Genomic DNA, 57,671 nt, shown 5'->3' with positions numbered 1-57,671 from the left:
ATCGATCGTATGTTGCTTTTCAATGGGGGTCAGACTGTTCCAGAAGATTCGTGGTTGCGAAAAATAGTCTTTGAACGAATCACTTCTCGCTCTAATTTTATGACCTTCCACCTTACCCGGATAATCCGTATAACCACCTTCTTCTGGCGGCACTGTATATGGTGTGTTATTTAACAGGGAATTTTGATGATAGTTCACCTGATCAACATCAATTCTTTGCCTCATTGCGCCTCTTCGCTGGTTATTATGAAACGGACAGAGTGGCTTATTAATTGGTAATTCCGTGTAATTGGCGCTACCTAGTCGGTGTTGTTGTGTTTCTCTATATGCCATTAATCTTCCCTGCAAAACAGGATCATTGGAAAAGTCAATTCCTGGAACAACATTGGCAGGGTTAAAAGCGACTTGCTCAGACTCTGTGAAATAATTATCAATATTTCTATTTAATGTCATCTTACCGATCATTTGAACAGGGACAACCTCTTCTGGCCAAAACTTTGAAGGGTCAAGAACATCGAAGTCAAAATTAAATTCATCTTCCATCGCAATTAACTGAACACCTAGCTCGTATTCAGGATAAGCTCCCTTATCAATTGCCTCTCGAAGATCTCTTCTATGAAAGTCGGGATCAAGTCCTCCGATTTTCAGTGCTTCATCCTGTAGAAGGGAATGAACCCCCAGAACCGGCTTCCACACATACCTCATAAAGGTGGCTACTCCTTGCTCATTCACAAATAGATACGTATTAATGGACCAGGATTCCATCATTCGGTAACTTCTGAGAATGCCCCGATCAGACATAATCCATAGCACCATATGAAGCGCTTCATCATTATTGGCCACATAATCCCAAAAACGATCGTGTGCACCAGAAGCCGTAGGTATATCATCAGCTTGTTTAGCTTGGTACGCATGCATCGCATCTGGAAATTTCATCGCATCCTGATTAATTAATACAGGCATCGCAATGGTTGTTAGGTCGACATTTCCTTCCTCTGTATAAAGCTTCACACCTTGACAACGTAAATCCCTTGCTGTATCATAGGATCCCTTTGCCCCTTGAACAGTTGAAAAACGGATTGTTAATGGCGTCTTTTTTCCCGCTTCCTGTAAGAATCCCGCTTTTGTCACATGTCTCATCGACTGATAACATTCAAACTCTCCATATGCACTATAACCTCTTGCATGGACGACCCTTTCCGGAATTTCTTCGTGGGTAAAATGTGACATTTTTTCAAAAAACTCATAATCTTGACGTAAACTCGGTCCGCGTATACCGGCTTTCAGTTGGTCCTGATCCTGGGATCGTTTTTTCCCTTCCTGGGTCGTCATAGGTTTTCCCTTGTCTCGAACACGGTACTGATTCAATTGTTCTTGTTTAGAATTTGTTTTGGAAGGTCTATTATCCTTTGATGACTTATCGTCCATTTTATCACCCATCCTTATTAAATTTTGCCAACTACATAAATACATATGAATTTGCTGCAAATTTAGAACAAGATTTGCTTTTCCAACTATAAAAGAAGGATTTTGAAGCCTATGTCAAAGTTCCAAAGAAAACTTTGACATAAGCCTTGATAGATTTAGGTCAATTAGCAATCATTTCTATCGTTTTGAAGTTCATTTTCAGTAAATTGGTCCATCTCGTTATCCTCTGCAAATTCCAGATTAACATTATCTACATCTATTTCTTGATTGTGATCATTTTTGTTAAAATTGTGATCACGTTTTTGAAGTTCTGCTTTTTTATCTCGCTCCATATTCAATCTCTCCTTTGGTTGTTTTGAACAGCATTTTGCTTTTGCTATCCTTAGCGTATTGTGCCGCCTCTGTTAAAAAGTATTCCAGCTACTTCATAGAAAAGGGATTGCTACTTATCACTAAAAATGATGGGAAATCACTGTCCCATTCCATTAATGGCTTCGCTCCTATCACCTTATGTACAAGGGACACAACTTCTTTTTTCCCCTCACTTAGTTTGCATGGTTGCCGAGCTTCCTTTCATTATTGTTTTTTATCCGTGATGAGTATCTATACATTTTTTAAGAATTATATAGGCATTTATCCTTCCACCTTTCTTTTTTCTACATATGGTAATACTGAAAGATTTTTAGGAGGTGGAGTTGTATGTCTGAGGGATTTGGATTTGGCGGAGGATTTGCATTAATTGTTGTTTTGTTTATCCTCTTGATTATTGTAGGTGCCGGTGGTTTTGTCGGTGGTTATGGATATTAAAAAGGTAAAATGATCATAAAAAGAAAACTCGGACCGGAGAAATTCTCCAATCCGAGTTTTTGGTTTTTTCTTAACTCCTGTACTACACTTAGCTTTATTGCATTTGCGAGGATGTGTTTCCAGAGCCTTGTTGACTGCCACCTTGCTGACTCATACCAGATAACTGAGGGATCATATTTTGCAACTGTCCCGCTTTTCCGGTCATCATACTATAAGCCACAGCACCAATCCCAATGGAAGCAATAATTGGTAAAACCTGAACATTGCTTTTCATTCAAACAACATCCTTTCTTTTGTGAACTTGCACAAGATGTAGAATCAACCAATACTACAATCTTATATTGACCTGTTTACCTTAAAGTTTTACATAGAAGAAATGTCCAATCTTCTGGAAAAGTTAGGTTGGATGCATTTTTAGCGGGAAGAGTATACTATCCTTGTCTACTTTAGTCAAAAAGAAAGGGGTTATAATAGTGGATAAAAACTTATCATATGGAGCGGATCATAAATACATCCCTACTACATCGATCGGGAATGGTATTGGTGAAGAAGTTTTACCTGACTTATATTGTTACACAATCCAAATTGTTAATGTAGCAATGTTAGGCCGCAAAGATGATTCTTCTTTTGTTCTAGTAGACGCTGGTATGCCCCACTCTGCCCCTGCCATTATTGCAGAAACTGAGAAGCGTTTTGGTAAAGACAGTCGCCCGGAAGCTATTATATTGACTCACGGGCATTTTGATCATATTGGAGCTGTAATTGAATTAATCGACCACTGGGACGTTCCAGTTTATGCTCATCAGTTAGAACTTCCCTTCTTAACCGGGGAAAAGGATTATCCACAGCCTGATGCCACTGTTGAAGGTGGAATGGTCGCAAAAATGTCACCATATTTCCCAAATGAAGCGATTCAATTAGGAGACCGAGTCCAAGTGTTACCAGATGATGGAACAGTCCCACATATGCCGGGATTCCGCTGGATTCACACGCCTGGACATGCGCCCGGACATATATCATTCTTTAGAGATGAAGATCGAGCTCTTATTGCAGGTGATGCCTTTATTACAGTTAAACAAGATTCCCTTTACAAAGTTTTTACCCAAGAGCTAGAAATTAATGGCCCACCTAGATATTTAACAACAGATTGGGAAGCTGCCCGTGATTCTGTTAAAAAGCTCGTTGCTTTAAAACCTGCGGTTGCGATTGTGGGACATGGTGTCCCATTAAAAGGTGAAGTGCTAACCCAAAGCTTAGATAAGCTCATCAAACAATTTGATCAGATTGCCATTCCGGATTATGGAAAATATGTAAATTAATTCGTGTAGGCTGTTAAGGATTTTTCTTAACAGCCTTTCTTTACGTATATTTAACTCAATTTTTTCTCACAATAACATCAATGTTATTTTCTGAGGAAAAGGAAAGATATTTTCATGAATATTATTTGGCAAACTCTTTTGATATTTATTATTGGTAGTGCTTTACTGCGTGTAAGTGGGAGAAAAACAATCTCCGAAATGACCATGCCGCAAACAATTATTATGCTCATGTTAGGAACATTACTCATTGAACCAGTTTCAGGAAATGGCTTATGGACAACCTTTGGAGTTGCAGCTTTATTATTATTCACACTAATGGTTACGGAGTACTTTCAATTAAAATCCGATAAAATCGAAACGATTATTTCAGGCAAAGCCATTTCTGTCATTGAAAACGGTATGATAAATGAAAACAATATGAGTAAATTGCGGTTAACGGTAGAGCAGTTAGAGGGAAGATTGCGCCAAAAAGGAATTTCCTCGATTGCAGATGTGCAAATGGCCACAATGGAAGTTAATGGACAATTAGGTTATCACTTAAAAGAAAATAAACAACCAGCAACCAAGGAAGATATCCAACAACTTGTTCAACTCATACAAAATGGCTATCAAAATGAAGAAAAGAAATCACGTTAAAAGATAATATTTTTTCAGAAATGGTTGAAAAGGAGAAATCTGATTCAGCAAATTATTTACAATAACATCATATTTGAGGAACAAGCAGGAGGAAAGATCATGGCACAGACGCTTACTGAAAAATTGATCAAGTCACATTTGGTTTCAGGAGAGATGGTCACCGGAAAGGAAATTGGTTTAAAAATTGATCAAACCTTAACCCAAGATGCCACAGGAACAATGGTTATGTTGGAATTAGAAGCAATGGGTATTGAATACGCCAAGACAGAAGCTTCTGCCCAGTATGTCGATCATAATTTAATTCAAGTGGATAACAAAAATGCAGATGATCATTTATTTTTACAAAGTGCAACCAGACGCTTTGGCATTTACTATAGTAGACCTGGTAATGGTGTAAGTCATCCAGTCCACATGCAAAGACTGGCAAAGCCAGGTAAAACTCTTTTAGGTTCTGATAGTCATACATGTGCAAATGGCTGTATGGGTATGCTCGCTATGGGAGCTGGGGGAATGGATGTTGCTCTAGCGATTGCCGGTGAACCCTTTTATGTTAAAATGCCACAAATTTGGGGCATAAAACTAACCGGGAAATTACCTGATTGGGTTAGTGCAAAAGATATCATACTTGAATTATTGCGCCGCTATGATGTAAAGGGTGGAGTGGGCAAAGTAATCGAATATTACGGGCCCGGTGTTCAGACCTTATCAGCTATGGATCGCCATGTCATCGCAAATATGGGAGCAGAACTGGGGGCGACAGGAACGGTCTTCCCATCTGATTCAGAAATAAGGCGTTTCCTGAAAGAACAAGGAAGAGAAAAGGACTGGATTGAATTACAGGCTGATAAAGGGGCTACATATGATTTACAGGAAGAAATCAATTTGTCTCAGTTAGAACCTTTAATCGCTAAACCTTCAAGCCCAGGAAACGTTGTCCCTGTTACGGATGTAGCTGGAACACCGATCTATCAATCCTATATTGGTTCTTCTGCCAACCCTGGATATCGCGATTTTGCGATGGCAGCAGAAATCGTGAAAAATAAACAGATAGCAAAAGGGATTTCATTTGATATTAATCCAACTTCCAGACAAATGTTGACAGATCTAGTAAAGGAAAGCCATATCGCTAGTTTATTACAATCTGGAGCAAGATTACATCAAGCTGGGTGTAATGGTTGTATTGGAATGGGACAAGCACCTGCTACAGGAAGAAATAGCCTACGGACAACGCCACGAAATTTTCCAGGGCGTTCAGGTACAAGAGAAGACAGTGTTTTTTTATGTAGTCCTGAAACAGCAGCAGCTTCTGCATTAACAGGCGTCATCACAGACCCGAGAACATTGGATTTTCCTTTTCCAAAAGTAAAAGCACCTAAAAGCCCGACCATCGACTTCTCCCTTTTGGATCCCCCCCTGGCAATGGAAGAAGCTAGGCGTGTGGAACTATACAAGGGGCCCAATATTGCTTCCATCCCTGCTATGGATCCACTCCCCGACCAAATGGAACTTCCAGTCTTATTAAAAATGGGAGACAATATTTCAACAGATGAAATTCTTGCGGGCGGCGCTAGGGTGCTACCATATCGTAGTAATCTTCCAGAGATAAGTAAATTTACCTTTGAAATTATTGATGAAAGCTATTATACCCGTGCGAAGGAATTAGCCACCAAAGGTGGGCATGCGATCGTAGGTGGGTTTAACTATGGTCAAGGCTCCAGTCGTGAACATGCGGCTCTTGCCCCACGTTATCTTGGATTGCAAGTTGCTTTAGTGAAAGACTTTGCTCGTATCCATTGGCAAAACTTGGTAAATTTCGGCATCTTACCGCTAATCTTTTCACAACCAAACGACTACGATTTGCTACAACAGGGGGATATTCTCGTTCTTAATGAATTGCATGAAAAGCTTGCAAATAACAATGAATTCACAATCGAGATGAAAGGTAGAGAGGAAAAAATTCGTGTAAAGCATTCTCTTTCACCTCGTCAATTGGAAATCATGCTCCAAGGAGGCATGATTAACTGGATTAAACAAAAGCAAAACTAAAACTTAATCAAAAAGGAGGTTCCTACCAATGGTGGATCGAGAATTAACTTGTAAAGCTTGCGAAGGAACAGGGATGTTAGCTGATGACGAAGGTTGGCAATATAATTGTAGTGTTTGTCGGGGGGAAGGAGTCTTACCAGTCAATGCCGCGAAGCAATCTGCAGAAATTATGGACGTGGATGAAAACAACCGATTATTAGATTAAGGAACCCATCACTTCAAATCAATGTTTATCAATACTAGTTAAAATGGCAAAGGCGGCCTTTCAATTAAAAGGTCGCCTTTTTTAAGTTGCAACTGGAAGTTTGATATGCACACATGTACCTTTTCCTTCTTCACTTGTAAAGTGAAGTGTGCCATGATGGTCTTCAATAAGTTTATAACAAATCATTAATCCTAAGCCTGTTCCCTTTTCTTTATCAGTATAAAAAGGTTCTCTTAGTCTTTGCAACCGCTCTTTGGAAATCCCTTTCCCCGTATCGATAATATTCATCCGAATAAAGCCTTCGGAGTAATATGTTTTAATCCGAATATTTCCACCGTGAGGCATTGCCTCAATGGCATTTTTTATAATATTTATTAGGACTTGTTTAATTTGTTTCGCTTCACATGAGACAGCAGGAATAGGTGCTAAATTTCTATTTAACACAACATCATGGATCGTAGCCTCCGGATGCATGAAAGACATAACTTCTAGGATGATTTTATTTAAATTTTCTTTTTTAAAACTTATATTTGTTTGTGGCTTCGCAAGCAATAAAATTTCTCCCATAATAAATTCAATTCTCTCTAATTCTGACAAAATAATATCACTGTATTCGCTTTTTGCCTGTTCAGATAATAATTGAACAAATCCTTTAATAGTCGTGAGCGGATTTTTAATTTCATGAGCAATCCCAGCTGCCATTTGTCCAATTGCCCCTAATTGATCCAGTTGTTTAATTTGATTATTCTTCTCTTTTAACTCCGTAATATCTCGCAAAATACTAATATGCCTTTTAACTGTGCCATCCATTTCTAATATTGGCGTGATTTCAAATAAAAACCAACGCAATTTATTTTTTCTAAGATCGGTGGCTTTAAATTCTAATGTTCTGTGTCCACTGTTTGTACATTTAAAAAAATGCAGTAATTGCTTTGGCTTTTCAATATCAAATCTCTTACGTAGTAACGATGGTTTATTATAAAGATCAACAAGATTTAGATCCAATTTTCTTTCAAAAGCAGGACTAGTATAAATGATTTTATTCTTTTCTAAATCAAATAGAATGATTAGTTCGTCAATATGCTTTGTAATATCAAGTAGCAAATTTTCTTCTGTTTCCAATGTTTCATTTTGTAATTCAATTAATGTTTTATATTCGTCAATTTCCGTTTGATCCTTAATAATCACCAAAATCCCCTTGATATCTTCCTCAGAAGAAAATACAGGAGAAATTGTTAATTTTGCTGGAAACATTTGATCCTCATTTTTTCTTCTACGTAAAAGCTGTTGATAGACAATTTTTTCTCCATTTAACACTGATTGTACCATTTTGTAAAATTCCTGTTGTAAATTTTTAAATGGAAATATAAGCGGTTTTCCTAATAATTCTTTTTGCGTACAATCGAACATCTTTCCAAATGCTGGGTTAATCGAAAGGACACGGCCACTAAAATCAAGAATGACAGAGGCTTCTTCATAATGATCAAAAAAGGTATGTCGCCATGAAATAGTCGAACGCCTGTCGAAAAATTCCAAACTTTCCTCAGAAAAATTTACAGTCTGTTTTAAATGCCCAGATTTATGTACTATTAAGTGCTCCAAACTTTCATCCCCTTTTTCGACACTCCCTTTTGAAAGCCGCTACATTTCACCATTTATAGTTTAACAAATTTGAACAGAAAACGTAATATAATAATAATATAAATTTTAAAATTTTATATTATTCGTTCAATTTGGAATTTATCCAGTCATAAATGAATTGATAAACTTCCAAATGATTCATTTCATTTAAGAGTTCATGTCTATTTTGCTCAAAAAATGCAGTTTTAATATTCTCCAAGCCATTATTTTCCCATTGTTTTACTACTTTATAAACCCCTTTTAAATTTTTCCCACCTACAGGATCATTCTCTCCACTTATAAGAAGAACGGGAAATCCAGATGGGACCTTACGAATTTGCTGATCATCATGAATTTTCTCTAAACCAACAAATAAATCGTAAAAAAAACTATTGCTACATATAAATCCACAAAAAGGATCCTCAATATATTCCTTTACCTTGCTTGTATCACGGGTTAACCAATCAAATTCTGTTTGTGGATGAGGAATCTTCTTATTATAAGAACCAAAAGTAAGGCGATTTAGAAACGGACTCGGGGCTGTTCCTCCTCTTTTACGAATTTCTCTACTAGCCAATTTCTTTCCGATCTTTCCAGCTATACCAGGGTTACCTGCTGTGCCCGATATGATAGCTCCTTTAATAGTGTGAGGGTATTTTTGCATGTACCTTCTAGCTAAGAAGGATCCCATACTATGACCGAACATAAAGTGAGGTACATGAGAAAATTCTTGTTGGATCGTTTGATTTATTAAATATAGATCCACTACCGCCCTTTCAAAACCATCGTGATCGGCAAAATACCCAAATTGGCCCATTCTTTTTCCTGTATAGCCATGACCACGATGATCATTTCCATATACAAAAATTCCTTTACTTACTAAATATTGAGCAAAATGGCTGTAGCGCTCAATGTGTTCTGCCATGCCATGAGAAATTTGGAGTATTGCTTTCGGGGTTATAGCGGGGTTTATCCACTTCTTCATAAAAACTTCCACTCCGTCATCCATTGTTACCCATTTTGTGGTAGTCTCCATCCTCCTCACCTCCCAAGCAAGATCACTTATTATATTATAACGAGGTTAAAACCATTTGTTGTTCTTTGAAATACGCCCAATCATTAAAGCCGATTTCTTTCAAACGCTGGCGCACTTCTTCCATATCATCGCCAACTCTTTCCGGATCATGGGCATCAGATCCAAATGTCACTTTGACTCCATAATAAAGAGCTTTTTCAAGGATTTCATCGGAGGGATACCAACCACCACAATCTTTCGTTTTTCCTGAGGTATTAATTTCAATGGCTACAGGATATTCTCCAATTATTTTTAAGGCCCGCTCGATTTCCTCTGTCTCAATTTGTGAAAATACAGGATAAAAACCTTTCATAGCATCAATATGGCCAAGTATTTGAAACAGTCCACTTTGTGCCGATTGGGCAATTAAATCATAATAACGATCTTTCGTTTGTTTAATCTCTTCTTTCGTTAATCCATCCCAACGATCACGATTAAAAATATTGATTCCATTAACATGGTGGACAGAGCCGATAATATAATCAAACGGATATTGCGCATATTGTTTACGATATAATGGGATATGCTCTGGAAAAAAATCAGATTCAACACCTAATAATACGTCGATTTTTGTCTTATATTCCTCTTTTAATGCTAAAACTTCTTCCACATAGGTGGCAAAACTACTCTTAGCCATCGCAATACCAGGATGTGCCTGATCTTCCTCGCTCGCAAAGTAAGGAGAATGATCCGATATACCGATCATATTTAATCCATTAGCTATAGCCGCCTCAATATAATCCCGGATTTTCCCTCTTGCATGACCACATCGGTCATGGTGGGTATGAAAATCAAACTTTATATTTGTGCTCATATTATCCATCCTTTTTTGGCTATTACATATAGTTACGCCGCAAAAGCAAGAAAAACCTGCCCAATTCAAAAAGTTTATCCATTTTCTTTTTATGGCTTCGCTCTTCCCCAACTTCAAAAACTTTTTCAAGTAACAGAAATAACTTCAATTCCTTCTTCCTTATACTCTTGAATATAATGCTCTTCAGTAGCTTCATCTGTTATAATCGTATTAATTTCCTCGAGTGCAGCAATCTTTGAAAATGCTTGTACATCAAATTTGCTATAATCGGCTAATAAATACACTTCTTCTGCTACATCAATCATTTTCTTTTTCACTTGGGCTTGCCATTCATTCGTATCACTTATTCCGCGCTTTTTATGAATTCCTTTACATGAGATAAAGGCTTTGTCTACTCGATAAGATTCAATCGACTCCATCGCTAGTGGTCCCACAAAAGAAAGGGATTTAGACAGCAGACGTCCTCCCGTACCAATCACAGTTATTTTCTCTTGCCTTCCTAATTCCATTGCCACTTTTAAGGAGTTGGTCAATACGGTTAATGGCATATCTGGTAACTTCTTGGCCATATACCAAGCTGTTGTACTCGCATCTAATATGATCCGATCATTCTCTTTTACATATTGGATCGCAATATCTGCCACCGTATTTTTTTCTTCAGTATTCTGAATCTCGCGTTCGAAATAGGGAATTTCTATCCCTTTATCCCTTTTAATACTTACAGCTCCGCCATGACTTCTTCTTAATTCCCCTTCTTTTTCAAGCTTTTCTAAATCTCTTCTGATCGTTTCCTCTGTCACTTTGAACAGTTGACTTAATTCAGAAACACGAATACTTCCATTTTTATTAACAGTTTCTACGATTTTTTCATGTCTTTCTGCTACAAGCATATTCTCACCTCAAATTAATACAGTCCATCTTTATTCTACAAGATAAAGATATAAGGATAAAGATTTAAGAAGTAAGCAGGACACTAATAAAGAAGCGTGATGAATAAAAGCGCCCCGATCAGAACCTGACAGATCTGAAAGCCAAATATGATAAGTCCTTCGCTTTTCAGATAAGCTTACATCTACATAGCTCCAGAAAAAACGGGTATTCGGATGATCATGTGGAAATTATGAAACGATAAGCCATCCGTAGCAAATGGAATAGGCGAGACTCCTACAGGATATAAGAAATAAGAAAGCGGCAAGGTCCCGGAAGGCTGAGCCTAAGGGGCTTGCCGCTCGCTCGCAGAAACAGAGCATATTCCATTTGTGGGTTTCAAAAATTACCATTCATTCCACATTATTTTCCGATTACCCTAAAAGCTAACACCCCACACCCTTTCTTATAGCTAAAATATGATAATGGAGGGGATGTTAGATTGACTTGTTAGCATAAATTACTAACGCTTTAGCAATACTTGTGCTTCATATTCATCAACTTCAGTCAACCATGATTCTTTTATTGGAACATTCATTTGTTCACAATAATAATCCCAAATAGCACCGAATGGATATGTCTTAAGCTCTTCCATTAATGCCAATCTTTTCGTATAATCTCCTTTTTCCTGTAACTCACGTAAATGGTCATTTGGTGTCAGAAGCGCATAGAGGAGAGCTTTGAGCATATTCCGTGTACCGATTGTCCAAGCAGCTACCCGATTAATACTCGCATCAAAGAAATCAAGCCCAATCATAACCTGCTCTAATGCATCATTACGAACGATTTCTAGAGCAATCTCTCTTAATTCATCATCAAATGTGACAACATGATCACTATCCCAACGTACAGGGCGAGAAACATGTAAAGCTAAACGATCACTATATAAAAGCAATGATGAAATTTTATTAGAAACCATCTCTGTAGGATGATAATGCCCTGTATCTAATAAGCAAAGTTTATTATTTTTCAAAGCATAACTTAAATAAAATTCATGAGAACCAACAACATAAGCTTCAGAGCCGATTCCAAATAATTTACTTTCTACAGCATCTAGATGATAGGCTTCATCAATTTCCTCAGCAAAAATTTCATCCAACGCTTCCTTCAAGCGCTTCCTTGGTGTAAGTCGATCGCTAGGTGTATCCTTATAACCATCTGGTATCCAAATATTCGTTAAACAAGGTGTTCCTAATTCTCTCCCAAAATACTCGCCAATTTTCCGGCAAGCTTTACAATGATCGATCCAAAATTGGCGTATTTCAGCATTTGGATGTGATAATGTTAGACCATCCTCTGCTTTTTCGTGGGAGAATAAAGTCGGGTTAAAATCTAGACCAAGATTATGTTTTTTCGCCCATTGTACCCACTTTTCAAAATGCTCTGGTTTAAGCTGATCCCGATCCACCACTTCCCCATCTGTCTCAGCATAAATAGCATGAAGGTTCACCCGATGCTTTCCAGGGATAAATGAAAGTGCCTTTTCTAAATCTGCACGGAGTTCTTCAGGGGTTCTCGCTTTACCAGGATAATTTCCAGTTACTTCTATTCCACCAGATAAATCACTCTTATTAACCTCAAAACCGCCGATATCATCTCCTTGCCAACAATGAACTGAAATGGAGACACTTTTTAGTTTTTCGATTGCTTTATCAACATCAATTCCAAGGCGCTCATATTGCTTTTTAGCAAATGCAAATGTTTCATTAACACTCATAACTTTCAACCTCCTCATTTGATTTAGGGCTATATTTATCTACAGTGAAAGAATCTTTAATAATTGTTCTTGCTTGGTCAATATTTTCTATTCCACCCAAAGCAATATATTGGGCAACAAGGTTTCCAATCGTCGTCGCCTCCACAGGGCCGACATGCACTTCTTTTTTCGTTCCATCAGCTACAAGCTGATTTAAATAGGCATTTTGCGCGCCACCGCCAATAATATTAATTTGACTGTAACTTTTTCCAAATAATGCTTCCAATTCAGCTACAACCTGGTTATAACGTTTTGCTAAACTAATAAAGATACATTTTGCTATTTCACCTGGTGTTTCCGGGATCGTTTGCTTCGTTTCTTGACAATACGCTTGAATCTCCTCGACCATATGATCTGGTTTTAAAAAACGGTCATCTTCTACATCGATAATAGAATTTATTTCGCTCGTTTTGGCTAATTCTGCTAACTCGGCAAAAGAATATCGATTATCAAAATTTCTTCTTATTTCCTGCAATATCCATAATCCCATAATGTTTTTCAAGACACGAAAGCGGCCATCTATACCACCCTCATTTGTGAAATTGTATGACAACGCTTTCGGAGAACAAATTGGAAAATGATTTTCAATACCCATTAATGACCAAGTTCCAGAGCTTAGATAGATCGTAGGCTCTACTTCAGGCACAGCAATAACCGCCGAACCTGTATCATGAGTGGCTGGTAAAATCACTTCCATATCGAAGCCAAATTCCTCGTTCAGCTCCTTTTTTAGCCCTCCTAAGTTCGTTTTCGGCTTTTGAATTTCCTGAAACATTTCCAATGGAAAACCTAATTTTGTTATAATATCTTGATCCCACTCTTTTGTAGATGCATTGACTAATTGAGTCGTTGTCGCATTCGTATATTCATTCACCTTTTTTCCTGTTAACAAGAAATGGAGATAGTCTGGAATTAGCAGAAATGATTTTGCTTTTCGCAAAATTTCAGGGTGATTTTTTTTCAGACTATATAATTGGTAAATCGTATTAAAAGTCAAAAATTGAATACCTGTCTTAGCATATAGATTTTCTCTTGAGATAATTTCGTCCACTTCTTCCATGATCCCGTTCGTTCTTGGATCACGATAAGCAACAGCTTCCGTTAATAATTGATCTTGTTCATCTAATAAAACAAAATCAACAGCCCAAGTATCAATCCCGATACTTACAGGTTGTACCGCCAAATCTCGACATTTTTTAATGCCGATTTTTATTTCTTCAAATAGACGGTTTAGTTCCCAGCAAAATTGCCCGTTTTTTTCAACCATACCATTTTCAAAACGATGAATCTCTTCTAAATCTATTCGATCATTTCGTAAACTCCCCAAAATAACTCTGCCACTAGAAGCACCTATATCTACTGCTAAGCAATCGATCATTCTCCACCCCTTTACAATTGATAGATTTATAAGCATAACTAGTGCTGTTTCTAACGCCCAGGATTCAAATATATGAGTATCGGCACCGATAAAATTTGAACGAACGCAATTAAAGTGAAACGCTTTCTATTATTGAAATAGAAGGAAAAGACTGAGACAAAGAAGAACATGCCCTACTTTAGCGGAGGAAATATACATAGACTCCTGCGAAAGGCAGGCTACTGACAGGCACATCCTATGACTAACGCGGACACGAGCACATTTAGTACGTCGTAAGGCAACGAGAAGAGCTAGGAGTGCGACTTAACGATAGGCTAACTTGTAGCATCTTGTTAGTAGGCTCAAGGTGCAACTTCCTTTTACCCGCCGCACTATTTATTGTGCCGTACTTCCTGCCGCTCTAAGGCTCATTAGCCGCCCGCGGAAAGCGAAGTATATTTCCAAAACAGGTTATATGCATCATAGTAGTTCAATCTTCTTTGGGAAAAGCCATTTTACTCAGCCTCTGCTCTTAATCAGTGAATCTCGCCTTCTCATTATCTCGTAAAAGCAGCGGGAACTCCACCATCTACTGTGAGCATACATCCTGTTGTTTTTTCGGCTTTAGAGGAAGAAAAGAAAGCAACTGCTTCTGCAATATCTGCAGGATATATATTAACAGAAAGGGTTGTCCGCTTTCTATAATGTTCTTCTAATTGATCTGGTGCTATCCCGTAAGATGAAGCCCTTTCCTCACGCCATTTTGAATCCCAAATGGCAGAACCTTGCAATACAGCATCTGGCAAAACTGTATTCACCCGGATGCCAAATTCCCCTCCTTCTGTGGCAATACATCTAGCAAGATGAGCTTCAAGCGCTTTAGCAGAGCTATAAGCTGTAACATTTTTCCCAGCATAAACAGAGTTCTTCGAACCAATAAAGACCATACTTCCTCCAATATCTTGGACTTTCATTTGTTTAAAGGCTTCTCTTGCCACAAGGAAATAACCTGTTGCTAAAACATCCATATTCAAATTCCATTCTTTCAAAGTTGTTTCATCTAAAGGACTAGATGTAGCCAAACCAGCGTTATTGACGATGATATCTACTCCACCATATTGAAGTGCTACTTTTTCAAAAGCAGATTGGACTTGTTCTTCACTTGTCACGTCCATCTTAATCGCCAATGCCCTTCCTTCTCCATACTGGGTATTTAGCTCTTTCGCTAATTCCACTGCTCCTTCGAAATTCAAGTCTGCAATCACAACATGTGCACCGTCCTCTATGAAACGGCGACATACAGCCGTCCCAATACCACCAGCACCCCCAGTGACAAAAGCTACTTTTCTAGAAAACTCTGCCTCTGGCGGGGCTAAAGATAATTTATACAATTCTAGTGGCCAATATTCAATATTATAGGATTCATTTTCATTTAAGGAAACAAATTCTCCTAATGTTGTGCTGCCCTTCATAACAGCAATAGCGCGTTTATAAAGTGCTCCACTAACCTTCGCCATCGCTATGCTTTTCCCAGTATTGATCATACCAATACCGGGAATTAAGATAACTCTTGGCACTGGCTCGAACATTTGGTCACCTTCATGATGATTCCGATTAAAATAAGCTATATATTCTTCTTCAAAGTTTTGAATTCCTGTCTTAATTTTTTCTACTAATGAGTCGAGATCTTCAGAACTAGGATTCCACTCAACAAACAATGGTGTTCTCTTCGTGTGAACTAAATGATCTGGGCAGGCGGCCCCCACTTGGGAAAGTGCTTGAGCATCCTGGCTATTTACAAACTCCATGACTTCGTCTGAGCTATTATAAGTAACAAGCATTTTTTTATCTTGACTGATTGCGCCACGGATAACGGGTAAAACTTTTGCTAGGGCCGTTTTTTGCTCCTCTTCAGAAAGCGCTTGATATTTTTGACCACCGAAAGATTGTCCTTTTTCTTGAGCTTGAATATAAGATTCCGCCTCTTGAATGACCTTAATTGTTTTAGCATAGCTTTCTTCCGCAGTATTTCCCCACACAACTAGTCCATGCTTCTCCATTAAAACTAAGTCAGCTTGAGGATTGTTTTGTACTCCTTCTGCGATCATCTTTGATAAAGTAAAGCCCGGTCTGATATATGGAACCCAGACAAATCGATTCCCGAAAATTTCCTCCGCTTTTTCGCGCCCATTATCAGCACAACAAATACTAATAATAGCATCTGGATGTGTATGATCTACATGTGGAAACGGCAAAAAGGCATGTAACAATGTTTCGATAGAAGCTCTTGGATGCTTTGAGTCGATCATACAATGTGATAAATATTCTACCATCTCCTCATCTGACATTTCATCTCTTTCCATTAATGGATGGATATCCGCTAAGCGTAATCCTGTAAAGTTTTCTTTCCCCATTGTGGCAAGATCAGAACCGCTTCCTTTTACCCATAGAACATCGATCTCGCGTCCTGCAAAGTCTTTTTCAGTTGTTTTCATGGAGGTATTTCCGCCTCCCCAATTACAAACAGAGCGATCTGACCCTAGCAAATTCGAACGATACACTAGTTTTTCTAAATCACTATTTAATTGATTGGCTTCTGTCTCTTTCCAAAGATTCTCAACCATGTCATCCCTCCTAAGATGCTTACTTTTCTAATTATTTTATATACTTCTGATACCATTATAGATAACTTTGTTTTGTTTGTATATACCTTTATTTACTTTTGTTTAATAAAACAAAACCAATAAAATAAAGATCGTTAGTTGCAATAGCCTAAAAACAATCTTATAAAGTTTTTCAAAGATAATATTTGTTTTTTGAAAACTGGATTGAAGGCAGCTATTGAGGGTTATGAATCAATAGGATGTTATTCGCAAAAGTATACGCCGTACAGAGATTCTTAGTCACACTGCGAAACAGGAGCATGCTTCCTATTGGTATTTTAAGTTTCCCCAAAAATAAACCTTGACCTTTAAACACATATAGGCATCCAAAAAGTTAGGTGAAAACCAAACTTTTTAGATGTAAAAAGGCAAGCAGCGAAAAATAAACCTTTTACGCTGCTTGCCTAATATTGATATTTATTTGCTTTCCTTATATTTTTGTAAGTATTCTTTAGCTTTTTCACTGTCTGCTTTTAATTCATTCCCTGTATCGACAAGCGGGCTAACAGTGGAGACTGCTTTAATTTTATTTCCATGATAGAAATCAATAATTTCATCTTGATTAATGGAATATAGAACTGCTTTTCTTAAGTCTTCACTTTTAGCTACATCACGATTTTTCGTATTGAATAGCAAGTAAGTGACTGCATTACTTTCAATCGTTTGAAGACGTAGTTTTTCATCCTTTTCAACGACATCATATTTTGTTTCAGGAACACCATAGTAGACATAAATCTCCCCATTACGTAGAGCAGATAACGTACTATCCGCATCACTAATAAAGCGAACTTGTACAGTGTCTATGTTAGGCTCATGATCTGTTCCTGCCATATAGCCAGGGTTTTTATAAAACACAGCTTCATAATCGTTTTTATATGAGAGAATGTAAGGTCCACTTGCATATATATGATTATCGTATTTGTCCCCTTCGGTTAGAGTGCTTTGATCCCCATACGCTATATCTTTATTAGGATCATAAGATTCTACATCATACGTATTGATACTCTCTACTTGTTCTTTCGAAACAATTCCAGCTGATTGGTGCGCTAAATAATTTAGTACTTGTGGAAATGGTTCTGTAGTCGTAATTTTAACTACTTGGTATTTTCCTTCTTTATTATTTACTTTTGTTTTATCTGACACAAGCTCTGAAATTTTTGTATCTAAGCCATCTTCCAAAGCTTCACGAACGGAGGTATCACTATTTGCTTGTTTTGTACTTTCTAATTCAGAGAGATCTGTCACAATCTCAACATTGTTAATATGTTCATGCAAAGTATAGGTTGCATGGTTTGGAACGGAATTTTTATCTTTTGCTCGTTCTAATGAGAAGACTACATCCTCAGCTCCGACACGTTCCCCTGTATCTTCTGCTTTTTTGTCTGTGATTTTTGCAAAGTTAATATCATCCCGCAAAATGAAATAATAATCGGAATTTCCATCTGCAATACTATTGTTATATGATAAGGAACCATCTGATGTAATTTGATCGTCATCAGTTAGATTGACAATGCGTACATACATATTTGTGTTCAACATATTGATGGAACCATTATTTCCTTTAATAGGGTCAAGTGAAGTTAAAGACGATTCAGCCTGTGATAAAATCAATGGATCTGAATCTCTTTTCGAACTATCATTGAAATCAATGTCTTCCCATGCAAGGGAGCGTGATTTCGAGAGTCGAACTGAGTCAGCATTCAATATATCTTTATTCACGGCCTGGGTTTTATAAGAACTGTATAGTGGTGCAATATAAGCTTTATCAAAAACAAGTTGTTGCTCTAAATCTTTATAAGTCTGTGCATATTCTTCAGGTGTTTCCTCTGCTGCTTTATTAATCAATTGATCAATCTCTTTATCTTCAAGAGTACTATAATCTCCGCCAGAGATAAATAAAGAACGAACTGCATAATCAGGATTTCCTGTGACCGTTGTCCAACTTGATAAAGATACATCATAATTTCCTGCATCTTCCTGTGCTTTAAAGCTACCATAGTCTGGTTGAATATTTAATTTAACCTTAAATCCATTTTTCACGAGTTGGTCACGGACAATATTCATATCATCCTCTCCACTGCTCATTCCAAGGATTTCAATTTCAACATCTGACTTATCTCCGCCAGACTTAGAACCTGATTCTTCTTCTACTTTGGATTTTGTGTTAACACATCCTGCTGCTACAAGTACAAAAACTAGCAGAATCATTAAGAATCCTTTTTTCATTTCTACTCCTCCTATATCAATCAAACTTAATCTAATTTTGGATCCAGTGCGTCCCTTAAAGCATCCCCTAAAAAGTTAAAAGATAGCACAAGTAGGATGATCGCGAGACCTGGATACATTGCCAAATAAGAATTTGTTTCTAAATACGTACTACCTAATTTTAGAATATTTCCCCATTCTGGAATATGCGGTTCCACTCCAAGCCCTAAGAAACTTAGGCTACTAGTTGCGATAACCGCTCCCCCGATTGTAAGGGTGGCTTTCACAATCATCGGTGCCAAAGAATTGGGAACAATATGTTTAAAAATGATCGAGTAATCACTCGCCCCCAATGCTCGAGCTGAATCGACATATTCAAAATTTGCAACCATTAAAACATTGGCACGCATCGTCCTCGCATAGGTCGGAATGGAACCAACACTTAAAGCGATGATTAGATTGACCGTATTGGCACCAAAAGCAGCAATAATAGCAATGGCGAGTAGGATCCCTGGAACAGCATATAAAATATCCAATAACCTCATAATGATATTATCTGTCCGTCGGCCATAATATCCGGCGACCGCCCCTAGAATGCCCCCTAAAATGGCTGGTATTAAGGTGGAAGCTAATCCTACTATCAAGGAGATCCTAGCACCAAAAATAATTCTTGAAAATAAATCACGACCAAAATTATCTGTTCCTAATGGATATTCTAAACTAGGCGTTTGCAAAATTGCCTCATAATTATTTTCAATGGCCATTTCATAATCAAACGTAAATTGACTACAAATGGAAATCGAAAAAATAAAAACAATAAAGAAAAAGCCAAGCATCGCTGTATTATTACGTGTGATTTTCCCCCACATACTATTCCATTTTTCAATACTTGAATAATCATTTCTTAATTTAATAAAGATATTAATTGCTAATATGAGAGCGAATAAGTTTCCCGTCACACTCGTGATAAGTAATAAGATCGCTATATACTTCATCCATGAAGGTGTTTGCTCTATTTGTGTTTGTCTGCCGACTAAGAGTAATATAGCCAGATCTAAGATAGCAATTCCGATAAGAACTAACATCGCCAATGGAAAGGTATCTGTCACATAAGGTTTGAATATATTTAAAGCCGAAACAGCAATGATAAAAACCTGGGTTAAAAGCATATATGCCGCAAATATATATTCAGTTGTTTTAACCTTCTTGATAAGTTGAAATGCAAACGCGACTATAAACACATTCCCCGTCAGAATAGCCAAAAATAAAAGATAACCCCATTTTCTTGTAGAGGACTTAATTTCTCCCGTCTTTTTAAGATCAGCCTTGATTTTAAGTGTCACCGCTATTTGGATGAGGGTGAACAAAGCATAAGCAACAAATACGATGAAAAAAGCCGGTTTTAGCGTACTGTTGGAAAAATCAAAGCTATTAAACAGGAAAATAATGGATAATATGAGTGACAAAATCCAGGTAAAATTGGCTTGTGTATATTCAGATGATAATTTTAATGCATGCTTGATTTGAAAGCCTGCGACATCCGTATTATTTGTTTCCATTCGTCTCAACACCTGCTTTAATACTGTCTCATCTTCGAGCGAATCCGTGGGTCAAAAAATGCATATGAAACATCGATAATTAAATTTACCAAAGAAATCGTAATGGCGACATACACAACGCCCCCCATCACACTAGGTATATCAGGAATAAATTGTTTATCCACAATATAACTACCAATCCCACTGATATTAAATACCTTTTCTGTGACAGCTGCCCCTCCTAACATTCCACCAAAGAGCAAGCCAATCACCGTAATGACTGGAATAATGGCATTTCCAATTGCATGCTTCCACAAGACCTGCTGGTAATTTAAACCTTTCGAGCGAGCGGTCAAAATATAATCTTCATTCACAACTTCCAGCATAGAAGAACGTGTCATTCTGGCAACAGAGGCTGTTAAGGCTGTTCCAAGTACAATCACAGGCATAATCATCGATAATAAATCCCCTGGAGTATAAGTAGCAGGTAACCAGTGCCCTTTAATGGAAAAATACAAAATAAAAATGAGCCCTTGCCAGAAGTTAGGAATGGAAAGACCGATTAAGGCTATAAACATAAACGAATAATCTAGAAAAGAATTCGGTTTTGTAGCTGAAATTATTCCTATCGGAATCGCGATTATAATCGCCATGATCAATGAAACAAGGGTGAGTGAAAAGGTAATTGGGAATTTCTTCGCAATACTAGCTGCTACATCTTCATTTCCCGTAAACGAATTTCCTAAATCGAAAGTGAGTATCCCCTTTACAGCTTCCCAAAGCTGAACAAGATATGGTTGATCTAATCCATACAAACGATTAAAGCTCGCAATTTGTTCTTTTGTAGCTGTTTCACCTAAAATATTAGCTGCTGGATTTAGCGGCGAAATATATAAAATCGTAAACACAAAAACTGCCACACCTATAATAACGAATAAACTCATTATTAATCTTTCAAAGATGTATTTTACGTAAGAGTTACTATAAATGAAAATTAGAAGATACATAAAAATTCCTGGTATTAGCGTCAATAAAAGGAAAATTGGCTGTTGTAAAAGTGATTGAAAGGTATCCTTAAATGTAACACTTTTGATCCCATTCTTCTTTAACTGCTCATTCGTTTTATCAAGAACCACCTTTTGGAATTGTGTTTCAGTCCATTTTCTAGCATGCTGGTTCATTTCTTTTTGATCCAATTTTTTAGAAAAGAATTCCTGTTTTCTTCTATATTCATTTTCAAATTCTTTCATTAACTGTGCTTTGTAACCAGCTGCTTCCAATTTATCTTGCGTTTCTTTTAATACACGTAGAGAAGGATCCTGTTTTCTTTTGTATAAATAGATAAAAAAGACCAGGATATGCACAAGAAGTCCTAGTAATATAACCCAAAATTTATAAGCCGGTCTTGTCAAAATTTTGCCATATGTATAACTAACCATGCTTAAAAATGAATGTTGATTTGATTGTTTGTCCCCTTCATTCACAATGAATATGTCCTCCTCCCTCTAGATTGAACAATTCCGATAGGTGTAGTATACTTTTCGTTAATATACTTGTAAAGTAATTAAACAAATTTTATCATGAAGTCAATAAATGTCAAAAAATAGCGGCAGGTGGAAAAATTTGCAACCTATCTTAAAAGTCAATGACCTCCATATATCATTTTATTCGCGGGAAGAAGAATTTGAAGCTGTTCGTGGAGTCAGTTTTGATGTACATAAAGGTGAAACAGTAGGAATTGTTGGGGAATCAGGTAGTGGTAAAAGTGTCACGGCCCGAACAATTATGCGTTTGTTACCCTCTCCTCCATCCCATATAAAAAAAGGAGAGGTCTTTTTTCTTGGTGAAAATTTAGCCAATAAGTCGGAAAAAGAAATGGAACATATCCGTGGTCGGGATATTGGGATGATCTTTCAAGATCCAATGACTTCCCTGAACCCTACGATCCGCATTGGCAAGCAGATTTCCGAAAGCTTAATAAAACATCAAAAACTTTCAAAGAAAGAAGCAAAAGCGGAAGCTATTGAAATGTTAAAACTGGTTGGCATTTCCAACAGTGAGATGAGGTATCAGCAATATCCGCATGAATTTTCTGGTGGGATGAGACAAAGAGTGATGATCGCCATTGCCCTTGCTTGCCGTCCAACCTTATTAATTGCAGATGAACCAACTACAGCTCTAGATGTCACGATTCAGGCTCAAATTCTTAATCTGATGAAGGATATTCAAAAACGGCTTGGTACCTCGATTATTCTGATTACTCATGATCTTGGAGTTGTGGCTGGAATGTGCGATCGGGTTGTTGTGATGAAAAAAGGTGAAGTGGTGGAAACTGGGACAACTGCGGAAATCTTCGCTGCTCCTGAGCATCCCTATACACAAAAACTCTTAAACGCTCTACCTCGATTAGATGAAAAAAAGAAGCCAAAGCCTGCTCCACTTATCGTTCCAAGCAAAGATTCCTCTATTCCCCTGCTTGATGTCCGTTCTCTTAAACAATATTTCGATATTGGTAAGGGGAATAAACTTAAAGCAGTTGATAATATTAGCTTTCAAATTCGTCCAGGCGAAACATTGGGGCTAGTTGGAGAGTCAGGTTCAGGAAAATCAACAACAGGAAGAACGATCTTACGATTATATGAACCAACGGATGGAGATATCTTATATCAAGGTATGGCTATCAACCGTTTTTCTAAGTCAGAAATGAAAATGATGCGTAGACATATGCAAATGATTTTCCAAGATCCTTATTCATCTTTAAATCCCCGTTTCAAAGTATTGGATATTATTGGGGAAGCTCTAGATATTCATCAAATTACAAACAGTAAAGCTGAAAGAAAACGAAAAGTAGAAGAGCTACTTGATATGGTTGGACTTGAACCATCACACGCCCAACGGTATCCACATGAATTTTCTGGTGGACAAAGACAAAGAATTGGAATTGCCCGTGCACTTGCTGTTGACCCAAGATTTATTGTCTGTGATGAACCTTTATCAGCATTAGATGTATCGATCCAGTCTCAAGTTGTAGATCTGCTCCAAGATCTACAACATCGTTTAGGATTAACCTATTTATTTATTGCCCATGACTTATCGATGGTCAAACATATTAGTGACCGCGTTGCTGTGATGAATGCTGGTAAAATTGTTGAATTAGCTGAAAGTGAAGAATTGTATAGCAACCCACAGCATGAATATACAAAGTCGCTCCTCTCAGCCATTCCTATTCCGGATCCACAAGTTGAGGCAAAGAAAAAAAGGGCCCTTATGACTGAACAAAATGAAGTAGACAAATATAATCTACGCAATTCTGAATTAGTGGAGGTTTCAAAAGGGCATTGGGTTGCATTACCCAAATAAATGAACAACGTGGTTCGGTCCATAAAGTGAAACTTCAATCAGTGGGAACTCTTTCATCTCCCACCTATGCTTCTCGTATTCTCTAAAGCCTTGAGGTGGGGGATAAACCGAACTGGGTAATTCAAATTATAAGCTAGAAGTTGCCCAATGATTCGACATCATTTTGAAACTTCCTTTAGATTCAATCAGAACTATTTATTCTATCGACATATTTCCCAAGAAATATTTTTAGAAATACGGAGGGGCCTAACGTTGATAACTCGACCTTGGGGCACCCTTTTTTTTCATTTTCCTTATTGTTTGCTAGATTACCTTTCCTGCTAACCTCTATATTCCCTGTTTGCCTGAGCTAGCTTTTTCAACTCTGCATATAGACGACGAGGAAGCTCACCGCACGCCCCCGGAAAGCGTCCACCTGAAGCGTAAATCAACGTCGTTTGGATTTGGATGCTACAATCTCTATTATGAAATTGATTCACCTATATTATAAAATCTAAAGTCCTAGTCTATAAGACACTTGTTTTTTGTAGTTAAACAGAAAAAATATTAAGTAAAACTAGATTTCTTGATTGAATTATAGAGCTCTAACCGGTATACTTTTAACTAAACAAATAAAAATGAGGTAGTGTAAATGCCAGACAGAGAGGAATACCTAATTTTTATCAGAGAACTAGGTCGTTTGTTGGAGGAATATTATCAATCTCCAGAATCTATAAAACCATATATATTAAATGATATTAAACTTCTTGGCGAAGTGCTCAATCTCCATTAATCAATGACCTTCGCCTTATATATAACTTTTTAAAGAACTGCAATATGTCCCCTTCCTTCATAGTTTTTTACAAAATTTATTTTTCCATTCTTTAATTTATGAAAAGACTGTGAATCTTCCTTTTGCTAACATGTTTATTTACCATTGATATGATACACTATTTGAGATAAGCAAACCATCAACAACTGCTTGGAGTACTAGCAACAGAATCCCGACTTCTGATTATTCGTTCTATATAGAGGAAAAACTATACAGAAAGATGACAGACGTCTTTCCAGTTGCTAGAGCTTTGAATAGTTACAATATCATAATGGAGTGTACAATCGAATGATACAAAACACGAATCAAATTCAATCTGGGCATAAAAAACGTAATTATAAACCCGCTATTATCTCCATTTCCATTGTTTTAATTGGGATCATTGGGATACTTTCAGGGTTACCGGGTGTAGAGGATTTTGATGCTTTTGATGTAACTTTACTCCCGTTATTTAATGCTATATTTAACAGTTTTACTTTTTTATTTTTGTTATGTGCTTTAATAGCTATACGCAAGCGAAATATTAAAGTCCATCGTCGTTTTATCTATTCTGCTTTTATCACAACTTCTTTATTTTTAGTCACGTATGTTGCCTTTCATTATTTATCACCTTCCACTTCTTATGGTGGCACAGGCTTTATGGCAGGATTGTACTATTTTCTACTGATTACTCATATATTATTGGCTGCTGCCATTGTACCACTTGCCTTAACAACTGTAGCACGTGCTTGGAATATGGAAAATGCCCGACATCGGAAAATCGCACGCTGGACCATGCCTATATGGCTATATGTTAGTTTAACTGGTGTACTCGTATATATTATGATTTCACCATATTATTAAGTAACTACAGGAAAGTCCTCATTAATGTTTAAATGAGGATTTTTTCCATGTATTTTAACTTGAGTTATCCAATCAGTTTTATTAAATAACTTCCTTTCGTTTGGAAGGATGACAATTATCTAGTATGATAATCTTTAACCCAATTTAAAATTCGCAAAAATTCAGGGGCTAATTCCAACTAAAATAATCAGTTTTTTAAAAATTTACTTTATATCGGCAATCATCCATAAAAAGAACATAAAATAATAATTATCAATTTATATTTATTCTGGAAGGTGCGTTAAAAATTATGGACAAAAGCTTAAACACTGATCGTTTCTTAGAAGTTATGGGAAATTACCCAACGGGTGTCACAGTAGTTACCACAACGAATGACCTAAAGGTCCCTCTTGGGTTAACTGTTAATTCATTTGCCTCCGTCTCATTGGATCCGTTATTAGTTTTATGGTCCATCGATAAATCCGTTTCAACCTATCCTGTTTTTACCCAAACAAATCACTTTGCAATCAATGTGCTAGCCAATGATCAAGCTGATATTTGCTCTTCATTTGCCATTAAGGATATAGATCGTTTTAGCCAATGTGAATGGGAATTCTCTAACAGAAATCTGCCAATCATTTCAGGAGCTGCTGGCGTTTTACAATGTAAAACTTTTAAGAGAATAGAAGCTGGGGATCATATGATTCTTATTGGAGAGGTCATAGACATTCTTAGTACTGATAAACAGCCGTTATTGTATCACCGACGGAAAATGGGCGGTATTCCTGACAGCTTTTATGAATGAAATTCACCGAATTGTTTATTACCCTGAGGCTGAAAAGAATAGACGAATAAACAAAGATTTTTTCTGGAACAGGTTCGTTAGTACCATGAGCTAATCACCCAGGTTTTCTAGAAAAGTCTTTTGTTTCAGCCTCTTTTCTTTTTTAAGTTGAAGAAATTCTTGAATCTGTCTTACTGGATGTAAAGCGAATATCATAATGAAACGATCCACTATATCATCCATCCCCGAAAGACGATATTTTTAGCATTTTTTATGGAACGGGTCCACATGGTAAGCATTAAAAATGCTTAGAACGGAAGCCTCTATAATTAAAAAGCACCCACTTGCTAAAGTTAATTAAATTCAATCTAAGTTGAACTTCGTAATAAATCCTACTTGCTGTTTATTTCCCTCCTTTTCTAAATATAGTAAGATATCATTGAAGGACAAGGAGGATTTTTCCATGACAACAATTGGAATCGATTTAGGAACAACCAATAGTTTAGTTGCATACTGGGATCAAGATAAACCAAGTCTTATTCCAAATGTGTTAGATCAGTACCTTACTCCATCAGTTGTGAGTGTAGATGAAAATGGGGAAATCCTGGTCGGACAAGTTGCAAAGGAAAGACTTGTCACACACCCGCAGCATACAGCTTCGATTTTCAAACGATTTATGGGCACAGAAAAAGTGTATTCATTGGGGCCCTATCAATTTTCACCTGAGGAGCTTTCTTCTTTTGTTATCAAAATGCTAAAAGCCGATGCAGAGGCTTATTTACAAGAAGAGATCACCAATGCTGTCATTAGTGTTCCAGCCTATTTCAATGATACACAACGAAAAGCAACCAAAAGGGCAGCTGAATTGGCTGGGTTGGAAGTTGAAAGATTAATAAGTGAGCCTACAGCAGCTGCTTTAGCCTATGGGTTAAACCAAGAAGAACCTGAAACAAAATTTTTAGTTTTTGATTTAGGTGGGGGAACATTCGATGTGTCCATTCTCGAGTTATTTGAAGGGATTATTGAAGTACAATCCATCGCAGGCGATAACTATCTAGGTGGGGAAGATTTTACGAATCTTTTAATCTCTCATTTTTTGGAACAGCACCCATTGAGTAAAGATGATTTAGATACAAAAACAAAATCTCTCCTCTATACTCAAGCTGAACGCTGTAAACTTTCCCTTTGTGAAGCTTCAGCAAGTACAATGAGGATCACCATTAATGAAGAGATTTTCGAAACAACAGTTGAAAAAGCTACGTTTGAAAAAATTTCCCAACAGCTTCTTTTGCGACTTCGTTATCCGATTGAACGTGCCTTACGTGATGCCGAACTTTCACCGAGTGATATGGATGCAGTTATTCTGATTGGTGGCGCAACACGAATGCCCCTAATTAAATCCGTCATTGTAAAAATGTTTGGACGCATTCCTTATGCTCATATTCATCCTGACGAAACAGTTGCATTAGGAACAGCCATTCAAGTTGCTCTAAAAGAACGAAACAAGACCCTTGAAGAAGTTATATTAACAGATGTTTGTCCATACACATTAGGTACTAATGTTGTCGAAGAACTTGGCCAAGGCAAAAAAGAAGCAGGGTATTTTTTCCCGATTATTGAAAGGAATACGCCTATCCCTGTTAGCCGCGTAGAGCAACTTTATACAGTTCAAGATAATCAAACACGCGTCAATGTAGGCGTTTATCAAGGAGAAAGCCGGAAGGTTATTAACAATATTAAATTAGGCGAACTAACCATTAAGGTTCCTCCTGCACCGGCAGGGACTCAAGCGATAGATGTTCGTTATACATATGATATTAATGGTATTCTGGAAGTGGAAGTGATCAGCCATACTACCGGTGAGAAAAAAAAGGTTATTATTGAACAAAACTCAAATGGACTTACACAGCAAGAAATTGATGCTAGACTTAAGGAGCTTGCTAACATAAAAGTGCATCCGCGTGATCGTACTGAAAACCGCTTACTCTTAGCTAAAGGTGAACGGCTTTATGAGGAAATGCTTGGAAAAGAACGTGAAAAAATCGCTTTTATCTTACAGAAATTTGAACAAGCCTTAATGACCCAAAATGAAAAAGAAATAAAAAAAGCAGCAAAAACATTTAATGAGCAACTAGAAAATATCGAAAGGTGGATTTATTCTCGATGAGCGTCTGGGAAACATTAGAAATTGAACCTACAGATGATCTGAAGGCGATTAAAAAAGCTTATGCAAAAGCTTTAAAAACCTACCATCCTGAAGAAGATCCTGTAGGTTATCAACGGCTTCGAGAAGCATATGATTCTGCTATCAAACTTGCAAAGGAAGGGATTTTCGTAGTATCCCCTTCCCAAGAATACGAGACTTCCCTTAATCGGGTAGAGGATTATGATCCCCATGAGTTGGATCTTCCTATTGAAGAGCATCCAGTAGACCAATTCATCCAGAAAGTTCAGGATCTTTATGATGATTTCTTTGCACGGATTGATATTAAAAATTGGGAGTCATTACTGCAGGAGGATATTATTTGGAATGTACAATATTCAGAGCCTCTGCAAGATCGCCTAATTGAGTTTTTAGAGGACTGTCCCTTCCTACCTGTAGCTATTTGGCAATTACTCGATCAAACCTTCTATTGGCAAGAAAATAAGGAAGAATTAGAAAGCCGATATGGAAGAATTACAAAACAATTTTTACTTGAAAATATTAACGGCATTAAGCAGCTGGGATATGATTATTTTAATAAAGATTTTAAATTCGATTATGAAGAATATTTACAGTTACGAGCGGATGCACAAGTATTTCTAATGGAAGATGATTTAGTATCTGCTGAAGAAGCCTTAGACCAAGCTTTTCAACTTTTTCAGTCTGATCCAGATTTACTGCATTTACAAGGGATTTATTATTTACGCGTTCATGATTATGCAAAAGCACAACAGGCATTTGCGAATAAATTATCCATTTCTCCAACTGATCCAGATGCCTTGCTTTATCAAGCTCAGTTACATTTTAGCGCTGAGAAATTTACTGAAACCATCCAAGATTGTGAATTACTTCTAGAACATCATCCAGAACATCTAGGTGGATTATTATTAATGATCAAAAGCTATCTCGGATTACATGATGAAAATACAGCCTATGAATGGATTACAAAAGCGATTGAGCTACATCCCGAACGCCCAGAGTTTCGGCCTTATCAATCAATGGTCCTTAATAAAAAAACTAGAAAAGTTCCGATGCCAAAACTAGATTTTAAAATAAAAAGTAAATTTTTCTTGAATAATGTACTTGCTTATATCTTTATCATTTTACGAAGAGCTTGGGTTTATCTATTTGCTTTTCTTGTTTTACTATGCACACCCTTGCCCTTTAAATATACGGCTTTACTCCTTATCCCTATTCTTTGGGAAATTGCAAAAATTTTAAAAGGCGAATTTTTGCCGCTGTTCATGCTTAGTAGAAAAAAGCGACGGGAACTCTATTTCCGTTGTCTTTCAGCTGGTTGTGTGGATAGTAATTTCTTAGAACGTTATTTTATTGCCTATGATTTCACTTATATTCGAGATCGTTTGATTGGGAAGAGATTTTTAACCAAAGTACTGAAGCAATGGGAAATTACCAATCCATCTGAATTAAAGCAGAAGATAAATGATTTGCTTGATGGGGAGATACAACAAGAGTTTAATCATGTTCTCCATCAGCTAATGCCCTTATCCGAAAAAGCTAGAGATTTATATATTGATTCTTTATCCAAAGATGATCCAGATTATCCCAAACTATTTCTTGCCAATCGTGGAATACATACCTTAACAGAAAACGGGGTTGTAGCAGTTGATTGGGCATGGGCGATCTATTTAAGCCGATTTGGAAGAAGACTTGGCTATTTATCTAAAGATGAGGCAAAAAGATTTATGGTCAAAGCTGCCCAATGCTCTCAAGAATCCTATCCAAGCTGGATTGAATATTTTACCGCTTTTCATTTAGGGAATTACTTTAAAGCTAAAGACAGCAAGCATAACCATTATGCTAAACATGGCTTATCTGCCATTTTTGGTCTATTAGGTGGACCACAATCACCGTTGTTAAAAATAAAGTGGAAGAACGATTTAGTTCACGACCAAAGATAAAGAGGCTTTCCATGTATAAAGATGGGGCTATTCCAAAAGTCGAAAATCGCCAAAAGGACTCCCTTGTCACAGGTCTACAAGACCTGCGTCATACGACACTTTTGGCGATTTTCGTAGAATTTATTCCGTAATGAGACCCATCATTTTCCTATCCTTGTTTGTACTTCATTTCCCTATCTATTATTCTCCTTTCCACATATTTAGTAGCTCATTTATTTGTTGCTGAAGAATACCTTTTGCTTCCGAAGTAATATGCTTTTGCATCTGCGGCTTATCGATTGTCTCTAAAAACTTTTCTGAAAATTTAACAGCTTGTTGTTTATGCCCTTTTTGCTGATGATGCTCCGCCTGTCTTAGTGTATTGGTTAGTTGATTACTTAATGGCTTTCTCACTTCATCACTTGCAATTAATTCATCAAGGAGTGTACGGATTCCACCAATGCTAACCATTTCTTCATTCTTTGCAGTTGTAAAACTCCACATGGCTGATTTCGCCTTTTCTCCCACTTCATTTTCGATTGTTGTGTACCAATAATAAGTTTTATCTGCCGCTAAATTATTCCACGGTACAGTCACCAACTCATTATCTTTAAACTTCTTATTGACAGTATCAATTTCTTCATCTGTAAAGACATTAATCCCTAAATAGTTAGTTGATACTCGCTTCGTCATCAGCTCTAAATCAAGCTCTAACGTGTACGGTGGGAATAAATCATATGCATCTAGTGCTGGAGAATACGTATTGACATAAATTTTATTACTTTCCATATCAACATTCATTACATTCATATACCCATCACCGCCACGATCTGCATCTTGGAAATTTCCCAATAATTGATGAACAACCCGATTAGGAGTTCCATCCCCATCATCATCGACCTTTGTCGATAATACTTGAATAGGTTGAGAGGCGTTTCGTAAGAGAACTTTACTTCCATGATAATGTCCGCCAAGTACAAGCTTTACATTTTCATTTGGCAATACAACCTCTTGATAAAGGCGTTCTCCAATATTCGATCTGTCCCCATTTCCACTCAAATATTCGTGGAAATTTAAAACAGCAAAACGATCAGGATATTGTGCTAAAACATCATTCATCCACTTAATTCCAGCGGCATCTGGTTGCCACCCCATATAAACCATTATAAAATCCATACCATGTGATGAGATTAAATCATAATGTCCTCGATTATTTTGATAAGAATCACCATAGAATGGTTGGTTTTGAAATCGATCTGCTCCAAAATAAGTATAATAGTTTGTATAATCAAATTCTGGCTGTAATTGAATATCATGATTTCCCGCTAAAACTCCATAAGGGACATTTGCATCCTCTAATACCTTCATATATTGATCTGCATATTCCCATTGATATAGTTGATTATAAGTGTTAACAAGATCTCCTGTGTGGAAGACATATTCAATATTCAGCTCATCTTTTTTGTCTGCAATCCAGTTAACTTGTGATTCATATAGTTCAGGGAATACTTCTGTATAGAATTGTGTATCAGATAACCAGACAAAACTATAATCATAGTCATCACTTGGTGGAATTTCATCCTGTACAAGTACATGGATAATTCCATCGCGAACATAATCCTCAACTACTACTTCCCCTTCTAAAACAAAGATTTCTTCGGAATCTGCAACCGTAAAATCAACCATTTTCCATTGATCTGAAGCAAAATCCCAAGCATACATCGTTACTTTTCTTCCCTCAAGGGAGGAACCTTGCCACTCAATCTCCACTTCCTCTTGTTGGAGTGACATCTCATCTAGAGGAATCTCAAAACGATGATATGGAAATTCCCCTTCAGCATCCGTCGTTATTTTTCCAATCTTCGGATTATTTAATAACTCATATTCTTCTTCAGTAAATTCAGACTCACCATCTGGTACTCTCTCTGCCGGCGGCTCTGTATCTACTGCATTTTTGTAGATTTTTATTTCATCATTCCATACTGTATTGATTGATTTTCCCTCATAAAAATGTACATCTAATTCAGATTCTTCTTTATTAGGAATCGTGACACTTAATTCTATATCAGTCTCTAAACCCATCGCATTATTTTCTGGCGATCGAAGATGAGCAGATTCTAGTACTTTTTCCTTTTCGATAGTGAATGTCTCCGTTTTTGTTTGATTGATTCCATTCGATGCAAGAAAGTAATACTGGAGATCATCATTACCAAATTCAACGGTAGATTGAAATAAACCTGATTCTTCACCGCTAATTAAAGAAACAGAATGAAACTCTTCGTCCTGTGCATCTTTATAAAATAATTTCATATCTGCAACGAACAAATCATCATTTACTTCTGCTGCAATATTCACCATTTCCCCAGGATGTGCCAATTCTACATCTGTCTGATTTTGAATGACTGGCTTCATATCTGGAGCAATAGCTTGTAATTCTGCAGGGATCAAATCTTTTTCCACAGTTCCTGGTGTTGCAGGTTCATTATCACGTACTTTAATCATTTGGTTTGAACTAATAGGAAAGTGATAGAAAATGCCCATATTCTTATATACATCTTTTGTGGATTTATTATAACCTGCTACAGCCACATCTATATTTGTATTTGTCGCGATGACTAGATCGCGTTCAGCCGTGTTTGCCATACCTCCACCAGCAGGCGCTTTGACGATATCCTCATTTTCTACTAAATCTGTTCCGTAATTTTTATTAAAGTCCGCTACTGTCTCTTCTCCATTTTTCCCATTATCTACCCAAAGAACGAGAGGCCTCCCTGGTTCAATCATAATATCTGTTAATCCTTCAAACCAAATGGCTTCAGACCCTGTTGGATAGCGATAAATAATATGAAAATCTCCAAAGTTTAGCCGTTGGTCCGTATTATTATAAACTTCGATATATTCGTAAGCATTTGCACCATCAACATTTGAAGAATCTGGCACTACCTCTGTAATTAATAATGGTGGCGTGTTTTCATTTTCAGCAGCAGTAATGGTAATAGAGTTAATGTCGGTAGTTGTCTTTTTAAATCCATTGGAAGCCTCTAAATAATAGTCTAACTCCTCCATACCGATAAGATTTTGAATGGGGACTTGATGTTGATAGAATCCTTCATCATCTTTTTCTAAATTAAGTGAATGATAGTCTTTTTCTTCTTTTCCCTTATAATATAAAGTCATAGTCGTTAAGAGATAATGATCTTCTGCCGAAGCTTTAACTTGAACATGATCAATTGGTTGCTGTGATTTTGTTTGATCTTCAACATATGGAGCCTTGTTTGTGTCAATCATCACAGGTTTTTCTGGAATCAATTCAGATTCTACAATTCCAGGAGTGGCCATTTTCTCTGCCGCACTCACTTTCACCATCTGATTAGATCCATCCTGTGGATACTGATAAAAAATCCCTAAATTCTCTCCCACATCAAAAGTGGCTTTATTATATTGAGCAACAGCTACTTCTTCACCTGTATTCGTTCTAATGATAATATCTCTCATTCTTTGATTTGCCATGCCACCTGGCATCTTCACAATATTTTTATTTTCAATTAAATCACTACCATAAAGCTCATTAAATTCTGTAACATTCATATCCTTATTGGCACTATTTTCTATCCATAAGACAAGAGGCTTTCCAGGCTCGATCTTAATATCTCTTTTATTAGGCACCCAAATTAAATCATTTTCCGGACCTACGGGATATCGATAAATAATTTGATATTCTGCAAAATCTATCACTTGATTTGTATTATTATAAACTTCAATAAACTCAAAGGCATCCGTATCGTTCATCCGAGTAGATTGTGGGACAATTTCCGTAATTAATAATGGTGGCACTGTGTTAGCCTTAATCTGCTTTTCGGAATCTTTTGCATGAACTGTGGTATGCAAAGCAGGTATGGAAAAGATGAGAACGGTCACAAGCATCATCGATAAAACGTGGTTCATATTATTTTTGATTAATAAATTAATCTTCATATAATCCCTACCTCGTAAAATATTTGGTGTTGATTTTCCGTTTTTATACGAATTCATTTTTGAGTTTACAAGCTGTTATAACTCTGCTGCTTTTCAAATGTGAACAAATATAGCGTGAGCCTCTAATTTTGGGAGCCTATATCTCATATTCCACTGAACCGCTGTCTTTCCCTCTAGCAAACTCATTTTTTGCTAATTTTCTTGGATAGCTTATGATCGATTCATTCCTGAGGCAGTATAGTAAGCTCAATCCTCCTTTCTGTTAGAAAAATGGAAATCTCTCAATAAACAAACTATATATACATATCTGAATTTTCACTTTATCCATTTTTTGGTAATTAGTCAATACATTTGATTTATTTATAAACTCCTCCTTAATGCCATTCCCTTAAATTAAGAAAACTAGTTTTCTCATAAAGTCACGATAATGTTATGATTTAAATGTACAAAGTTTTTTCTTCTCAAAATCTTATTACTAGGAGGTCAACAGTTTGAAAGTACAGCATGCACGGACCAATGCATCTGAGTGGGTTTATACTCATGCTCGTCATGTCCAGGGATATAGTGGAGCTTATTTTAGTGGTTCAATAATCGGATTATCTGAGCAAGATGATTTGGCTCCCTCTTCTGATGTAGATATTGTTGTTATAACAGAAGATGAGCCTCCCTTTAAATTAGGGAAATTCATTTACAAAGGGACTTTATTAGAAGTCACATACTTAACTTGGAAGCCATTGTCCACCGTCGAAAAGGTTCTTAGCTCTTATCATTTGGCTGGTAGTTTCCGTGTCGATACAATTATTGATGATCCAACCGGACGATTACGTTCGTTACAAAAAGCTGTTTCTCAACACTTTTATCAGCTGGAATGGGTACGGCGCAGATGTTTAAATGCCCGAGAAAAGGTCAAGAATGGCCTCCGTTCCATTAATAGAAATGCTGCATTTCACGAACAAGTGACCTCTTGGTTATTTCCAACAGGCGTCATAACTCACATCATCCTTGTCGCTGCTTTAGAGAATCCGACCGTAAGAAAGCGTTATCTAAAAACAAAGGAAGTCTTGATCAACTATGGCTATGAAACTCTTTATGAAGATTTATTAGATTTAGTGGGTTGTGCTCATTGGCATCCTCAACAAGTTCAACAACATTTAGAAGCACTTCGACAAACATTTGATAAAACAGTGGAGGTAGCAAAAACTCCCTTTTTCTTTAGTTCAGATATTACGGAGGAATCCCGCCCAATCGCAATTAGTGGTAGCCAATCACTTATTGATAGTGGCCATCAGAGAGAAGCTGTGTTTTGGATTATTGCTACCTTTGCACGTTGTCATACTATCCTTGCCGTTGATGCTCCATCCTTACATCATGAATATTTTCCATTTTTTCAAGCAGCTGTCGGTGATTTAGGTGTTTTTTCGACAGATGACTTATTAGAACGAGCTGAAAGAGCGCGACAATTTCTTCCTCCAGTATGGACCGCAACAGAGGATATTTTAGATAAAAATCCTTTGATTCAACGATAGCAAGATTAAACGTAAAAGCCCGCCGGTTCAGGAATACAGTTTAAGTACGCACCGTCTTCCTAAGCATTGAATTAAACTTGTCATCTCTACCATAAAGAAGCAACTAGTTAAAATTTTTATAATTTCTTACACAAAAATAAATCATGGATCGGCTTTATGCCCGATCCATGATTTATTTTCAGCTGTTACTCATTTGAAGACTCTTCATTCTGAATGTGATTCGAGTCGCTGCTATCTAGTTCAGCTTGCCCTGTGCCAGAATCCGTTTGCTGATCTGTTTCTTCCTGCAGTCCTTTTTCAATTGGAGCTTCTATCGATAACGTTTGTCCAACTTGAAGACTATTAGGATCGCTAAGATGATTCCAATTCACAAGATCATCTTCTGTCACTCCCAATTTTTGCGCAATGCTTGTTAATGTGTCATTGGCTTGGACTGTGTAAGTAGCCCCCTCATTATTGACTAAAGAGGCATCTGTTAACTCTAAATGCTCTTTTAATAAGGTTTGGTATTTCTGTACTTCTTCTTTGTCCGGAAAGAAGTACCAGTACTTTCCAATATAGCCACCATCAAAATTTTCAAATTGATATTGCTCTATATTCTTTTCAATCCCTTTATATTGTTGTTGAAGGCTGACCATCTCTTTAAAGGAGAAATTCGTTTTCACTTGATCCCCTAATTCATTTAATACATCATCATACTTTAATAAAGAAGATAAGCTTCTCGCCTTATTCAAAATCGCTTGAATAATTTGTTTTTGTCTAACTTGGCGACCAAAGTCTCCTCGTGGATCTTCATAGCGAATACGTGAAAAAATAAGGGCTTCTTTACCGTTCATTGTAATTTCCCCTTCTGGAAAATGATGCTTTTTATACGTTAAATCCATATCATTCTTAACTGTCACCCCATCGAAAGCATCAATGATCCCTGTAAAACCATCCATATTAACTTCCACATAATAATCAATTGGAATATCCAAAAAATGTTCGACAGTGGCAATCGACATTTCCACTCCACCTCGTGCATAGGCATGATTAATTTTTTCCGTAGTACCATTACCAACAATCTCAGTACGTGTATCCCTTGGAATACTTAACATTTTAATTGTATTTAATTTAGGATTTACAGTTGCTACAATCATCGTATCTGATCTTCCTACATCGCTATCTTCATCATCAATTCCTAAGAGCAGAACCGAAAAAGGATCATTATTTGCAATAGAAACTTCCTCTACTCGCTTATCTGATTTTTCCACTTTCTCATGCATATTATCCAGAGCAGATGTAAAGGAAAAATAGAGATTGGCGACATATATTCCCACTCCTATCACCGCAATAAAAAATACGCTCAAGATTCCCCATAGTATTTTCTTTCTTTTCTTTTGCTTTGTTTTGTTTGCTCTCATTGTTTTCTCCCCATTAAGACAGTTTTATTTTTTGATTCAGTATAAGATAGGATGATCTTCTCATAAATTTCCTAGGATAAACTATTAGCAAAATCACTAGACGATCATTTCAATTCTTTTAAACATCACTCAACATATCTTGCTAGCCTCGAAGTAACTACAGTTCAAATTTAAATTCAAGAAGAACCTTATTCCCTGCTAAATTTCAGATTAAGAAATAGGATGCTTCTCTAATTATATTATACTCCGTTTTTACTATCGGCTTGGAAGTGTTTCATATAATAGTGAAATCACTCTGTTGAATATACTCTCCTATGCTTCCTTTTTGGTATATGGAAATGAAGCATAATTTTTCCAACCGTCTTTCTCTTTTTCATATGATTGCTTCACTCTCTAGATGAAGATAATCATTTAACCTATCCCCTGTCAAATATTTTTCTTCTCATACCTTTAAGGAACGTTGGAATATTTGTTGAGTTCCCCAAGCGATGCTCAAACCTTTTTACTGGATTAGGCATAACCTAATTTTCAGCAACTCTATTTTAGGATAAGAATACTCACGGTCAACCTCTATTAATTCAATGTTCATCATTTCATATCTTACAGTTGCTACTTATTTTTAACTGTAAGTAATCTTGACTTTACTATTCCCAAGAGAGTTAAGCATCTTCTTAAAATATATACTCACAATAAGCCATGTTCATGATATTTCGCTGAAAAAGTTACTAATACTCGAATTAGTCGATTTGCGGTCACTCATTACGCTCATTACTTCATAATAAGGCCATGCAAAAGGAGCATGTAATGTTATGTTTTCCATAATGCCGTATAATCTCAGTTCCACATTCCTTATAACTTATTGATAATCTAATATCGACAATTCAATAAACATCTTTACAAATCGCATTATATAAAAATGGAAATAGTCCTCTTTTCCAAAAAGTAGCAGTATATTTCATTGTTTTATTCTTAGCAATATCTTTAAACTTTCTTTTTTCGAAAAAAATACCTCCTTACACGTATTTATCCTTTTTTGTCGAAAGGGATTATTTTTTGTAAAAATATCTATAATTAGAATGAAGGAAATGTTTTCAAAGAACAAGGGGTATTGAAAACTTTCTTTTTAAGAATCTAGGAATCCATTTTTTTATAAAGGGGAAAACTTGATAAATTCTGCTGCGTGAACCCAAAAAAATCCCGAAGCGTTAAAGTTCGCCTCGGAATTTAATAATTTTTTTATTCTTTTACAGCTATTTGATGCTCTTCATGTTCATGTAAATCTTCATCATCCTGAACATGAATGATTAGATGATAATTCCCTGTTTCCTCAAAGATAAATGATGATGAATATTCTCCTACCGCTCCCTCTTCAGCATCTAGCCATTCATGTTCTTCCGCGTTTTCTTCCCAAATTTCGTAACGAACCCGCGCATCCTTCAATGGCTCATTCTCAAGTTGAATATGAACGATTAAGTCTGTTTCGTCCCCTTTTTTTACATTTTCAGGTTCCATAAAATGCATGCTAAAGCCTTCCGCATGTTCTCCATGGCCATGTTCTCCATGGCCATCTTCTCCTTCGTCGTCATGACTCTCCTCTGCTGCTCCTTCTCCTACTGTCACAGCTTGCTTCGGCATATTATGCATCCCTCTTGCTGTCACATGCACTTGAACAGTGAAGGCTCCATCATGATCAAAAGTTGTTTCAGCCTCATAGGTCCCATCCTGGTTATTCACCGCATCAATCATAGTGCTTTCTTCTTTTTTTCCTTCTTCCCAAATTTCAAATTGGACTTCATCTGCATCAGCAACATCTTCATCACCTTGTGTCACCACAGCTTTTAAATCCATCTTCTCATCAACTTCAACATGTTCAGCTACTTCTAACTGAACTTCAAGTATCGCAGGCACCTCATCATCCTGAGTTTTGGCATCATTCCCACAAGCAGCTAACGACATAAGCGCAATTCCTAGCATGACACTCCCAATTGTTCTTTTCATATCGATTCTCCTCATCATTTTAATTTCGAATGTTGGCAAATGGTCCCATTCATTTTTTTATCAATTGCTACAACTGCTTCAGCAAATGGATAAAGCTCTCCCCCAAACCCTTTTTGAAATTGGGTTGCCTCTTGGTATGATTCAAATACAAGTACTTGTGGCTCACAACAATTTAAGTTTAAATTAGTTCCCAACATAAAAGTTGCCATTTTTGCACTGATCGTTGTATCCTTTAAAAAATCATGACAGATAACTTGCGATACCTCTTTTGCGATATCTTTGTAGCGCAGTAGACCGCAATGAGCACAGCATGTTGTTTCAATTTCCTGGTCAAATCTTATTAATTGGACTGAAAATCTCGATTTTGCTGGTTTCAAACAATATGTACAAACATCTAGTGATATGGATTGTTTTGGTAAGATGGAAATCCCTTTGGATGTCTTTAACACTTTTTTCTGGTCCAATAATGGCTTAATATCGCGATACACTGTCATTTCGGAGACATTAAACCGTTTACTAATATCCGCTATACGTAGGCTTCTTTCTTCCTCTAACCATGTTAAAATTTGCTGTTGTCTTTCAATTGGTAGCAAGTCATCTCCCCCTTCTTCCTCTATTATGCATAATCTAAATTTGTCCTGGCAAGTATATCCATGATAAAATATGTGAATATTTGTTGAAGTTTAACAAAACTAACACAATTACAAAAAATAAAAGCACCCTTATCTTTCGATTGATTTAAAAGATAAGAATGCTCTGATGTTATTTTTATTAAAGATTTATCATTTTCCGACAAAAGACTCCCTCTTCAATTTTGTGCAGGGCATAGCCCAAAAATAAGTGGGAGATGATTGTCGGTTGGGGTATGCAGAACGCACGTTTGCCTGGTGCAATATTCCTGTAAGTTGTTCTTTGAAAACTGAAGATATGAGGTTGTGACAGGAAAAACGTCTGTCACGTAAAATCTTCGACGTTCTATCGCCTCCACGCATTCCGAAGTTGCGAAAACCAAGCTAAAGTAGGGTGCGTGGCGAGTCAACGTACAGGACATATAAAGCTTTCACCGTAGGGACTACGGGTAGAGCCTGCTAAAATAACCGAGGGATGCCTTGGTGTTCGCAGGAATCTCCCACTTCAAATTTCGTTAGAAATTAAGTGGTGAGTAGTTCAACCTAATCATTTAGAAGCTTGATAGGAAGCATTAAACTCTTCTATTACCTGTTCCCCACCAGCCTTTTTCCATTCCTCGATCGCTGCATCAAATCCTTGATCATCCATTTGTCCAAGAAAATACTTATAAGTAGCATCTTCCATAATTTGCGCTAAAGTTTCTGAGTTTTTAATAAATGTTTCTGACTCTAAGTTAACAGTTGGATCATGAACAAGATAATTATTATTGTCATAGTACAATTCATCTGCTTTTGCTCGAGGCTCATATTCAAAATATCCTTCATATCTACCATTTGTTTCAGGCTCCCCAATTTCAAACGGTGTATATGGTCTAATTTCTCGATCATAGGTCGCTAAATTACTTTGGATAATGGAGGCCTTTCCTTCTATTACTTCATAATGTTCTCCCTCCACACCCCAATAAAGAAGATTAGATCCTTCTGGTGTCATTAAATAGTCAAAGAAGCTTAGTATTTTCTTTAATTGCTCCTCTGATTTTACCGCTGATTTTGGAAACATAAGTAAGCTTCCATAGCCTGGGATCGCTCTTGTACGATATTCACCATCAGGCCCTTCGATATAATTGTGAACATCAAATTCAAGATCAGGATTAAGTTTCTTGGCATCCTCATACAAAGTGATCACATCACCCATTGTTCCAATATAGACTCCAGCTGTGCCGTTTTTCAATAAGTTTTGTTGATCTGTTTTACTTGTAACGGGTGCATCCTTATTGATATATCCATTATCAAATAAATCCTTAAAATATTTCATTGCTTCTCGATATTCAGGAAACATAAATTCCGGCAATAATTGACCATCCTTCTCTCCCCAGTTATTAGGGGCTCCATGCCATGTAGCGAAGTTCTGAAAGGTCCCCAGTATTTGCCGATCTGTTAATCCAATTGTATCATTCTTTCCGTTTTCATCTGGATCCTCTAATGTAAACGCCTTCATCATATTGTATAATTCATCAAGATTAGTAGGAGCTTCTAGACCTAAGCGTTCTGCCCAATCTTTTCTGTAAATAAGACCTTGTCGAGAAAGGGGCCTACCAGCATACAAAGAATAAATTTTACCATCAACAAGTGTATTATCCAAAATTTCTGATTTTAATTTACCCAAATTAGGAAATTCATCAAGATATGGACCTATTTCCCAATATTGACCATCACGAATGGCATCTTTTTGTTGAACGAAATTTACTGGTTTAATTAGGAAAACTTCTGGTAAGGTTCCTGTAGCAAGAGCTGTATTAAATCTTTCTTCATACGTATTATCTGGTACCCATTGAATTTCCATTTTAGTATTTGTAGCTTCTTCGAGTAAGGTTTGCAAGTTAGAATCAGGTGTTTCTGCAACATGCAAATTTAGCATAATCGAAAATTCAAATGGTTGATCTGTTGCCGATTCTTTAGTACCACTGCTTCCGCTCTTACTACAACCCAGTAATAGCAACAAAATGAAAACAAACATGACCAACTGCTTACAAATTCTTTTGCTCATCCATATCCCTCCTAGTTTCCCCTACTTCTTCTATCTTTGAGTAAGGTTGCTACTATTTTACAACAAAATAACAACGTTGTTAACTATAATATGTAAGAAAATTTAGATTATGTTTAAAATCCACCTATTAACCTTGTATTTATTATGAATAAAGCAAAGAGTCAAAATTCTCCTTGACACATATCGCTAATCACTATAGGATTAAATGACAAATACATAGACTTGTCTTATCACTAAAGATGGAGAATTTGAATGAACAGGTTTCCATATTACTAAGGTCTCTAACAACCATCTTCAAGGTAAGAAGAGTAGCAACATGCATTACCCAACCTCTTCCGTTATTTAGAAGAGGTTATACTTAGTTTAAAAGGAGCGGGGAAAATGACAAAAACACTGGCAAAAACACCATTTCGTGCAGATATTGTTGGAAGCTTCTTACGTCCACAATCATTGAAAGATGCACGGAGTCAATTTCAGGCAGGGGAAATCACTAAAGAAGATTTACGTTCTATTGAAGATTTAGAGATTGCCAAGCTGGTAGAAAAGCAAAAGGAAACTGGTCTACAAGTCGTAACAGACGGAGAATTTCGGCGTAAATATTGGCATGCTGATTTTATTTGTGCCTTGGAAGGGATTCGTACGGTGGAAGTGGAAGTGGCTGGTTTTTTTCAAGGGGAAATGAAAAAGCTTACATCTTACACAGTTGATGCTCCGCTAAAATTTCCTATTGATCATCCATTTTTAGCTGACTTTCGCTATTTGCATGGATTAGCAGGCGATCATACGGCTAAGATCACGATTCCTGGTCCAAATATGATCTTTCATTCTGGAGTCTTGAACAGCGAATTATACATTGCTAATCCTTCTTATCCGTCTCTGGATGATGTTGCAAGGGATATCGCAAAAGTTTATCAAGATGCGATCCAAGCCTTCTATGATGCAGGTTGTCGCTATTTACAACTAGATGATACAAGTTGGGGTGCTTTCTTCAGTCAGGCATCTCGGGAAAAGCTGGAAGCTAAGGGTTGGAATGTAAATGAAATCATGGAGAGATTTGCCGATATAACTATAGATTCGATCGCCAATAAACCAGAAGATATGATGATTTCTCTCCATGTATGTCGTGGAAACTTCAAATCTGCCTGGTTATATGAAGGAGATTATGAGGCAGTAGCGAAGCAATTATTTTCTAGAGTCAATGTAGATGCATTCTTTTTAGAGTTTGATAATGAACGCTCAGGAGATTTTGAGCCACTACGTTATATTCAGAAACAGAACGTAGTATTAGGCTTAGTTACAACGAAAACTGCGGAATTAGAAGATCCTGAAGAGATTAAGAAACGCGTAGCTGAAGCTGCTGAATATGTTGATCTTGAACATCTATCATTAAGTCCTCAATGTGGGTTTGCTTCAACTGAAGAAGGAAATCTCATTACAGAGGAAGAGCAATGGTCGAAAGTACAGCATGTTGTCCAAATTGCTCATGATATTTGGGAAGAATAGCCAGTAAACTCCCCCTCTCTTAAAATAGAGAAGGGGGGTTTTATTATCTTGGAAAATAGCTATTTTCTATAGTGGCCGGGGGGTAGCACTTCATTATCAAGGAAAATTCCCCTTGTTTTTAGACTGGATATTGATTATTTGTCTCTACACAACAAAGACAACTATCCTTTCAAACGAAGAATAGTTGTTTCTTCCTAATGGTTTTTTCAATAATTATAGAGCGAATACTCCGCGCTTTTGTAAAAAATCAATTACTTGATTCACAGATGTTTCAATATCTTGTTGATCATTTTCTATCACAATTTCAGGGTTTGTCGGTTCTTCATAAGGAGCGCTAATTCCAGTGAATCCCTTTATCTCTCCAGCTCTTGCTTTTTTATACAATCCTTTTGGATCGCGCCGTTCACATTCTTCTAAACTACATTTTACAAAAACCTCAAAAAATTCATCAGGTTCTACCATTTTGCGGACAAGTTCACGATCTTCTTGATAAGGTGAAATAAATGCTGTAAATGTGAGTATACCAGCATCCACAAATAATTTACTCACTTCTCCAATCCGACGAATATTTTCAGAACGATCTTCTTGGCTAAAACCGAGGTTTTTATTTAAACCATGGCGGATATTATCCCCGTCTAATACATATGTACTTATTCCTTGTTCATGTAATTTTTTGGCTACGGAAGCACATAATGTCGATTTTCCTGAAGCAGAGAGTCCTGTGAACCAAACAACAGCACTTTTATGACTGTGCAATTGTTGTCTTTCCCCTTTCGTCACCAGTTGATCTTGCCACGTAATATGCGATTTCATCCATCTTCTCTCCTTTCAATCTTTAGATGATTGCAATCCTACGATTAACACTTCTGCCACCTCTGGACGCGAAAATTCACGTGGTGGTTTTTCACCTTTCCTTAGTAATTCCCTTACTTTCGTTCCACTTAAATGGATATGGTCTTTCTCATGATGAGGGCAGGTTTTAGATGTAGCCATGCTTTCACAACACTTACAATAAAATGCATGTTCAAATTTCAAAATCGTTATCCCAATTTCCGCCTCAAACTTCCCGACAAGTTCTTGTGCTTCATATGTGCCATAAAAATCTCCTACCCCTGCATGGTCACGTCCAATAATAAAATGAGTACACCCGTAATTTTTGCGGACAAGAGCATGCATGATTGCTTCTCTTGGCCCTGCATAACGCATTGCTGCGGGATAAATTACTAATTTTACCCTATCCTCTGGATAATATTTTTCTAATAAGATTTGATAACTTTTCATTCGTACTTCGGCTGGTACATCATCCGCTTTTGTTTCCCCTACTAATGGATTAAGGAGCAAACCATCAACATTTTCCATAGCAATCTTTTGGATATATTCATGGGCACGATGAACCGGATTTCTCGTTTGAAAACCGACAACTGTTTTCCAGCCTAACTGTTGGAACATTTCCCTAGTTTCTTGGGGTGTTTTATGGAAAGCTGTAAAAGGATGATGACTGGGCTTTTGTAATAGACGAATCGGACCTGCAAAATAGATTTCGCCTTTTTCAAGAATTTTTTGCACACCTGGGTGTGTATGATCGATCGTTCCATATACCTTCTCAGCTTCTTTCAACTTATCGTAACTATATTTCTCCTCGAGAAGGAGTGTTCCATATATCTTGCCATCTTTGCCTTTTAATACAAGCTCTTCACCAATAGAAAATTCCTTTGCCTTTTCATAATGAACTGGCAATGTGATTGGGATACTCCAAAGTAACCCATTCGCTAAATGCATATGCTCTAATACATTTAGATAATCTTTTTGCTTCATAAATCCTATTAATGGGCTAAATCCCCCATTAGCGAGTAATTCTAAGTCTGATAAACTCCACTCTGAGATCGTTAAGGCTGGTAATGTTTCTGCTTTTTTCAGTGCATCGCTTTTTTCAGTATTGGGTACCTCTCTATTCATTAACTCTCCTCCATGTGGGCTAATGAGAGATGGTTGAATTTCTTGCGTTTTCATACACTCATCCTTTCAAAATTCCAGCAGTTGTTTAACATCCCTATTGATTCGTTATTAGTAATTTCTGTTGTTCCTCTCTGTATTTACCTGGGGAACAATTCACTTCTCTGCGAAATAACCGGCTAAAAAAGGCTGGGTCATCATATCCCACCTTAATAGCTATATCTATAACTTTGTCATCGCTTCCAATTAAAAGTTTCTTTGCCTTTTCAATTCGAATAAATTGTAGCATCTCCACGATCGTCTGATTAGTCTCCTGTTTAAAGAGACGATTTAAATGACGGGGACTGATCGTAAATAACTTACATAATGAAGGGATAGAAATCTTTTGATCGTAATTTCTGGCTAGGTAACCACATACTCTTTGAACTAATAAACTACTAGATTCAACTGCTGAAGAATCTAGCTGTTTATTTTGTTGTTCATTATATATTCGTGATAATAAAATTAATAATTCCACTAACTGTAATCGAATAAGGGTAGAGTAACAGGAGCCTTCTCCTCTATATTCGTACATCATTCCTTCTAATAAAGAATGGAGCCGCTCAGCATAGATTCCTTTCAAATTTAGCAAATGATGAAATCGTTCCTTATTATCCAAAAATGGATGAATATAAAAATAATCCATTGATTGTGAGACACCTAGTTCCTTTAACAATGAATCTTGAATCAAATTAGGTAAGAACAGACAATTGATAATATCAATTTTTTTCCCTACCTCAATTTCAAATGTATGAACCTCGCCTGGATTAATAATAAAAACATCATTTGTTTGGATTTGATAAGACTGTCCTTCAAAAACATGTCTTCCTTCACCTTTTACTACATATACCAATTCCACAAAATCATGAGAGTGAACTGGTGGAACATTCATGGAATCATGACGATATTGCTGAATCCAAAATGGAAATGCATTATTTTTCATATATTCTTGGCTTCGATATCTCATCGTACTCATCTTCAATCCTCCCTTATAGATCAAGATGAAATGGTAGAGCGATTAGATAAAGTTACGTATTTGTTTGAAATTATTTAATTTTACAAAACAAATGTATATTAATCAATTTGACATTTAGTAACAACAGTACGTTCCACACAAAGCAATGAAAAGAAGCCTCTTATTATTTGGTCTTTTTGCTCAAACTCTTTACTTCAATGACAGCACCATTTTCCTGATGAGAAAGGATGGCTGCCTCGATTACTTCCTGTGCTGCCAGCGCCTCCGAACCTGAGCCAGATATGTCGTCTGGGGGAATGTTCAATATGATTTCTTGAATAAATGTCTGTAATCTATTTTTAAATGTAGCATTAAATCCTTCCATACCTGTTAAAACGGAATTACGAATCACTGTTAACTCTGAATGCTGATGGGGATAATAAGTAACCTCATTATAGACATCCTTGATAACGAATCTTCCTTTTGTTCCCGCTATCTCACATTGTTCAATAGGGTGGCGATTATCCATATCATAGCTGCCAGTTAAATGTCCAACAGCCCCTGAAGCAAACTCCATATTAATAGAAGCAGTCGACCAAACCGTTCTCCCCGGTGCTTTTGTCATAAATGCCTGTACTCGTTGAATGTCCCCACCAAAAAAGCGCATAACATCTATGGAGTGAGGGTGCAATGCCCGTAAGTGGATCCATGGGGTCGATTCATTTGGATTTCCAATCGTTAGTTTCATATTTATATATAGTAAAGAACCGAGCTTCTCTTGTTCCACCCATTCTTTTGCCCTGTGAGCGGTTGGAGCAAATCGATGATTCAAATTACAAGCAAGCCTTATACCTTGCTCTTTTGCAAATGCGATCATTTCTCGTGCTTCGGATAGTTGATTGGATAACGGCTTCTCCACTAATACATCTTTTCCCATTTTCATTGCTAGCATGGCTGGCGCAAAGTGGTGAGATCCATTCTCTATTCCTCCTGTTGCAATGCTGACCACATCTACTTCTTCATTTTCTAATAAAGCTTTTAAATCAGTATAAGATTTTACACCAAATTGTAGTGATGCTGCTTCAGCCAATTTTTCATCCAGATCACAAACCGCCACCAATCTCACATTAGGAATTTCTTGATAATAACGACAATGCAATTTTCCGATATTCCGTAATCCAACAACCGCAGCTTTTAACAAGAACATCAACCCTTTCGATGCTTTAATGAGGCTGGGACAAAAGTGTTTTCGCTTGAGTAAAGTCCGAACTATTAGCGTGAAAATAACCCACTCCGGAAATATACTTCGCTAAGGTAATGCAATATTCGCTTTTGAGGATTAGCATTTTAGTTATGTCCCAGCCTCACGCATTATTTTTTGATCTTCTTTACATTATCTTCGACACATCTGCACTATGAATGTATTTCTTCCTCACACCTTCGATTCGTTCGCTTTTTCCTTTTCTTTCGCTTGTAAATCTTGTGCCGTTTCAATTGATCCAATATACATTGAATCAAAGGCTTCCTGCGATGTTTCAAATGGACCTTGTTCAAGCCCATGCCAATGTAGATTTGTGTACATTGGATTAGTCCTGCCTGTTGCATGTTCTCTTTTCGCGATATATGCTTCCATTCTTTCAGTCAATGCCTTAACAATTTCTGGCTCTCGCTCGGCCACATTATTCAATTCAAGTGGATCTGTAAAAATATTGTATAATTCCACTTCCGGTTTGAAATGAAGATCAGGCTCCAACGCACGAATTAATTTCCATTCCGGTGTTCTCCAACCATGCTTCCTCATCCACGTACATTCTGTAATATAAAACTCTGATGTTTGCTGGAAACGTTGGAGATCATGATGAACAAGCGGAAGCAAACTTTGTCCATCAAATGAAATATCCACTTTAATATCAAGTAATTCCAATATTGTTGGTGTCAGATCTTTTATTAAGGTGAATTCTTTCACCCTTTTCCCTGCCGGCAATTTACCTGGAAATTTAAGAATTAAGGGAATGACTAGATTGTGTTCATAAAGACCGTGGTGATCATACCAACAATCATGTTCATTCAATGTCTCTCCATGATCAGAAGTAATAATCACTAATGTTTCTTCCTCAATTCCTAATGTTTGGATACTTGTTAATATCTTTTGAATACAAGCATCCATATAAGCAATTGCTCCATCATATTGAGCATCCACATAATCAGCATCTGTACAACCTTCTGGTAACCATGAAGTGATATAATCTGCAAAGGGTTTAAATTCCTTTAATTTTTCTAATGATGTATTGGTTGGGTCACATTCATTCCCATCGTAAAATATCCGATCAAATGGCGCAGGTGGTAAATATGGAGAATGAGGATCCATATGACGCATAAATAAGAAGAAGGGCTTTTCTTCACTAGCTAATCTTTTCAGTTCTGGGATCGCGACTTTATTTAAGTTTTCTGCTTTTGGGCTTTTTCCCGTTTCATCTGGTCCCCATCCCGGATAGTCGATATATTTTTGAAAACCTCGTGATGATGGATTACCGGTAAATCCGATACAAGTTGTTTGATATCCATGATCATCAAGGATTTCTGGAAGGGTCTGTACATGATCTCCTAATGGTCCCTTATGACGAAGTGCCACTACATCGGTCCCAAAACAATCCATCCCCGTTAGCATAGAAGCATAACCAGGTGTAGTTGGAATACTAGGGCTAAAATAGTTTTCAAACAACACACCCTCTTTTGCGAATTGATCCATATGAGGGGTCGTCAAACGATCATATCCGTAGGAACTCATATGATCTCTGCGCAGACTATCAATACCAAACATAATAATATTAGGTTTCTTCATCTCTCATCTCTCCTTTTCAAAAAAAACGCCAACGCCCATTTAAAGAATGAACGGCTAAGTTCACACCGTCCTTCGGTAGTAAAATTAAGGTGCAACTGCCTGGTTGCTTCGTCTACACAGTCCATCCCTGTATATCTCAACACCGTTCTAGCTAGATTCTGTTGACCCCCTTATAAACTGACTGTCGAATAAGGGATCCTAACAGGCGAATCGATATTGACTTACGCAAGCAGGCACCGCACGTTTACTAGTTGTCGGGCGCTAGGGCTAGATCCAGCATGAGCTAGAATTTTAGACTTTTTTCTCTAGTGAAAACGCCAGGTTCACTCTTTTACCAACTTTGGCTTCCGAACTCCTATTTTTTGGAGACAGGCATTTAAATAACCGTAACTTTCGGCAGCCACAATCGAAACATCTGCTAGGGAATGTTGGTTAGCGCCAATTACTTCAAGACATACAGGGCCCTCATATTCCCCATCCACCAAAGCCTTGCAATAGGCGAATAAGTCGATGTCCCCTCGCCCACAAGCCTGGTTTTGAATGTCCCCAGGTCCAGCCGTTCTTCCTTTGCAATCACGAATATGCACATGCTTCATTCTACTTAATACCTTTGGCAATTCTTCTTCAGGATTTTCATTTCCACGATAAATATGACTTGGATCCATATCAATCCCAAATGCAGGTGAAGTAATATCCTTCATTGCTTGCAAAGTCGTTGGAGTGTTATAGATCGCATTACCGACATGTGCTTTCACACATAGAGTCACTCCATATTCCTCCGCTTTTTTCGATAAGGAACGAAGGGTTTCAATGGAATGTAATAAACTATTCTCATCTCCTGCTGTTCCACCCGGTCCTACATTGATAACGGGGATTCCTAATTCGGCACCAGCTTCAAAAGCTTGAATAAGTCGCTCTTCGTCAAGGGAAGCTACTTCCATGGATAAAAATTCTAATCCATTGTCTGCTACAATCGCCCGTAATTCTTCTGCTTGTTCTCGCCACCGATCTAACTGTAGATGTTCACACATTCCCTTAATGGCTGCAATCTCCACACCGTCATAGCCACAACTAGCAATTTGCTTGGCCGCAGTAGCGAAATCAAAGTCTTTAAATAAAACGGAATTAACTCCTAGTTTCATTATTTTACCCCTCCCGGAATTCGCTCTAAGTCTTTCACATCAACAATTGTTCCCGTTTCCCATGAACGGATCGCCGCTTCAATAATCATTTGTGCTTTCAATGCATCCTCCCCAGAGCCATTGACTCGATCGTATGTTACGCCCGCATTCAACTGATCAACAAAGGCATTAATTCGACTTTTAAATGTCTCAGGAAAAGCGCGCATTCCACCTAGATAGCTATACTTTTCAGTTTCAATATTATGTCGTGGATAAAATGTTAAATGTTCACATGCATCCTCAAGCACAAATCTTCCCTTCGATCCAACCACTTCACATTGCTCTAATCCGTAGCTTGCCCCTGCATCATAACTACCTACTAAATGACCAATCGCGCCATTTTCAAATTCCAAGATAATTTGAGCATTCGACCAAATCGCTCTTCCTTCCCCTTTCATCATAAAGGCTGCTACTCGTTTGACATCTCCACAAAAATAACGAATTACATCAAAGGAATGGGGATGCAGAGCACGAAGATGGAACCATGGAGAGGTTTCAACAGGATTATTAATCCACATTCTCATATTAATCATATGAATCTTTCCTAGACGTCCTGCTTCAATCCATGATTTGGCACGTTCAGCAGCTGGGGTAAAACGATGATTCAAATTGACTGCATAGGGAATTTGTTTCTCCTGAGCATAATCAACCATTTCTTGAGCTTCTTCTAGTTTATTGGAGATTGGTTTTTCTCCTAATACTGGAATTCCAGCCTCAAGTAATTCCATTGTAGGGGCATAATGCTCGCCACCATTTTCCTCCCCTTTTGTACAGACACTTACTAAATCTAATTGGATTTCACTAGCGAGCATTTCCTTGACACTGTAAAAAGCTTTTGCACCGTATTGTTGAGCGGCTTTGTCCGCTTTTTCCTTGACGATGTCGCAAACCGCCACGATCTTCGTATCCGTATTTTCCATGTAAACTGGGGCATGCGTATTCCCAATATTCCCTACACCGACAATCGCTACTTTTAATGTCATGAAATCATCCTCTTTTAATTTATTTTATTCAACGGAGTAACCCGTTGTTGTACACACGATTACTTGGCGCAAAGCGACTTTGCTCATGTTGACAAATTACGATCAGTCTTAATCAAGGCTTTTCTAATTAATATGATGGTAAGCGTTTTCTAAATTAGGTATTTCTCTCTGTTGTTTTATCTATATACTACAGAGATTTAATAGATGCTACATTGTGGATTCTGCCAAGTTCATGGTCAATTCGGACAATTTTTTAGAATTCACAATTCTAAACATTGTCGTTTATATTGAGTTGGAGTTAAAAGGCGATGATTTTCCGGTTGTTTATAGAAAGGAGAGCGTAATCCCTCAATAAGTTTCAATCTAGGGATGTCACTTTCGAGAGGACATCCCTAGTCCGATTATTTAAGTGTCAATGATTGTTTCTCAAACCGTAAAACACGATCACGTATATCACAGCAATTATTTAAATTCACATACTCCATAATAAAGGGAATACCTTCCGTATACTGATGATATAGTTGGAAAAATAATGGCCAATTAATATCTCCATCTCCAATGGCACGTCCATATGCATCATTAACTTTACGATCTTTCCCATGGAAATAAGCAATATAAGGAGCCAAATATCTAAACATATCTTCTTCAGATTGATTGGCAATCAAATTGGCTGGATCTAAAAGGACTTTAAGATGATTTGAACCAATTTGTTTGATCAAATCTACTGTTCGTTTCGCACTTGGGATAATATCTAACACACATGGTTCTAGGGCAATCGATATATTATAACTCTGCGCCTTTTGCACAAGCTGACCTAGGCGATCTTTAAATAGCTCAAAAGCAGATTCATAGGTATCAGCATTGATTCCCCTTTTTCCTGGAATAAAGCCACATTCTGTCGCAACATAAGGAATATTATTGATAGCAGCAATCTCCATCAATCGCTCAAAATAAGCTAAGTTTTGTTGTGCCTCCCCTTCGTCTAGCTCTAATAGATTCGTAAATACACCAATTGCTGTTACCTCAATCCCATATGCTTGATATACATCAATAATTTCCTTACTTTTCTTATTTGTAAGTGTTGTTAAATCAGATCTACCATTGTACACCCAATAATTAGAATCGGTTTGTGAGAAACATAATTCCGTCCACTTAAAACCCTCTTTTGCCAAAAATTCTGCTGTTTCCTTATTACTCATTTCGGGAAAGCTTCTTGATACCACGCCTACATCCATTTATATCCCTCCATCATTTTGATTGCTTTACGTCTCTAAACCTTTTCTTCGCTCTCCAGCTATATGCTATAAGCAAACATGCCAAACTTATAGCTAGTTCTCCTCCACGCAGAAATACACTACTCCATTCTGAATGACCAATAAATAATAATCTTGAAACATTACAAAGAAATAACAACAGAATTTGGTAGCCGCAAACGATCAAAAAAGTACTAAATAATTTACGACTTTCCAAGCTTTTAGTTAATTTATAATGGATAAGAAACACATAAATGAGCCAACCAATCCCTAATAACACAAAAGAAAAATTATCGACTGCCGGTATTTTCCATTTATCAAAAGAAAGGTACAAAAGATAAGTCATCAATGTATCTCTTATTACAAACCAAAGACCCAATGCTATTCCGGCTGATATGGTGGCTAATCCCAATACTGTTAGCTTCAGTATCGTTGCTTGGCCCTTGGAGTCATTCTTCATTTGGAAGTTGATTCCTCCATTGTCGACGTGTTTTTTCAAGATCTGAAAGCAATATGGAACGGGTCTCTTCACTTTCAACTAAATTCGTTTTTTGGATATAACGGACTAAGCGTTGCAATTTTTTTGAATATGATTTTTGAGCTGTCTTCTCTATGCGTGAGGCCTTCTTAGTATTACCTTTTGCTTCTAAATTCTTTATTTTCATTTGATATTGTCTTGACCACTTTTCCGGAACCTCACCATTTGTTACCTCTTCTAATACAAGATGTTTTTCTCCAATATATTTTTTCGCAAACACATTCATACACCAAATAGAGCCTAACATAATTAGGAGTAGTGAAATTGCATACATAATCACTAGCAGAAGAATCATATGGCAACAGAGCCTTTCAAATCCAAGTCTTTGGCAAAATGGCAAGCCACATGATGACCTTCACTAACTTCTTGGAGGACTGGGCTTTCCACCTGGCAAATCTCTTTAACATATGGACAACGCGGATGAAAATAACACCCTGTTGGAGGATTAGCTGGATTAGCTACTTCACCTTTCAGAATAATTCTTTCCTTCTTTATTCTTGGATTTGGAACAGGTTTTGCAGATAAAAGGGCCTCTGTGTATGGATGCTTCGGAGTAGAAAATAATGTCTCCGTCTTTGCCATTTCGACCATCTTCCCGACATACATGACACCTACCCGATCAGAAATATGCTCAATAACACCTAAATCATGTGAGATAAATAAATAACTTAACTGAAATTCCTTTTGTAAATCTTCTAATAGATTAATAATTTGTGCCTGAATTGAAACATCCAAGGCAGAGACGGCCTCATCACAAACTATAAATTTCGGATTAGTTGCAAGCGCCCGAGCAATTCCTATACGTTGTCTCTGTCCTCCACTAAAGGCATGGGGATACCTTTCCAGATGACGACTATTTAATCCAACAATCTCCATCAATTCTTTTACCCTTGTTTTTAATCCCTCCCCTTTAGCCATTCCATTACAGATTAACGGTTCGCCAATTATATTTAATACTGTCATTCTTGGATTTAAGGATGAATAAGGATCCTGAAAAATCATTTGCATATCCCTTCTAATATCTCGTAATTCTTTATAATCCAATGTTGTTACATCGACTATTTGACCATGGCGATTTTTAAATTTGACCTCCCCACTAGATGGTTCAATTGCCCGTAATAATCCTTTTCCCAGTGTCGACTTTCCACATCCAGATTCCCCAACAAGCCCAAATGTCTCCCCTTGATTCACATAGAAGGATATATCATCCACAGCCTTTACTTCACCAACATGTCTTCTAAAGAAACCTTTTTTAATAGGAAAGTATTTTTTCAGAGATTCGACTTCCAGTATTTTATTCTCCATTATTTTGACCTCCTTTCTTTTGATTCTGATTCACTTTGACACATCTTACATAATGGCCATCCTTAACTTCCACAAGAGGAATTTCAACAACATTACATAAACCATCTTCAGCAAGTTGACATCGGGAATAAAAACCACAACCCTTTGGTAAATTAATTGGAATCGGAACTACTCCTTCAATGGAATCTAATGGTTCATCTCTTTTTCCCACAGTTGGGATAGATCGCAGCAATCCTTGAGTATAGGGGTGTAATGCACCGAAAAATAAAGTATCGACATCTGTGTATTCCACTACCTTTCCAAGGTACATAACGGCAACTTCATCAGACATTTCAGCGATTACTCCTAAGTCGTGAGTAATAAAAATAACAGCTGAATTAAAATTATCTTTTAGCTGATTAATCAAATCTAAGACTTGCGCTTGCACAGTGACATCTAAAGCAGTTGTTGGTTCATCCGCAATCAAGATAGACGGATTGCAACATAGAGACATCGCGATCATAGCCCTTTGTCTCATTCCCCCAGATAATTCATGAGGATATTGTTCCATTCTTTGTTCGGGATTTGACATTCCTACTTTCTTCAATGTATCAATTGCAATTTTTTTAGCTTCCTTCTCATCTCCTGTAATATGCAAGAGAATAGCTTCAACCAATTGGTTTCCAATTGTGTAAATAGGAGAGAACGCCTTCATCGGCTCTTGAAAAATAACGGCAATTTCTCCACCACGTATTGCCCTTATTTCTTTTCCTCTCGGATTAAGTTCCGCAATATTCACAATTTGTTTTTGTTGATCATCTCTACGAAATAGTATATCTCCATCGGCTATTTTCCCTGGGCTCTCAACAATTTGGAGAATCGCCTTTGTGGCAACGCTTTTCCCACTACCACTTTCCCCAACAATACCGAGCGTTTTCTTTCTCTTTAATTTAAAATCTACTCCACTTACGGCTTCCAATATTCCTTCCTCTAATGGAAAATGGACATTTAAATTAGAGACTTCTAAAAGAACCTCATCATCCTCATGGATAGTAGAGGCAATTGTAGCTTTCTTTTCAAGCACAACTGACTTTTTTCTCATTCCCTACTCACTCCTTTATTTATAAGGATCTGCTGCATCACGCAAACCATCTCCAAGGAAGTTAAACACTAACACAGCAACAATGATAAATGCAGCTGGCCACAACAACCACGGGTGGTGAGCTAAATTTTCCAATTTCTGAGATTCCCCTAATAACACTCCCCAACTGACTACAGGGGCCTGTAAACCCAGTCCTAAGAAACTTAATGAAGTTTCCCCCAAGATGGTCGTTGGGATCGAAATTGTCACATTAATAATGATATAGCTAGCAAATGAAGGAACAAGATGTTTCATAATGATCCGAAAGTTACTTGCTCCAGCGAGCCTTGCTGCCATTGTAAAATCCTCTTCACGAAGAGAGAGAATTTTTCCGCGAACAACTCTCGCTAGTCCAGTCCAACCAATAATCGATAAAATCATTACCATCCCTAAATATATTTTGCTTGGTGACCAACTTGATGGTAATGCTGCGGCTAATGCCATCCATAAGGGGATCGTTGGAATACACATTAATAAATCAATTAAACGTTGAATAATCGTATCTACAATCCCACCAAAATAACCAGAAATACCTCCTAGAACGACTCCAAGAATCACAACTAAAATAATTCCTAAAAAAGCAAAAGAAAGCGAAATCCTTGAGCCATGTAAAATTCTGCTAAATAAATCACGCCCAAGCGAATCTGTTCCCATTAAGAAGAAGGGAGCATCCGCATTTTCTAGACCAATAATATGGCGATTTGTTTTAAACAGCCCCCAAAATTTATATTCAGTCCCCTTAGTAAAAAAATGTAGATAATAAGCTTTGGAAGGGTCTTCTGTAAAAGTCTTTCGAAATGTTTTTTGATCCATTTCTTCTTTGAGATCATAAACAAAAGGACGTAAACTAAAGCCATTTTCAGGATGAACAAAATGCAAAGTTTGTGGAGGTGCATATTTATAATCAGAGAATCGTTCTAATGGAATATGCGGACTCAAAAATTCAGCAAAAGCAGCTAAAATCAACAAAACCAGTAAAACTGGTGCGGATATAATCGCTAATTTATGCTTTTTAAATTTCATCCACATTAATTTCCATTGTGAAGCAACTTCATAATGATCATCTGTATTTTGATTCGGCTGAACGGGAACTTGTTGATTATTCGTAGTAATCTCGGGATTCACTCTTCCACCCCTCCAAATCTTATTCTCGGATCTAACCAAGCTAATAAAATATCAGATATTAATGTGCCAATGATGGTGAGAATACTTAAGAGTAAGATAAAGCTTCCAGCTAAATACATATCTTGATTCATTAAGGCTTCCAATAACATAGGTCCTGTTGTCGGTAAGTTTAAAACAATCGACACAATCGCTTCCCCCGATATGATGGCCGGAAGTGTCCAACCAATTGTACTGATAATCGGATTGATCGCCATGCGGACAGGATATTTAAATAATAATTTTTTCTCCTTCACTCCCTTTGCCCGTGCTGTAATCACATATTGTTTTTGTAATTCGTCTAGAAGCATTCCGCGCATGACTCTAATTAAGCCTGCTGTCCCTGACACAGCAATAATAAGAACAGGTACCCAAATCCTTTGCAACATATCTAGGATTTTATCGATACTCCATGGTGCTGACACATATTCAGGAGAAAATAACCCTGTGATTGCCACCCCTGTATGAACAAACACCGTATAAATGACAAATAAAGCAATCAAGAAATTAGGTATAGCCAGTCCAATAAAACCAATAAATGTAAAAATATAATCAAAAATAGAATATTGACGGATAGCAGAATAAATCCCGATTGGAATGGCAATAATCCAAGTGAGAATTAACGTTAGTATAGAGATGACAATCGTTAATCCAAGCCGTTCGCCAATCACATCACTTACTGGTTCATTCCATGTAAAGGATCGTCCAAAATCACCATGTAAAACAATATTTTTTATCCAGATAAAATATTGCGCATACATTGGTTTGTCAAGTCCATACTGTCTTTGCAAACTCATAATCGTTCCTTCCGACACTTCCGTTCCTGACAACTCAAGTTGATTAATATACGTTGTGAGATAATCACCGGGAGGTAGTTGAATTAAAGCAAAAGATATTATACTAATGGCGATGATTAGTGGAATCAATTGCAAAACGCGATGTCCGATATAATGTAACATCCTATCCTCTCCTTTCTATGAAAA

At 37.1% G+C, this 57,671-nt stretch carries 45 protein-coding genes (1 of these 45 only partly in view); 13 read left to right on the top strand and 32 right to left on the bottom strand.

Annotated elements, in window-relative coordinates; translation table 11 throughout:
• Together J2Z23_RS16930 and J2Z23_RS16925 are read right to left on the bottom strand one after the other, a co-directional pair.
• Positions 1-1,428, bottom strand: partial view of a catalase gene (locus J2Z23_RS16930; RefSeq protein ID WP_209974644.1) — the 5' portion only. It extends 624 nt beyond the left edge of the window; only the first 1,428 of its 2,052 coding nucleotides appear in the window; the start codon lies at positions 1,426-1,428; its stop codon lies beyond the left edge, outside the window.
• Between the two features lie 164 nt (positions 1,429-1,592).
• Positions 1,593-1,760, bottom strand: a complete 168-nt coding sequence (locus J2Z23_RS16925; protein WP_165589638.1) for a hypothetical protein — start codon at positions 1,758-1,760, stop codon at positions 1,593-1,595.
• Positions 1,761-2,127: 367 nt separating this feature from the next.
• On the opposite strand from J2Z23_RS16925, the gene J2Z23_RS16920 reads away from it, so the two are divergent.
• Positions 2,128-2,235, top strand: coding sequence for a YjcZ family sporulation protein (locus J2Z23_RS16920; RefSeq protein WP_082881265.1), 108 nt, complete (start codon positions 2,128-2,130; stop codon positions 2,233-2,235).
• Between the two features lie 94 nt (positions 2,236-2,329).
• Here the strand turns inward: J2Z23_RS16920 and J2Z23_RS16915 are convergent, their stop codons facing one another.
• On the bottom strand, positions 2,330-2,509 hold the full coding sequence (locus tag J2Z23_RS16915) for a hypothetical protein (protein WP_057987162.1): 180 nt from the start codon (positions 2,507-2,509) through the stop codon (positions 2,330-2,332).
• Positions 2,510-2,708: 199 nt separating this feature from the next.
• On the opposite strand from J2Z23_RS16915, the gene J2Z23_RS16910 reads away from it, so the two are divergent.
• From J2Z23_RS16910 to J2Z23_RS16895, 4 genes are all read left to right on the top strand, one after another.
• Positions 2,709-3,554 carry an MBL fold metallo-hydrolase gene (locus J2Z23_RS16910; RefSeq protein ID WP_057987160.1) on the top strand — a complete coding sequence of 282 codons (846 nt, stop codon included), beginning with the start codon at positions 2,709-2,711 and terminating at the stop codon, positions 3,552-3,554.
• 114 nt (positions 3,555-3,668) lie between these two features.
• On the top strand, positions 3,669-4,190 hold the full coding sequence (locus J2Z23_RS22745; RefSeq protein WP_338018443.1) for a DUF421 domain-containing protein: 522 nt from the start codon (positions 3,669-3,671) through the stop codon (positions 4,188-4,190).
• A 99-nt stretch (positions 4,191-4,289) separates the two neighbouring features.
• Positions 4,290-6,236: an aconitate hydratase gene (locus tag J2Z23_RS16900; RefSeq protein WP_057987157.1), complete on the top strand. Its 1,947-nt coding sequence runs from the start codon at positions 4,290-4,292 to the stop codon at positions 6,234-6,236.
• Positions 6,237-6,264: 28 nt separating this feature from the next.
• Positions 6,265-6,441: a hypothetical protein gene (locus tag J2Z23_RS16895; RefSeq protein WP_165589637.1), complete on the top strand. Its 177-nt coding sequence runs from the start codon at positions 6,265-6,267 to the stop codon at positions 6,439-6,441.
• Positions 6,442-6,522: 81 nt separating this feature from the next.
• On the opposite strand, the gene J2Z23_RS16890 is transcribed toward J2Z23_RS16895, so the two are convergent.
• The 10 genes from J2Z23_RS16890 to J2Z23_RS16845 all read right to left on the bottom strand — a co-directional run bounded on the left by J2Z23_RS16890 (position 6,523) and on the right by J2Z23_RS16845 (position 21,835).
• Positions 6,523-8,043 (bottom strand): ATP-binding protein, encoded by a 1,521-nt coding sequence (locus tag J2Z23_RS16890; RefSeq protein ID WP_057987155.1) that lies wholly within the window; start codon positions 8,041-8,043, stop codon positions 6,523-6,525.
• Positions 8,044-8,161: 118 nt separating this feature from the next.
• Positions 8,162-9,097: an alpha/beta hydrolase gene (locus J2Z23_RS16885; protein WP_209974643.1), complete on the bottom strand. Its 936-nt coding sequence runs from the start codon at positions 9,095-9,097 to the stop codon at positions 8,162-8,164.
• Positions 9,098-9,131: 34 nt separating this feature from the next.
• The gene (locus tag J2Z23_RS16880; RefSeq protein WP_174517089.1) at positions 9,132-9,950 is read right to left on the bottom strand and encodes a histidinol-phosphatase; all 819 of its coding nucleotides are present in this window, start codon (positions 9,948-9,950) and stop codon (positions 9,132-9,134) included.
• A gap of 125 nt (positions 9,951-10,075) precedes the next feature.
• Positions 10,076-10,840, bottom strand: a complete 765-nt coding sequence (locus J2Z23_RS16875) for a DeoR/GlpR family DNA-binding transcription regulator (RefSeq protein WP_057993861.1) — start codon at positions 10,838-10,840, stop codon at positions 10,076-10,078.
• 500 nt (positions 10,841-11,340) lie between these two features.
• Positions 11,341-12,594, bottom strand: coding sequence for an L-rhamnose isomerase (rhaA, locus tag J2Z23_RS16870; RefSeq protein ID WP_209974641.1), 1,254 nt, complete (start codon positions 12,592-12,594; stop codon positions 11,341-11,343).
• Positions 12,584-14,011, bottom strand: coding sequence for a rhamnulokinase (gene rhaB / locus J2Z23_RS16865; protein ID WP_209974639.1), 1,428 nt, complete (start codon positions 14,009-14,011; stop codon positions 12,584-12,586). The genes rhaA and rhaB overlap by 11 nt, the downstream gene beginning before the upstream one ends.
• Before the next feature lie 536 nt (positions 14,012-14,547).
• Complete coding sequence (locus J2Z23_RS16860) at positions 14,548-16,614, bottom strand: bifunctional aldolase/short-chain dehydrogenase (protein ID WP_209974638.1); 2,067 nt, start codon at positions 16,612-16,614, stop codon at positions 14,548-14,550.
• A gap of 456 nt (positions 16,615-17,070) precedes the next feature.
• A complete protein-coding gene (locus J2Z23_RS16855; RefSeq protein WP_209974636.1) occupies positions 17,071-18,879 on the bottom strand; it encodes an ABC transporter substrate-binding protein in 1,809 nt (602 codons plus the stop codon).
• A gap of 26 nt (positions 18,880-18,905) precedes the next feature.
• Positions 18,906-20,417, bottom strand: coding sequence for an ABC transporter permease (locus tag J2Z23_RS16850; RefSeq protein ID WP_209974634.1), 1,512 nt, complete (start codon positions 20,415-20,417; stop codon positions 18,906-18,908).
• A 17-nt stretch (positions 20,418-20,434) separates the two neighbouring features.
• Positions 20,435-21,835, bottom strand: a complete 1,401-nt coding sequence (locus J2Z23_RS16845; protein ID WP_057987357.1) for an ABC transporter permease — start codon at positions 21,833-21,835, stop codon at positions 20,435-20,437.
• A 184-nt stretch (positions 21,836-22,019) separates the two neighbouring features.
• On the opposite strand from J2Z23_RS16845, the gene J2Z23_RS22655 reads away from it, so the two are divergent.
• From J2Z23_RS22655 to J2Z23_RS22395, 6 genes are all read left to right on the top strand, one after another.
• Entirely contained in the window at positions 22,020-23,756 is a 1,737-nt protein-coding gene (locus tag J2Z23_RS22655) for an ABC transporter ATP-binding protein (protein WP_057987138.1), read from the top strand.
• Between the two features lie 631 nt (positions 23,757-24,387).
• Positions 24,388-24,528 carry a hypothetical protein gene (locus tag J2Z23_RS16835; RefSeq protein WP_165589636.1) on the top strand — a complete coding sequence of 47 codons (141 nt, stop codon included), beginning with the start codon at positions 24,388-24,390 and terminating at the stop codon, positions 24,526-24,528.
• Positions 24,529-24,855: 327 nt separating this feature from the next.
• Entirely contained in the window at positions 24,856-25,410 is a 555-nt protein-coding gene (locus J2Z23_RS16830; protein WP_057987137.1) for a DUF420 domain-containing protein, read from the top strand.
• A gap of 289 nt (positions 25,411-25,699) precedes the next feature.
• Positions 25,700-26,194, top strand: a complete 495-nt coding sequence (locus tag J2Z23_RS16825) for a flavin reductase family protein (protein WP_238482822.1) — start codon at positions 25,700-25,702, stop codon at positions 26,192-26,194.
• 442 nt (positions 26,195-26,636) lie between these two features.
• Positions 26,637-28,340, top strand: a complete 1,704-nt coding sequence (locus tag J2Z23_RS16820) for a molecular chaperone HscC (RefSeq protein ID WP_057987131.1) — start codon at positions 26,637-26,639, stop codon at positions 28,338-28,340.
• Positions 28,337-30,298, top strand: coding sequence for a DUF1266 domain-containing protein (locus tag J2Z23_RS22395; protein ID WP_057987130.1), 1,962 nt, complete (start codon positions 28,337-28,339; stop codon positions 30,296-30,298). The genes J2Z23_RS16820 and J2Z23_RS22395 overlap by 4 nt, the downstream gene beginning before the upstream one ends.
• Positions 30,299-30,478: 180 nt before the next feature.
• Here J2Z23_RS22395 and J2Z23_RS16810 read toward each other — a convergent pair whose 3' ends face one another.
• A complete protein-coding gene (locus J2Z23_RS16810) occupies positions 30,479-34,309 on the bottom strand; it encodes a lamin tail domain-containing metallophosphoesterase family protein (RefSeq protein ID WP_209974632.1) in 3,831 nt (1,276 codons plus the stop codon).
• Positions 34,310-34,743: 434 nt separating this feature from the next.
• Here J2Z23_RS16810 and J2Z23_RS16805 point away from each other — a divergent pair, with 434 nt between their 5' ends.
• Positions 34,744-35,778: a hypothetical protein gene (locus J2Z23_RS16805; protein WP_209974630.1), complete on the top strand. Its 1,035-nt coding sequence runs from the start codon at positions 34,744-34,746 to the stop codon at positions 35,776-35,778.
• Positions 35,779-35,963: 185 nt separating this feature from the next.
• On the opposite strand, the gene J2Z23_RS16800 is transcribed toward J2Z23_RS16805, so the two are convergent.
• From J2Z23_RS16800 to J2Z23_RS16785, 4 genes are all read right to left on the bottom strand, one after another.
• Complete coding sequence (locus J2Z23_RS16800; RefSeq protein WP_064467851.1) at positions 35,964-37,181, bottom strand: LCP family glycopolymer transferase; 1,218 nt, start codon at positions 37,179-37,181, stop codon at positions 35,964-35,966.
• Positions 37,182-38,417: 1,236 nt separating this feature from the next.
• Positions 38,418-39,179: a FixH family protein gene (locus tag J2Z23_RS16795; protein ID WP_057994558.1), complete on the bottom strand. Its 762-nt coding sequence runs from the start codon at positions 39,177-39,179 to the stop codon at positions 38,418-38,420.
• Between the two features lie 14 nt (positions 39,180-39,193).
• Positions 39,194-39,772 (bottom strand): DeoR family transcriptional regulator, encoded by a 579-nt coding sequence (locus tag J2Z23_RS16790; RefSeq protein ID WP_057987122.1) that lies wholly within the window; start codon positions 39,770-39,772, stop codon positions 39,194-39,196.
• A 583-nt stretch (positions 39,773-40,355) separates the two neighbouring features.
• Entirely contained in the window at positions 40,356-41,855 is a 1,500-nt protein-coding gene (locus J2Z23_RS16785; RefSeq protein WP_057987117.1) for an extracellular solute-binding protein, read from the bottom strand.
• A gap of 381 nt (positions 41,856-42,236) precedes the next feature.
• Here J2Z23_RS16785 and J2Z23_RS16780 point away from each other — a divergent pair, with 381 nt between their 5' ends.
• Entirely contained in the window at positions 42,237-43,358 is a 1,122-nt protein-coding gene (locus J2Z23_RS16780; RefSeq protein ID WP_057987115.1) for a 5-methyltetrahydropteroyltriglutamate--homocysteine S-methyltransferase, read from the top strand.
• 213 nt (positions 43,359-43,571) lie between these two features.
• On the opposite strand, the gene cysC is transcribed toward J2Z23_RS16780, so the two are convergent.
• The 14 genes from cysC to J2Z23_RS16710 form a co-directional block, all read right to left on the bottom strand.
• On the bottom strand, positions 43,572-44,171 hold the full coding sequence (gene cysC / locus J2Z23_RS16775; RefSeq protein WP_057987113.1) for an adenylyl-sulfate kinase: 600 nt from the start codon (positions 44,169-44,171) through the stop codon (positions 43,572-43,574).
• 15 nt (positions 44,172-44,186) lie between these two features.
• Positions 44,187-45,368 carry a sulfate adenylyltransferase gene (gene sat, locus J2Z23_RS16770; RefSeq protein WP_064467850.1) on the bottom strand — a complete coding sequence of 394 codons (1,182 nt, stop codon included), beginning with the start codon at positions 45,366-45,368 and terminating at the stop codon, positions 44,187-44,189.
• A 40-nt stretch (positions 45,369-45,408) separates the two neighbouring features.
• Positions 45,409-46,326: an AraC family transcriptional regulator gene (locus J2Z23_RS16765; protein ID WP_057987109.1), complete on the bottom strand. Its 918-nt coding sequence runs from the start codon at positions 46,324-46,326 to the stop codon at positions 45,409-45,411.
• Positions 46,327-46,489: 163 nt separating this feature from the next.
• Complete coding sequence (locus J2Z23_RS16760; protein ID WP_057987107.1) at positions 46,490-47,506, bottom strand: Gfo/Idh/MocA family protein; 1,017 nt, start codon at positions 47,504-47,506, stop codon at positions 46,490-46,492.
• A 231-nt stretch (positions 47,507-47,737) separates the two neighbouring features.
• Positions 47,738-49,147, bottom strand: a complete 1,410-nt coding sequence (locus tag J2Z23_RS16755; protein WP_057987105.1) for a sulfatase family protein — start codon at positions 49,145-49,147, stop codon at positions 47,738-47,740.
• 323 nt (positions 49,148-49,470) lie between these two features.
• Positions 49,471-50,289 carry a sugar phosphate isomerase/epimerase family protein gene (locus J2Z23_RS16750; RefSeq protein WP_238482821.1) on the bottom strand — a complete coding sequence of 273 codons (819 nt, stop codon included), beginning with the start codon at positions 50,287-50,289 and terminating at the stop codon, positions 49,471-49,473.
• Positions 50,289-51,311 (bottom strand): Gfo/Idh/MocA family protein, encoded by a 1,023-nt coding sequence (locus J2Z23_RS16745; RefSeq protein ID WP_057987102.1) that lies wholly within the window; start codon positions 51,309-51,311, stop codon positions 50,289-50,291. Before J2Z23_RS16745 ends, J2Z23_RS16750 begins: the two co-directional genes overlap by 1 nt.
• 401 nt (positions 51,312-51,712) lie before the next feature.
• Positions 51,713-52,546, bottom strand: coding sequence for a sugar phosphate isomerase/epimerase family protein (locus tag J2Z23_RS16740; RefSeq protein ID WP_057987101.1), 834 nt, complete (start codon positions 52,544-52,546; stop codon positions 51,713-51,715).
• A gap of 13 nt (positions 52,547-52,559) precedes the next feature.
• Positions 52,560-53,024 (bottom strand): hypothetical protein, encoded by a 465-nt coding sequence (locus J2Z23_RS16735; RefSeq protein ID WP_057987099.1) that lies wholly within the window; start codon positions 53,022-53,024, stop codon positions 52,560-52,562.
• Positions 53,014-53,397, bottom strand: coding sequence for a hypothetical protein (locus J2Z23_RS16730; protein WP_057987097.1), 384 nt, complete (start codon positions 53,395-53,397; stop codon positions 53,014-53,016). Before J2Z23_RS16730 ends, J2Z23_RS16735 begins: the two co-directional genes overlap by 11 nt.
• Positions 53,394-54,407 (bottom strand): ABC transporter ATP-binding protein, encoded by a 1,014-nt coding sequence (locus J2Z23_RS16725; RefSeq protein ID WP_057987094.1) that lies wholly within the window; start codon positions 54,405-54,407, stop codon positions 53,394-53,396. The genes J2Z23_RS16730 and J2Z23_RS16725 overlap by 4 nt, the downstream gene beginning before the upstream one ends.
• A complete protein-coding gene (locus tag J2Z23_RS16720; RefSeq protein ID WP_082881262.1) occupies positions 54,397-55,488 on the bottom strand; it encodes an ABC transporter ATP-binding protein in 1,092 nt (363 codons plus the stop codon). The genes J2Z23_RS16725 and J2Z23_RS16720 overlap by 11 nt, the downstream gene beginning before the upstream one ends.
• Before the next feature lie 15 nt (positions 55,489-55,503).
• Entirely contained in the window at positions 55,504-56,652 is a 1,149-nt protein-coding gene (locus J2Z23_RS16715) for an ABC transporter permease (RefSeq protein WP_338018442.1), read from the bottom strand.
• Entirely contained in the window at positions 56,649-57,647 is a 999-nt protein-coding gene (locus tag J2Z23_RS16710; protein WP_057987092.1) for an ABC transporter permease, read from the bottom strand. Before J2Z23_RS16710 ends, J2Z23_RS16715 begins: the two co-directional genes overlap by 4 nt.
• Between the last annotated feature and the right edge of the window lie 24 nt (positions 57,648-57,671).

It is taken from the genome of Lederbergia galactosidilytica (assembly GCF_017873565.1).
In the GTDB taxonomy this organism is placed as follows: domain Bacteria; phylum Bacillota; class Bacilli; order Bacillales; family Bacillaceae_C; genus Lederbergia; species Lederbergia galactosidilytica.
Note: the sequence above shows the minus strand (reverse complement) of the source record. Positions and strands in the feature narration are given on the sequence as shown.

Bases quoted from the DNA above. Each gene is read 5' to 3' on its own strand.
- J2Z23_RS16875 (WP_057993861.1), bottom strand. From the start codon at position 10,840: ATGCTTGTAGCAGAAAGACATGAAAAAATCGTAGAAACTGTTAATAAA.
- J2Z23_RS16795 (WP_057994558.1), bottom strand. From the start codon at position 39,179: ATGAAAAGAACAATTGGGAGTGTCATGCTAGGAATTGCGCTTATGTCG.
- J2Z23_RS16920 (WP_082881265.1), top strand. From the start codon at position 2,128: ATGTCTGAGGGATTTGGATTTGGCGGAGGATTTGCATTAATTGTTGTT.
- J2Z23_RS16745 (WP_057987102.1), bottom strand. From the start codon at position 51,311: ATGACATTAAAAGTAGCGATTGTCGGTGTAGGGAATATTGGGAATACG.
- J2Z23_RS16825 (WP_238482822.1), top strand. From the start codon at position 25,700: ATGGACAAAAGCTTAAACACTGATCGTTTCTTAGAAGTTATGGGAAAT.
- J2Z23_RS16755 (WP_057987105.1), bottom strand. From the start codon at position 49,147: ATGAAGAAACCTAATATTATTATGTTTGGTATTGATAGTCTGCGCAGA.
- J2Z23_RS16735 (WP_057987099.1), bottom strand. From the start codon at position 53,024: ATGAAGAATGACTCCAAGGGCCAAGCAACGATACTGAAGCTAACAGTA.
- J2Z23_RS16885 (WP_209974643.1), bottom strand. From the start codon at position 9,097: ATGGAGACTACCACAAAATGGGTAACAATGGATGACGGAGTGGAAGTT.
- J2Z23_RS16835 (WP_165589636.1), top strand. From the start codon at position 24,388: ATGCCAGACAGAGAGGAATACCTAATTTTTATCAGAGAACTAGGTCGT.
- J2Z23_RS16880 (WP_174517089.1), bottom strand. From the start codon at position 9,950: ATGAGCACAAATATAAAGTTTGATTTTCATACCCACCATGACCGATGT.
- J2Z23_RS22395 (WP_057987130.1), top strand. From the start codon at position 28,337: ATGAGCGTCTGGGAAACATTAGAAATTGAACCTACAGATGATCTGAAG.
- J2Z23_RS16765 (WP_057987109.1), bottom strand. From the start codon at position 46,326: ATGAGTACGATGAGATATCGAAGCCAAGAATATATGAAAAATAATGCA.
- sat (WP_064467850.1), bottom strand. From the start codon at position 45,368: ATGAAAACGCAAGAAATTCAACCATCTCTCATTAGCCCACATGGAGGA.
- J2Z23_RS16730 (WP_057987097.1), bottom strand. From the start codon at position 53,397: ATGATTCTTCTGCTAGTGATTATGTATGCAATTTCACTACTCCTAATT.
- J2Z23_RS16800 (WP_064467851.1), bottom strand. From the start codon at position 37,181: ATGAGAGCAAACAAAACAAAGCAAAAGAAAAGAAAGAAAATACTATGG.
- J2Z23_RS16780 (WP_057987115.1), top strand. From the start codon at position 42,237: ATGACAAAAACACTGGCAAAAACACCATTTCGTGCAGATATTGTTGGA.
- J2Z23_RS16915 (WP_057987162.1), bottom strand. From the start codon at position 2,509: ATGAAAAGCAATGTTCAGGTTTTACCAATTATTGCTTCCATTGGGATT.
- rhaB (WP_209974639.1), bottom strand. From the start codon at position 14,011: ATGATCGATTGCTTAGCAGTAGATATAGGTGCTTCTAGTGGCAGAGTT.
- J2Z23_RS16740 (WP_057987101.1), bottom strand. From the start codon at position 52,546: ATGGATGTAGGCGTGGTATCAAGAAGCTTTCCCGAAATGAGTAATAAG.
- J2Z23_RS16855 (WP_209974636.1), bottom strand. From the start codon at position 18,879: ATGAAAAAAGGATTCTTAATGATTCTGCTAGTTTTTGTACTTGTAGCA.
- J2Z23_RS16830 (WP_057987137.1), top strand. From the start codon at position 24,856: ATGATACAAAACACGAATCAAATTCAATCTGGGCATAAAAAACGTAAT.
- J2Z23_RS16750 (WP_238482821.1), bottom strand. From the start codon at position 50,289: ATGAAACTAGGAGTTAATTCCGTTTTATTTAAAGACTTTGATTTCGCT.
- J2Z23_RS16720 (WP_082881262.1), bottom strand. From the start codon at position 55,488: ATGAGAAAAAAGTCAGTTGTGCTTGAAAAGAAAGCTACAATTGCCTCT.
- J2Z23_RS16860 (WP_209974638.1), bottom strand. From the start codon at position 16,614: ATGGTTGAGAATCTTTGGAAAGAGACAGAAGCCAATCAATTAAATAGT.
- cysC (WP_057987113.1), bottom strand. From the start codon at position 44,171: ATGAAATCGCATATTACGTGGCAAGATCAACTGGTGACGAAAGGGGAA.
- rhaA (WP_209974641.1), bottom strand. From the start codon at position 12,594: ATGAGTGTTAATGAAACATTTGCATTTGCTAAAAAGCAATATGAGCGC.
- J2Z23_RS16900 (WP_057987157.1), top strand. From the start codon at position 4,290: ATGGCACAGACGCTTACTGAAAAATTGATCAAGTCACATTTGGTTTCA.
- J2Z23_RS16850 (WP_209974634.1), bottom strand. From the start codon at position 20,417: ATGGAAACAAATAATACGGATGTCGCAGGCTTTCAAATCAAGCATGCA.
- J2Z23_RS16845 (WP_057987357.1), bottom strand. From the start codon at position 21,835: ATGGTTAGTTATACATATGGCAAAATTTTGACAAGACCGGCTTATAAA.
- J2Z23_RS16725 (WP_057987094.1), bottom strand. From the start codon at position 54,407: ATGGAGAATAAAATACTGGAAGTCGAATCTCTGAAAAAATACTTTCCT.
- J2Z23_RS16895 (WP_165589637.1), top strand. From the start codon at position 6,265: ATGGTGGATCGAGAATTAACTTGTAAAGCTTGCGAAGGAACAGGGATG.
- J2Z23_RS22745 (WP_338018443.1), top strand. From the start codon at position 3,669: ATGAATATTATTTGGCAAACTCTTTTGATATTTATTATTGGTAGTGCT.
- J2Z23_RS16810 (WP_209974632.1), bottom strand. From the start codon at position 34,309: ATGAATTCGTATAAAAACGGAAAATCAACACCAAATATTTTACGAGGT.
- J2Z23_RS16820 (WP_057987131.1), top strand. From the start codon at position 26,637: ATGACAACAATTGGAATCGATTTAGGAACAACCAATAGTTTAGTTGCA.
- J2Z23_RS16710 (WP_057987092.1), bottom strand. From the start codon at position 57,647: ATGTTACATTATATCGGACATCGCGTTTTGCAATTGATTCCACTAATC.
- J2Z23_RS16925 (WP_165589638.1), bottom strand. From the start codon at position 1,760: ATGGAGCGAGATAAAAAAGCAGAACTTCAAAAACGTGATCACAATTTT.
- J2Z23_RS16785 (WP_057987117.1), bottom strand. From the start codon at position 41,855: ATGAGCAAAAGAATTTGTAAGCAGTTGGTCATGTTTGTTTTCATTTTG.